Here is a 57,671-nt window from a genome sequence, read left to right as displayed (position 1 = left end):
GTCGAGCGCGCTGTGACCGACGCCGCCGTGCGCAAGGTGGAGGCGACCGGGGCGCACGTCGATGATACGCCCGTGATCGTGGTCGCCGGTGAAGACTGGCATCCCGGCGTGGTCGGCATTGTGGCGGGGCGTCTGAGGGAGCGCTGGCGCAAGCCCGTGATCGTCGTCGGATTGGATCCGGTGACGGGACTGGGCAAGGGGTCGGGCCGGTCCCAGCCCGGCATGAACCTGGGCCGGGCGGTCCAGGCGGCTTGGGAAGCAGGGCTGCTGCTGGCCGGCGGCGGCCACGCCATGGCGGCCGGGTTGACGCTCGAGGGCGGCCGACTGGCCGAACTGACCGCCTTTCTGGCGGAGCGGCTGTCCGGCGAACGGGAAGACGCCGTGGCGATGGATGTGCTGGAGATCGACGCCCTGATTGATCCGGCCGCCGCTCGCCGCGATCTGTTCGATTCGTTCGAACGTCTGGCGCCGTTCGGCCCGGCCAATCCCGAACCCGTCTTCGCTCTGGGCGGGGTCCAGGCCCGCGAGGCGGTGCAGATGAGCGGCGGTCATGTGCGCTGTCGTCTGGTCGGCCCTGACGGGGCGTCCGTCCGCGCGGTGGCTTGGCGTTGCGCCGATCTGCCGATCGGCCGGGCCCTGCTGTCGGGCCAGGGGGGGCTGAATGTCGTCGGTCGTCTGAAGGCGGACGACTGGAACGGCCGGCGCGGCGTTCAGTTCGAGATCGAAGACGTGGCCGATCCCCGTCGCCTATGACGGTCGCCGCTTCGGGACCAGGCTGCTGAAAAACTCGAAATCCGCGCTTGCACCCTTTTGAGGGCGCGGCTATATCGCCGGCTCTCCCGCGCAGCGGTCCCTTCGTCTATCGGTTAGGACGTCAGGTTTTCAACCTGAAAAGAGGGGTTCGATTCCCCTAGGGACTGCCACGCGGTGAAGTTAAGGCTCTGGCCTCCGGCCGCCTCACCTACAGAAATCCTCGCCAATTCAATCGTTGAGCGGTGCGCCGGATCGGTGTCGTTCGTGCGACACAACCGAGGCGTTTCTGCTGACCTGAGGCAATATTCCCACCCCCTGCGGCCAGATTCCGCTTTCCAAAGATTCGCGGAACAGTGTTAAACGGAATCCAAGGGTCCGTAGAGGAGCGGACGGGGGTATTAGGTTGACTGATTACCACGGGATGGAAACGGCGGAGACCGTTCGTGTCGTCGGTCGCGTCAAATGGTTCGATCCGACGAAGGGCTATGGCTTCATCGTTCCGGACGATCCGACTTTGACCGATCTGCGGGACGTGCTGCTGCACATCAGCAGCCTGAGAGACAAGGGGCGCGACCACGCGGAAGAGGGCGCGCCCATCGTGTGCGACTGCGTGCGGCGCGCCAAGGGCTGGCAGGCCGTCCAGGTTCACGACCTGGGCGTCGGCGACGTCGGGGCGGTGGCGAGACGCCCCGGGACCGAGGCCGACAAGCCGGCGCCGCCGCTTGACCCCGGTGCGACGCTGGAGCCCGCCGTGGTCAAATGGTTCAATCGCACCAAGGGCTACGGATTCGTCGTGCGTGATCGCGAACCCGGCGATATCTTCGTCCATATAGAGACGCTGCGCCGTTGTGGACTGGACGATCTGGTTCCCGGCGACGCGGTTCAGGTGCGGTTCGCCAGCGGCCCCAAGGGGCTGGTGGTGGCGGAAATCAGAACGGGCGGCTGAAGGCCGCCCCGGAGGGCGGATGGTCGATCTGGTGCGACGTGTGTTTTCAGCCGGCTTGATGGCGCTGGCGCTGGCTGGGTGCGCCGCCAAGGCGCCGGTGGGCGTCAACGGCGAGCCGATGCAGCGGCTGGCGGTCGTCACCGCCTCGGGCGAACACGCCTTTTGGGTTGAGATCGCGGACGATGAGCCCGAACGGCAGCGCGGACTGATGTTCCGTCCCCCGTTGGCGGACGATCAGGGCATGCTGTTCCAATGGCCCGGAGAGCCGCCGCGCGAACAGAGCTTCTGGATGCGCAATACCCCCAGTTCACTGGACATTCTCTATATAGATCCGAGGGGGCGAATCGTCTCCATCGCCTCGCACGCCACGCCCTTTTCCGAGACGCCGATCCCCTCGAACGGCGCCGCCAACGGGGTTCTGGAACTGCGCGCGGGCCGGGCCTCTGAGATCGGCGCCAAGCCCGGCGACAAGGTTTTGCACCCTTATTTCAAGCCATGATTTGCGGATTGCGCGCTGAAGTGCCAATAGAGCGCTCCGTTCGGTCCGGGGTGTAGCGCAGCCTGGTAGCGCATCTGGTTTGGGACCAGAGGGTCGGAGGTTCGAATCCTCTCGCCCCGACCAAGGAACGGCCGCTGGATTCCGTGTCCGGCGCGCGTTATGGCAGGTCCACAGGACCTGACGATCACTAGGGATTTCGCCATGCTCGCCCGCATCTACCGCCCGGCCAAGACCGCTATGCAGTCCGGCAAGGCCAAGAGCCGCGACTGGCGCCTGGAGTTCGAACCGGCCTCGGCCCGCACGATCGACCCGCTGATGGGCTGGACGGGCAGCTCCGACATGAACGGCCAGGTGCGTCTGACCTTCGATTCGAAGGAAGAGGCCGTCGCCTATGCCGAACGTCACGGCATTCCGTTCCGGCTGCACGAGCCGCACGAGGCGCCGACGATCATCAAGGCCTATGCCGACAACTTCGCAACCAACCGCAAACAGCCCTGGACGCACTGACGTCGGGCCTTTGCCGAGCGCCCTTAGCTCAACCGGATAGAGCACCCGCCTTCTAAGCGGACGGTTGTAGGTTCGAGTCCTACAGGGCGCGCCATTCTCCGGCGGCGGCGATCAGAGCTTTCTCGATGACAGACCCCGCTTTCGCCTCTCCTCAGATTCGAGTCGCCGCCCTGTATCGGTTTGCGCCGATAGGGGAGAACGAGCTTGTCCTGGTGCGGGATCGGCTTCAGGCGGTCTGCGACGCGTGCGGCGTCAAGGGCACGCTTCTGGTCGCGACCGAGGGGCTGAACGGCACAATCGCCGGGCCGGAGGCGGGGATTGAGACGGTGCTGGGTGAGATCCGCGCCTTGCCGGGGTTCGCCGATCTGGACGTCAAATACGCCTGGACGGGGGAGGCGCCCTTCCTCCGGATGAAGGTCCGCATCAAACGCGAGATCGTGACCATGGGTCAGCCCGATCTCGACCCCGCGCGCCAGGCGGGGGTCTATGTGGCGCCTCAGGACTGGAACGCCCTGATCGCTGATCCGACCACCTTGGTCATCGACACCCGCAATGACTATGAGGGCGAGATCGGCGCTTTCGAGGGGGCGGTGCAGCCGAACACCCGCAGCTTCCGCGACTTTCCCGACTGGTTCCGCACGGAAGGCCGGGCGCTGCTGGACGAACGCAAGCCGCAGCGGGTCGCGATGTACTGCACCGGCGGCATTCGTTGCGAAAAGTCGACCGCCTTTCTGAAAGCGGAAGGGGTGGAGAACGTCCACCATCTGGAAGGCGGCGTCCTGCGCTATCTGGAAGAGGTCGATCCCGCCGACAGCCTGTGGCGGGGCGACTGTTTCGTTTTTGACGAGCGGGTGTCAGTCGGACATGGTCTGGTCCGGGGCGAGCACACGCTTTGCCGGGGCTGCCGCATGCCTGTGGACGCGGCGGGGCGGGCCTCGCCCCATTTCATCGAAGGCGTCTGTTGCGACCGTTGCAGGGACACGCGCGACGACGCCCAGAGGCTGCGCTATGCGGAGCGGCAAAGACAGATCGAGCTGGCCCGAAGGCGAGGGCAGGTGCATCTGGGGCGAACGGATCCGGCCTGACGGGGCGCCGGCGGAAGCAGTGTCCGCTTTGTAGGTTAAATAAATAAAAACAATGTCATAAGCCACAATCTTGAATTGTTCCCACGTCTGTACCCACCTTTCGGATTGCCTCTGGATGAGTTCTAATCAGCCGGGGTCAGGCTGGATGACGCGGCGTGACTCAAAGGCGACGTTGGGCGCATACGCTTTTCGCAAGCGCCGAGTTCTGATCGTGAATCCGAGGCGCTACCAAACCACCACTCTTTCGTCTGGTGGTCGATCCAGAGCCGCGTCCGGCCCGACATGGAATGCGGCGTACCAGGCGTCGAGATTGCGGACGACGCCGTTGACGCGGTGGCGGGCCGGGGAGTGGTAGCTGTTCTGAGACTGACGCCTCAGGGCGTCTTCAGTTGGCTGTGTGCGCCAGAACTGCGCCCATCTCAGAAAGAAGCGCTGCTCTGCGGTGAAGCCGTCCAACCGGGCGTTCATTTCCATCCCGGTCTCCGCCGCATGCAGCCGGAGCGCATCAAGCGCCAGGGTCACCCCGACCAAATCTGCGAGGTTCTCGCCGAGAGATCGGCGCCCGTCCAGGTGAACGCCGGGTAGAGGTTCATAGCTATCGTATTGAGAGACCAGCCGTTCGGCCTTGGCGTCGAATGCGGCGCGACTGGTCGGCGACCGCCTTACCGCGAGTGCGAGGCAATCCCCATACGACGATTTGGCTTACGCTCTTCTCTGGCTCAGTAGACCGCACACCCAGTAATGATGGCGACTAAAAGGACGAGTCAGCCATGCGGAGCGCTATCGGTTGGCAGAGTTCTCCAAGCTGCAACATGCGCTCCAGACGCATTTTTCAGGGGACCGTCACGACGCTGAACATCGTCGAGGGGGCATAAGACTGCCGAGTTTTTCGCTTCTTGCGCGCGCGTCGCTGGGGCTTGCCTGACACGACAGGACCCGCCTTCTCGAGCTTGGCGGCCAGCGACGACTTGCTCGACGCGCCTAAGGAAGAAGCGTCAGCCCTGGAAACGTCAAGGTTCCCGAGGCGACGCAACTCACCCCAGACCCCGTGAAGCTGACGGTCGAAGTCGGATTGTCGAAGATTCCGGGCGACATGGAGGACATGCAGGTGGATCCTCCTGACACACTCCAGTTCAGGATCACCTGGCTGTTAATCCCCGACGGCAGGGTGGACGGCGTGGGGGCGACCAGACTTCCAAACCCATTCAGGGTCACCAGGAAGCAGTTCGGTCCCGTCAGGGTTGACGTGCCCAACCACGGCGCACCGCTCTGCATTCGCCAGCTCGATCGCACCGAGCAGGTGACCGGTCCTATGAAGGTTTGGAAGGTGACGGTCCCGGTCGCCGGCCCCGTCACCCCGGGGGGCGGCAGATAGAAGGTGCCCGCCTGAGCCTGTTCCGCCGAAACAAGGCTGATCATGGATGCGGCTGCGGCCGCCATGAGCGTAGTTCTCAGCATCGATACCTCCTCTACACGCGCTGATTGACAATCTACAATCGCGTAAATAGCGCGAGAGTCAATCCGAGGCTGAGGCGCTCGAGCTGGGCGCTCTCAATTGGGTGTCCATTCGGTCCTTGCCAAGGACGCTGAAGTTGCAGACTTCCGACCCTGCCTTGGAGCCCGGCAGACGCCGAATAGTCGAGCCGCGGGGGTGCGACGGGCGACACGCCAGGGGGCAGCTGCGCAAAGTCCCGGCGGCGGGCTCCAGCTAGCAGGCGAAATCTCGGCGCGAGGAGGTGATATGCCCCAAACAGTCGCCATTCCGCTTGCCAGTTCGCGCAGCGCGGGTGAAGGTGGCGTGGGAGAAATGTTTAATGCCTAATCTTCAAAGCTTTGCTGGGGTGGCCCATGAGGCGTTCGATCTGTCTGTGGGCGAGGCCACGATGCCGCTCACACTGGTGGAGGTTGCCCCTTTACCTGCCACTGGTCTGAACCCGCAGCCCTTCTCCCTGGTCTTCCGCGGGACTTCGGCGATCGTTCTGCCGCAGAAGATGTACAGCCTTAGCAATGCGACCTTGGGCAGGTTGTCGATCTTCCTAGTGCCGATCGGGCGCGATCCGGCGGGCGTGCTTTATCAAGCGGTCTTCAACTGATCGGCCAGATCATCCGGTCGTGGCTTGCGGACTCTTCGGCGGTCAAAACGAAGCCGAGGCGGCCGTAGAGGGCTGCGGCCCGTCGATTGGTTTTCAGGACATGGAGATCAAGCGCGTCGGCGCCGTGAGCGCGCGCTTCCGCCTGCACGATCCGCAGCAGGGCCCCGCCTAGGCCTCGGCCTTGTGCTTCGGGCAACAGGGCCAGATCGATCACGCGCCAGGTCGAGCTGGATCGATTCAGATAAAGCCGGCCGACGTCCACGCCTGCCTGCTCGATGATCCAGAAGTCCGTCGCCAACCGTTCGCCCACGAAATGGCGATGCTGGAGATCGAACTGACTGACGAGAAACGCCTCCGCCAGAACCGGCGGCCATCCGGCGGCGGCGACTTCTGATGAGCGGGTCGTTCCATAAAGCGCCCTGAGAAAGGGCAGATCGGCCTCGGCTGCGGGACGCAGTCTCAGTCTCAACCGCGACAGCCCGCGGCGCTCCAGCGGCTTGCCGGCCGCAGGAAACGGCGCGGGCGTCGTTTCAGTCAAAGTAGGGATAGTTTCCCGTAAGGGCGACGGCATAGGTCAGGCCGAGATAGGGCTGAAGGTTCTCGTGCGGCGCGCCCGACCCCGACAGGCCGATGGCGTTGGGGTTCATCATGGTTCCCGACGCGCCGACGGCGGCGAAGGCGTTGAAGCCTGAATTGCCCACAATGCCGATGGCTGACGCAGGCGTCGGCGCCGCCGTCAGCACAGAGGGGTCAGACGGCTCGAACTCGCTGATCGCATGGTTGTGCATGGGGGTTTCAGCCGCCGTCAGGGCGACGGTCGGAGCGCCGAAGGCCTGGCCCATAGGGCGACGGCTGTTGCCCGGCGATTGGCCGGCTCCGCAGGCTTGGCGGCTGGCCAGGTTAGGCAGACCGAAGGTGTTGACGCCGTCACCGCCGAACTGGATGCCGTACAATGAGAACAGCGCCGATTGCTGCCGGATGGGGACGAGCTGTCCGGCGGCGAGGGCCCAGCCGTACGGCGCAAACGGGAAGCCGAAAATCTGCACTTCGCCGATGAAGGGTTCAGACATTGAGAAGTCCTTGCGTTCTGATGGGGTCGAGCGAAGTTACGAGGGAGGGGAGGGGTAGTAGCCGAGGAGGGCGATGCAGTACTGAAGCGCCATGGTGGGGGCGGTGTTGTCGTGCGGTTGAGAGCCGCCGGCGACGCCGAGGGTGGTCTGGGGAAAGGCCACGGGGGCGCCGTCGCCGGGCTGCGGATTGTAGAAGGTCTCGGCTATATCCGCCGGCAGGGCGGCGAGCACGGCGCCGGCCGGCGAATTGCTTGTCGCCACAGCCGTCGACGCCATCGGCGTGTGGACGTGCGGGCCCATCTGGAGCGACGTCAGCTGGACGGACTCCTCACCGGCGGTCATCCCGATCGGACGGTTCGAAAGGCCGGGGCCGGTCCCCTGGTGCACGGGCACCCGGCTTCTGAGATCCGGAATCCCGAACGTCTGCTGTCCATTGCCGCCGTAAGTCGTGCCCAGAAGGGCGAACAGGGCGTCATACTCCGCGATGGGCAACAGCGATCCGTCGCAGACGTGCCAGCCCTCGGGCGCGCCGCGCATGTAGGGCAGGAGGCGGATTTCTCCAACGTAGCATTCGCTCATTTTACATCCTCGATGATGTCCGCCTGGGCGGCTCAGTCCGATCTTGCTGCGCGTCGGCGGCGGACGGTCAGTTGCGCGAGGGGAAGACCCCCTGCAGGGCGATGTTGAAGTTGATGACCTGAAAAGGCTGCATGTTGTCGTGCGGCTGACCGCCGCCGGCGATCGATGTCGGATTGCCGGCGAGGGGGATCAGGTTTTGCGGCTGGCCGTAGAGCATGCCCGGTGCGGAGGCTTGCGCCAGCGTCTGGGCGCCGTCGAGATAGGGACTGACGCCTTCGGCTGTGGTCGCCATCATCGCGTGCGTGTGCGGGCCGTTCTGATCCGCCCTCAAAGACACCGTCTCAACCCCGCCGACCTGACCCATCCCATAGGGCGCGGGCTGCCAGCTGGGGTTCTGTGAGGGGAAGCCGCCGACCGGCGTGCGTCCCCGCAGATCCGGCAGTTTGAAGGTGGTGACGCCGTCGCCGCCGTAGGTGACGCCGAGCAGGGCGTAGAGGGCGTTGTTTTGCGCGATGCTGAGAATCGCGCCGTCGCAGCGCGCGAACCCGCGCTGCGCATAGTTGAAGCCAGTCATCATGATCTGGCCCAAGAAAACAGTCGACATGCGGCGTCCCTCGGTTCGCGGAAAACGAGTGTTGCGGCTCGGGAGCCGCCTCGTCGGCAGACCGCCAGCATGGGGGGCGAGCCTCAAAAACCGCAAGTATTTTTTCTGCGATCCGCCGAAATTGGCGCGAAACACAACCAGTCGTAGCGTCGCAGTATGTACAGAAAATGCTGTTTTAGCGGCATAAAATACGATTTTGAAATTAATGATTCGCCGCAGGCATATCACGGTGATACGTAGGGTGGTGTCCTTAGCGGGGTAATGCCGCAGGGCGTCAAGTTGGGGTCCTGCCAGGGACGCACAGCTTAGGCGAGAGTTTTGGGTAGGGGTGGGCTTTGGGTAAAACGTTTGTCGGGCGTGAGCCCCGCGAGGCTGCGCGCCTGCTCGCCGCATTCGGCGTGGGCCTGCTCGCGCTCCTTCTTTTGACGTTCAGCAGCGGCTCGGCCCGCGCCCAGTCCGTGTGCACGATCACCGCGTCCGCCTCGCGCTCGGATTCGAACGTCAGTGGTTCGGGTCAACTGAATCTTCTTCGCGTGCCCGGCGACGGCGCGGCGTACGCCGTATTCAAGATTGCTGCGGATTCGGATCCTGAATCGCTCGTCTACGCTTGTGCGGCGTCGACCCTGACCTCGAGCCCCCGCTTCGAAGGAAACATCCTGAACGGGGCCGGCACGAATAACCGCGCCCTGCTCACGACCGGCTGGACCTTCACCTTCAACGACGGATCGAGCCTGACGCGGCCGTCAGGCAGCAGCTATGTGTTTTTCACGCCCGTGGCGGGTCAGACGACGGTCACCCTGTCGGGGGCGGGGGTGCTTTTCACGGGGTCTTCGGCGCAAAGCCAGTATATCGCCAACCAATCCTACAGCGGTACGTTCGACATCGCCCAGGGAGCCGCATCCACCGGGCGCGATACGAACAACACCTATAGCGCGGTCGTATCGGTCTCGACGCCGCCTGCGATTACAAACGTCTCGCCCAGCAGCGGCTCGACCGCCGGCGGTACGGGCGTCACCCTCTCGGGAACCGGGTTCAGCAGCAGCGGCAATGCGGTCGTGATCGGCGGCGTTTCCGCCACCCCCTCAGCGGAATCATCGACCTCCATAACCTTCACCACGCCGGCGCATGCGGCGGGATCGGTGGACATCGTCGTCACCACGGCCGACGGTCAGAGTGTGACGTCCACGAACGCCTATACCTATGTCGCGGCGCCCACCACGACCTCCGTCACGCCCAACTCGGGCCCGACGGCGGGCGGAACGAGCGTTGTGATCCAGGGGACGGCCTTTACCGGCGCAACCGCCGTCTCCTTCGGCGGATCGCCCGCCACGGGTGTCGTCGTGAACAGCGCCACGCAGATTACGGCGGTTTCTCCCGCAGGTTCGGCGGGGACCGTGTCGGTTTCGGTGACGACGCCGGGCGGGACGGGGACACTCAGCAACGCCTTTGTTTATGTGGCGGCGCCGACCATCACTTCCGTATCGCCCGCCGCGGGCCCTACCGCCGGTGGGACCAGTGTGACCGTAACCGGAACGAACCTGTCAAGCGCTACGGGCGTCGCTTTCGGCGGCGTCGCCGGCACGATCACGGCCAACACCGCCACCTCCATCACCGTCACCGCCCCGGCGGGGGCGGGCGTCGTCGATGTCGCCGTCACCACGGCCGGCGGCGTGGCGACCGCCGTCAGCGGCTACGCCTATGCGGCCGCTCCGACGATCAGCGGGGTCTCGCCGAACACAGGTCCCGAGACCGGAGGGACCACGGTCACCCTGACCGGAACCAATCTGACCAATGCGAGCGCCGTCACCTTCGGCGGAAACGCGGCGACCATCACCGCCAATACCGCCACCTCGATCACCGCCACCGTGCCGGCGGGCGCGGGATCGGTCGGGGTCGCCGTGACCACGGCCGGCGGGACCGCTACAGCCGTCAACGCCTATAGCTATATTCCAACCCTGTCGGTGACGCCGGGCGCTGCGACGGGCACGAGCGTGGGCGGCGCCTTCAGCCAGTCGAACCCGGCCTCGGGCGGGACGGCGCCCTATGTCTACGCCCTGGCCTCCGGCGCCCTGCCGGCGGGCGTCAGCTTGAACACGGCGACCGGCGCAGTGACGGGCACGCCGACGACGGCGGGCGCCTTCGCCTATGCGATCCAGGCGACCGACAGCCAGGGGACGCCGGCCACGGCGACCGGGGCGACGGTCTCGGGGACCATCACCAAGGGGACCCAGACCATCAGCTTCGCGGCCCTGGCGGACGCCTCCCTGTCGGCCTCGCCGCTGACGGTCTCGGCGACCAGCAGCTCGGGCCTGGCGGTGGCCTTCACCTCGGCTACGACCGGGGTCTGCACTGTGTCGGGAACCAGCGTCACCCTTCTTGGCCCTGGGACCTGCACCCTGAACGCCGACCAGGCGGGCGACGCCAACTGGGATGCGGCGACCCAGGTTCAGCGCAGCTTCACCGTCACGGCGGCGACCCTGTCGGTGACGCCGGGCGCTGCGACGGGCACGAGCGTGGGCGGCGCCTTCAGCCAGTCGAACCCGGCCTCGGGCGGAACAGCGCCCTATGTCTACGCCCTGGCCTCCGGCGCCCTGCCGGCGGGCGTCAACTTGAACACGGCGACCGGCGCAGTGACGGGCACGCCGACGACGGCGGGCGCCTTCGCCTATGCGATCCAGGCGACCGACAGCCAGGGGACGCCGGCCACGGCGACCGGGGCGACGGTCTCGGGGACCATCACCAAGGGGACCCAGACCATCAGCTTCGCGGCCCTGGCGGACGCCTCCCTGTCGGCCTCGCCGCTGACGGTCTCGGCGACCAGCAGCTCGGGCCTGGCGGTGGCCTTCACCTCGGCTACGACCGGGGTCTGCACTGTGTCGGGAACCAGCGTCACCCTTCTTGGCCCTGGGACCTGCACCCTGAACGCCGACCAGGCGGGCGACGCCAACTGGAATGCGGCGACCCAGGTTCAGCGCAGCTTCACCGCCACGGCGGCGACCCTGTCGGTGACGCCGGGCGCTGCGACGGGCACGAGCGTGGGCGGCGCCTTCAGCCAGTCGAACCCGGCCTCGGGCGGAACAGCGCCCTATGTCTACGCCCTGGCCTCCGGCGCCCTGCCGGCGGGCGTCAGCTTGAACACCGCGACCGGCGCAGTGACGGGCACGCCGACGACGGCGGGCGCCTTCGCCTATGCGATCCAGGCGACCGACAGCCAGGGGACGCCGGCCACGGCGATCGGGGCCACGGTCTCAGGGACCATCGCCAAGGGCGCCCAGACCATCAGCTTCACCTCCACCGCGCCGGCCGCCACGGTTCCTGGACCGGTCTATACGGTCGCGGCTGTCGCGACCTCGGGATTGAACGTGTCCTTCAGTCTTGACGCCGCCAGCACAGGGTGCGCCCTGGCCGGCGCCGCCGTGACCTTCACCGGCCCGGGAACCTGCGTGATCAACGCCGATCAGGCGGGAGACGCGAACTGGACAGCGGCGGCGCGCGTGCAGCAGAGCTTTGCAGTCACAGCGGCTGCTCCGATCGCGGCGAATGTGACCGGGGTGGTTGTGCCCTTCAACAGCCCCGGAACCGCCATTGACCTGTCCAGCGCCATCACCGGCGGCGCCCATGGCTCGGTCGTGATCGTCACCGCGCCCGCGCACGGCGCCGTGACCGTCGCCGGCGACGTCCTCACCTATGTGCCGACATCCGGCTATTTCGGCCCGGACAGCCTGACCTATCAGGCGGTCGGCGCAGGCGGAGTGTCGAACACGGCGACGGTTTCCTTGACGGTCGCGGTTCCAGCGGCGCCGGTCGTCTCGGATCGCGTCGGCGTGACGGTCGCGTTCAACAGTGCTGGGACGGCCGTCGATCTGTCCGGCTCGATCAGCGGCGTGCGGACCTCCATCGCGATCGCGACGGCCCCGGCGCACGGCGCCGCGACGGTGTCGGGCGAAGTCGTCACCTATAGGCCGACCGCAGACTACTCTGGCGCCGACAGCTTCACCTATGTCGCCACGGGTCCGGGCGGCGCCTCTGCGCCGGCGACCGTCAGCTTGATCGTCGAAGCCCCTGCGGCTCCTGTCGTGACGCCGCCCGCTGCGCCTGTCGCACCGCCGCCGCCGAGCGGGAGCGGACCTCAGCCGGTCAAGGTGCCGCTGGCGCCGAACAGCAGCGGCGTCGTCACGGGCTACCGGGTCGACGCTCCGCCGCAGAACGGCGTCGCCGCCATCTCCGGCGACGGCTCCGCCGCCGATCCCTGGGTGCTGACCTATACGCCGGCCGCCAACTTCCTCGGGACGGAAACCGTGTCGGTCGTCGCCACTGGACCGGGCGGAGACTCGGCGCCCGCCGCCTTCGTGATCCAGGTCGCGGGCAAGGCGCCCGACTTCGCCCTGACGACCCGGCCCGGCGCGCCCGTGACGATCACCCCGACCACAGGCTTGGTCGGCGGGCCGTTCAACGGCTTGCGCATCACACGCCCCCCGACCTCCGGCTCCGCCGTCGTCGAGGGCCTGACCATCGTCTTCACCCCCGCCGCCGCCAATACGAGCTTGCGGTCGCTGGAGACGGTGTCTGCGGCGGCCGGCGTCGCGTCCCTGGCCTATGTGATAGACCTGCCCTTCGGCGCATCGGCGCCGGGCGAGGTCAGTCTGGCGGCCTTGGCCGTCCCCGGTGAACAGGCCCTGACCGCCGCCACGCTTCAAGGCGTCCCCGTGACCGTTCGGATTGACGATACGACAGGTGGACCCTTCATCGGCGCCGCCGTGGTGTCCGTCGCTCCGACCACAGCCGGATCGGCGACGTTGACCACGGTCGCCGGGGAGCGGAGCCTCACCTTCACGCCGGCGACGGACTTCACCGGAGAGGCCGTGATCACCTTCAGCCTGACCAATGCTGCGGGTTCGACCAACGGCGTCCTGACCGTCACCGTCGAAGGCCGACCTGATCCGGGACTGGATCCGGAGGTGCGCGGCGTCGCCACCGCGCAGGTCACGTCGGCCCGACGGTTCGCCGACGTTCAGCTGAACAACTTCCAGCGACGCCTACAGGCCCTCCGTAGCGGGACGAACGGATCATCCAACGGCTTGAGCCTCAACTTCGGCCTGGGCGGCTTGGCCGACAGGGACAATGATCCGCGGCAGGCGCTTCGGCAGGCTCTGGGCGCGCGCGATCCCATCGACCCGGGCGCCCTGAACGACCGGAGCCGCGATGCGCTCGGTCTCGAGACCGGGGTCGGCGGCGACGCCCTCGAAGCGGCGGCCTCCACGCCTCGCTCCAATACCCTCTCGGCCGCTCCAAAAGGCTCGCAGGGTGTGGGGTCTGTCGGGTTCTGGACGGCCGGCTCCATTGACTGGGGACGGCAGGACGCGGCGGGACAGCGGGACTATCGCTTCACGACCCAAGGCGTGACCGTGGGGCTGGACTACCAGATCGCGGACGGGCTGGTCGTCGGCGGCGGCCTTGGTTACGGCGAGGATCGGACCAAGGTCGGCGACAACGGCACGGTCTCCAACGGCTCGGCGTTCAGTGCCGCCCTCTATGGAAGCTGGCGCCCGACCCGGGGGCTGTATGTCGACGGCGTCGCGGGCGTCTCTGACCTGGACTTCGACGCCCGTCGCTGGGTTTCGGGACTGGCCGGCCAGCCAAACGGCTATGCGGCGTCCGAGCGCTCGGGGGAGGCCCTCTTCGCCTCGGCGGCGTTCGGGCGGCTGCGGCGCTCCGACCGGGTAACGACGGACCTTTACGCCCGCATCGACGCGCGGGAGATCACTCTGGACGGCTTTACCGAAACCGGCGGGGGCTATGGGGCCTTGGTTTGGGACGGCGTCGATCAGAGCAGTCTGTCCACCAACCTGGGCGCGGCCTTGCGATGGGTCGCCGACACCCGCAGCGCCGGCGTCATAACCGCCTCCGCCCGTCTCGAATGGTCGCATGAGCTTGAAGAGGTGGGACGCCAGACGGTCCGCTACGCCGACTGGGCGGCCAGTCCGTCCTATCTGGTGCCGTTGGACGCCTGGTCGCGCAATGCGCTCAAGCTCGACCTTGGGGCGGATTGGCAGGTGTCGGATCGTCTGCTGCTCGGCTTGGGGTATCGTGGCCAGTTGGGCGACGCCAGCGTCAGCCATGGCGCCGAACTGCGGTTTACCTACGGATGGTAGCCGCCATCATGACGCCGGCCCGGATGCGAGGTCGCCGCGGGCCGGCAAACGACCGCAAGCCCCGACCTTAAACGGTCGGGGCCGTCCGTCGGGGGTCACCAGTCCTGAGGAAGCTGCGGCCCCTGGCCGCCGCAGACATAGATGGGCGTCGCGTCATAGTAGGGGGAGGGCACATTGGCGCGCAGCACATAGACGTTGCCGCCCCATCCTCCGCACCCGCGATCGGACACTTCGCCGAGGTATTCGGTCTTGGCCGCGTCGGCATAGTAGACATAGTGGTAGGCCGTCAGATCGACTTGGGCGGAGGCGGCGGTGACGGAGGCTGCAGCGATCAAAGCAGCGCCGACAAGAACGGGTTTCACACGGATATTCATTGGCTTTGTCTCCCTATGCACGCCGATCGCGTGCGCCGCATAGGGCGCGCGCTCTTGCCTGGGAATGCAACTCACAGGCGCGTTATGGGTAGGCGTTATCGCTGAACCGTAAAGCTTTGGGGCTTGACTCTGCAACTGATGGGTGTCCCCATTCTCCAGGCCTTCACGTCCGAAGGCGATGGAGAGTGAGATGAAACCTTCGCTAAGACTTTCGGTCATCGCGGCCGTCACGCTGGGCGTCGCCTCCCTGACCTCGACGGCCTCCTCCGCCCAGATTATCGGCGGCAATCGCGTGGCGCTTTACGACGTCGTCTATTACAGCGACGCCTCCAAGACGACGGAGGTCGGTCGAAACTACGGCGTCTGCTACGGCGGCTGGGGGACGCCGATCTGGGCCGGCAGCAGCGAGTTCACCAGCGGCCAGCAAACCGCCTTTCACAGTCAAGAGCACGTCGGTTGGTGCACGCCTGAAGGCATAGAGTACTTCTGACCCCGGCGCCGCGGCCGAGCCGGCCGCGCTGATGGGGCGCTTGCGGACGCGACGCGGCGCCCCCGGTTGCGCGCCGACCAAGCTTGACTATATGTGATCCGAGCGGCAAAGGGCGCAGACGCTTCGGAAATCCCCATGACGTCCGGTTCAGAGACCACCGACCCATTGAACGTCTACATCGGCGCGCGCATCCGCGAGGAGCGGATGGCCTCCGGCCTTACGCAGTCTCGGCTCGGCGCGGCGATCGGGGTGACCTTTCAGCAGATTCAGAAATACGAACGGGCGGCGAGCCGGGTATCGGTCTCCACGATGGTTCGTATCGCGGACGCGCTCAAACTCCCGATCGTCGCCTTTCTTCCAGCGCAGACGTTCCGCCCCGTCAGTGAGGAGGACGACAGAGATGTCCGAGAGCGGCGGGAACTCTTGAAAGCATTTCAGAAGACGCCGCCGGCTCGTCGAGGGCTGCTGCTGGCGCTGGCGCGGGAGTTCGCATCGGACGGCGCGCGCGCGCCGGACATGTAGCCGCCGCCTTCTCCGTCGCCTTGGGCCTCTGCGGCGGAAAGGCTGTCAGTTCCATACGACCGTAGAGGTCCAGGTCGCAGGGCCGCTCGACCGATGGGGTCGAGCGGATGATCGTCGCGGGTCTTCCGAAATCAGCAGACCTCGTCGCGCGGCAGCGGCTTGAAGACCCGGCGGTAAACGTTGCACTCGGCGGCGAGCACCATGCCGCTGCGCCATTGGACGGAGCCGTCGAGCGTATGGGCGAAGCCGAGCATGACATTGGGCCGTTCGAGGCGGCGAGACCCGCCCAAATCCCGGATCAAGCGGTCGATCTCGGCCGGCGGCAACAGCACGAGCTTGCTGGCGACGACCGTGTTGTAGGCGGCCGGAAGGTTGCGATAGTCGAACGATTCAGACGGATTGTCGTAGCCGGTGTCGCTGATCTGCAGATAGTCGCGATTAAAGCGCGCCAGGGTGATGTGTTCGCCGTTCCCGGTCGTCATCACCTGATCGAAATACCGGTCGGGCCGGGTGAGATAGGCCTGCAACTGGGCCTTAGTCATGCCGGTGGCCGCCTTCAGAAGGGTGTCCAGCAACTCCGCTTTCAGCGCACGGATCGGCGCCAGCAGCCAGTCGGGCGTCACGGCGTCGATGATGTCGCCGATCGCCGCAGCGGTCAGACCGATGAAGCTCGGCGCTCCCGCCATCGAAAGCAGATGTCGGGTCGCATAGTCGCTGAGGATGCGGTCGGCCTTCTCGGTGTCGGTCTTGCGCTCGGCGTTGAAGAACAAAGCCTCCGCCACCTGATGACTGACCTGGGGCCAGAGCCGCAGGCCTTCGTCGATGTCGTCGCGCCAGTATTCCTTGTAGGTGACCGGCGCCGCATTGAGCGCCACATAGCCGGCCAACTCTGCCGACAGCAGGACCGCCGAACAGCTGAAGTCGTTCCAGCGGCAGTTGTCGATGCGGCGCTGAAGGTCGGCCTTGTGGTCGTAATAGGCCCGAATGTCGGCGTCGAGCGATGCGCGCAGGGTCGAGAACAGGCGCGGCACCGAATAGTTGGTGCTGCTGCTGGCGCTGGGCAGCAACCGGTCCAGGGCGGAGCCGGGACGCGCGTCGACCATCGCCTGATAGATGCGTCCGTCGACCCCCGCCACGCTGGCAGTGAAGAAGTCGCCGGTCAAGGCTGAACCCGGCAGGCGCTTGTCGATATAGCCTTCCAGGACGATGTGGCGGATCGCATTGTCCGGCGGGTTCAAGGTGAAGGGGGCGCCGGAAAACTGATTGATGAAGGTGTGGCCATAGGTGTCGCCCGCCGCATGGGTCAGAAAGCCCAGGCGGAAGGCGCGTTGCAGCGGATCGTCGCCGAAGCTGTTCCAGACGTGCTCAAGCCAAGCGTCCGAGCCGTGCGAGACGCCGCTTTCCTCCCCGTCCGGATGGATGACCTGTTGGCCCGTGAGGATGTCCGGATAGGCGTCGGGGCCCAGCACGCCCGCGCGATACTGCGCACGGCCCGCTCTCAAGGCGACCAAGGTGTCGTCATCGACCTTGTATCGTCGAACCTCGCCGGTTCCCAGGACGGGGATTTCGACATAGCCGTCGTCGAGCGCGTCCTTCACCGCGATTTCGGCGAAATAGACGTGGGACGTCGGCTTCCAGGCTGCGGCGACGCTGGGCAGTAGGACAGCCGTGACGCTGAGGGCGGCGGCCAGCAGGCGCGCCTTGCGTGATTTCGCGAACATCGTGTCTCCTCCAAGAGAATGTGATCCCGCCGACCCCGTGCGTTGTATTGATCACGCCTTTTGCGAGAACCGTCAAATCCTTTTGGTTGTAGCCCTAAGCTCTTGGCTCAATCTCTGCGGGCGCGGCGACACGGCCTGGCCCGCATGTCATTCTCGCGCCTCATGACGCGCGGCCGCGAAGGGGCGCCGGCTCCTGCACGATAGGATGAAGCCCCGCCTCGCGGGCGGTCGGCATGAATGAGGGTGGTTGATGTGCAGCCAGTCACCTGTGGTTCCGCGACAACCGTTCTTCGCTTCACCCATCAGCGCTCTGTGGGCGCTTATATACCTCCCACGCGATGGTCGCTCTTTGCGGCGCGCAGCCGATCGCTGCAGCCCGGGCCCTTAAGTCGCCTATCTGTCGCTCGGCTTAAGCCCCGTCGGACCCCTGACGGCCCGTGAAACGGATCTGCTGTCCGAAGGACAGCTCAAGCGTATTTCCGTCTGGGTCGCTGATGTAGGTCCAGTAGCCGACCGGAGGCGGGCTTTGAACGGGCGGAGACCGCAGGACGCCCCTGCGCCTGGCGAGGTCCGCGAGACGGTCCACTTCGCCCTGATCCCGGCACGCCAGTCCAATGTGCCCAAAGGGACCGAGCGGCGTGTCGTCGAGCTGGTTTGATTCGACCAGCACGACCGTGAAGGCGGTGTGGGGATGGGCCAGCCAGGCGACGCGGCTGATACGGCCCTCCGCACGGCGTTCATGCACCAGCCGCAAGCCGGCGAAGGTTTCATAGAACTCACGACTGCGGTCCATCTCACGGACGACCAGGGCGATGTGGCTCAGGCCACGGTCAAAGGTTGGTGTATCGGACATCGGGCGCTCCCTTGGTGATCGCGCCGACCTTCGTTTATTCACATTCCGTGTGGAAATGGGTGTTTGGTATAACGATCATGCGAATGACTAATGAGCTCGCCGGCATTGATCTCAACCTGCTCGTGGTGCTGGACGCTTTGCTTTCTGAGCGCCATGTGACCCGTGCAGCGCTGAGGCTGAACAAGACCCAGCCCGCCGTCAGCCAGACTCTGGCGCGTCTTCGGGCTCTGCTTGATGATCCGATCCTGGTTCGCAGAGCGGGGAGGCTGGAGCCGACCGCGCGCGCACGGGCGTTGGCCGCGCCCCTTGGCGAGGCCCTCGCCGTGCTCGGAGGGCTTTTGCGGGACGAGGTCTTCAGCCCGCAGACCCTTAGGCGGGCGTTCCGGGTCTCGATGTCCGACTACGCCGCCGAGGTTCTATTGCCGGGGCTGGTCAGGCGCCTTGTTCAAACGGCGCCGGGTGCGGCCTTGCGGCTCGTGTCCCTGGGCCGCGAGGCCGCCCTCGGGGCGGTTCGGTCCGGCGAGATCGATCTGGCGATCGGCGTCTATCCGGGCGTGCGGGACGAGGGCTTGCGCAGTTCGGATCTCTTCATTGATCAATTCGCCTGTCTTGCCGACGAGGCGGCGGGCCTGCCGGCGACCTTGGAGGACTATCTGTCCCGACCTCATGTGGCGGTGGCGGCGTCGCCGGACGACAGGGGCGAGGTGGACGCCGCCTTGAAAGCCTTGGGCCACGCTCGTCGGGTGATCTTCACCCTGCCGCACTGGTCCGTCGCCCCTCGGATTGTCAGAGGGACGGACCTTATCGTGACGGCGGCGCGCCGAAGCCTTGAGGCGCGCCGGGAAGACGGTCTGACCCTCGGGGCCCCGCCGATCGACCTGGCCGGTATTTCGCTTGTCCAGGTCTGGCATGACCGGCGGGACCATGATCACGGTCTGCGTTGGCTCAGAAACGAGATCGAGACGGAAGCGCAGGCGACGCCCTGAGTTGGCGACGTTGAGCTGCAGCCGCCTGTTCGATCCGTGATGATCTCTTGGGTTTCAGGATTTCCGTGATGCGTTGAGACCCAGTAGCACGAGGGTTGGCAGTGTCAGCGTGTAGGCGGCCAGAGGCCAAACTGTGCTGCCGTTGAATAGGATCACGGCCAGGGTCCCAACGAGGCTTACGATCAGGCTCTGGCCCGCAAAGTAGAGCGCGACGGCCAGGCCCGCCTGATCGCCGAAGGCTTCGAGGGCGCCATTCGCCGAGACGGACACGGTCAGGACGATCCCCACCGCCATGATCCAAGACGGGAGGATGACGCTCCCTATGGAGGGCTCGCCGAAGGCGGCGCTCGCGCCGAAACACAGGGCGCTCGCGAGCAGCAGGCCCATGCCCCGCTGAACGGCGCCCGCCACCCCCCATCGGTCCAAGCAAGGGCGAGCGGCATGGGATGCGACGATCATGACGAAAGCCGTGCTGGCGAAGGCGAGGCTGAACTCAAGCTCCGACAGTCCCACCCTTTCGACAAGAATGCGTGGCGCCGTCGAGACGTAGACGAAGAAGGACCCCATCGCGGCTCCAAACGCCAAGGTGTAGATTTGGAAGGCCCAACTGCGGAGAATGGGGCCCGGGCGTGGGCGAGAGGCTTCGCCCAAAGGGCGCGTTTCCGTCCACCGCCAAAGCGCGTGCATCAGGGGCGGAAGCGTCAACGCGGCCAAGAACCAGAAGATCGCCCGCCAGCTCAACTGCGCTGAAACGAGCGCCCCGAGCACGGGTCCGAACGCGGGCACAAAGGCCAACATCGCGCTGAACAGGCCATAGATCCGGACACTCTCCGGCTTGTCGCCGTACACGTCACGGACCGTCGCGAAGGTCGCCACCAGCATCGCCGCGGCGCCCATCGCCTGAGCAAGCCGAAGGACGACGAACGCCCAGCCTGACGCCGCCATCGCCAACAGGCCCGAAGTCACCGCGAACGTGAGCGCGCCGGACAGAAGCACAGGCCGCCGACCGAACCGGTCTGAGAGCGGGCCGAAGATGACTTGCCCGAGGCCGAGGCCGAGGAGGTAGACGCTGAGCGTGAGCTGGATGACGGGTGGATCGGCCTGCAAAGCGGCCGGCATGGCCGGCGTCACGGGCAGATAGATGTCCATCGCCAGCGAGGCGAGCAGGTCAAAGGGCGCCATCAGCAGGATGGCGGTCGGAAGGGCGTGGGCCCAAATGGGCCGGTTGTCGGACATGAGGGATCGCTTCGCGTCAAATGCTGGATTTGACGGCGATCAGCCGGGTGGAGGTCAGCAGATCGCCGCAACAACGGGTTCGTCGTTGCGGCCTATTCGTCCGAGGCCTTCGTGCCACCCATCTCAGGCGCCTCCCGCGTCTTCTTGGTCAGGCTTTGTCTGGACCTAGACAAAGCAAAGGTCCAGCGACCGAAGCCGCGCAGGGCTGTGGCGGCCGACGGGCGCTGTCCGACAAAACCGAAAGCCCTCTGGTGGGGCTTGGCGAGAGGGTCTTCGGCGCAGCCGCCTTAAACCGCACATCGATCGAAGCCGCCTTCAGCCGCCGTCGGTGCGAACGGCGCTCCCGATCCGGTGGCGCGCGTCCACCTTCAGAACGGCTTGTCGTTTCGACGACTCATTCTTCCGCACTGGGTTGGAAAGTCAGTCGCCCGACGAGGCCGCTTCGCCCGCCGCTGCGGTTGGATAAACCGAACTGCCCGCCTTGGGCCTCCGCCAAGGTGCGAACGATGGCGAGGCCGAGGCCGGAACCGGACGCCTGGGAGGGCGCGGCGCGGAAGAATCGGTCTGTAAGGCGGGGAAGGGCGGCCTCATCGACGCCGGGGCCGTGATCCCAGACGCAGACCGCGCCCGTTGTTCGCACATGCACGATGACGGGCGGCGCGCCGTGGTGGAAGGCGTTGTCGATAAGATTGAGGATCTGTTCAGCGATTAGGTCCTCGGCGCCCAGAACGACCACGGCCTCTGCCGGAAGACGAAGGCGTAGAGCGCCGTTCGGGGCGGACCGGCGCGCCTTAGCCATTTGAAAGGCGCGCCGCGCCGCCCGGCCCAGGTCGGCAGACGACTTGATCCGGGCGCCGTCAGCCCGGGCCGTGGAAAGCAACTGGCCGACGAGCCGGGTCATGCCGGCGACCGCGTCGCGGGAGTCGTCGATCAGACGCCTCTCCCGCGCGGTCCAGGTCCTGGGCGCGCCCGCCAGCAGATCGAGATTGGCCGCCACGACCGAAAGCGGGGTGCGCAACTGGTGCGAGGCGTCGGCTGCGAAGCGCTGAACCCCCGACGTCGAGGCCTCAAGCCGCGCCAGGAGATGGTTGAAGGCGGTCAGCACCGGCTGGAATTCGCGGGGCGCCAGGTCGATGTCGGCGGGCGCGAAGTCGGCACGGGGACCGGGGCGGCGCGTCAGGTCGTCGATCAGCCGCTTGAGCGAGTTGAGGCCCCACTTCAAGGCCGGCCAGATCAGAAGCGCGGCCAACAGGACGAGCAGGGTGGGTGGCAGCAGCAGGCTGCGATATAGATCCAACAGGCTGGCGCGTCGCGAGTCCAGGCTCTGAGCCACCGACACGGTGACGGGGGCGGGTCTTCCTGGGATCGTCAGGGTTTGCTGGGCCATGCGAACCGGCACGCCGCGGACGGACAGGTCGGCGAAGATCGGAGCATCCGACGAGGCGTCGGGCAGGCGCGGCAACTCCTCATAGCCTGTGATCAGTCGGCCGCCCTCGCGAACACTGTAGAAGACGGCGTCCCGCTCGGGACCGTCGAGCAGGCCCAGAGTCCAGGGCGCGACATCGACAGTCACCTTGCCGTCGGCGACCGAGACCGTTTCCCGGATGGTCTGCAGCGCCCCCGCCAGGAGGCGGTCGGCCGTCTCCGCCACCACGCGGTGGGCCGTCCAAGCCCCGACCGCCAGCACCACGACGGCGAACAGGGCCAGGGGCGCGACCTGGGCGATCAGCAGACGTGTCACCAGACTGTGGGGGCGGCGCGAGCCGGGCGCCTCGCTCATGGATCGAGACGATAGCCGCGACCGCGGATATTGGTCACGGCGGGGCCGTCAGGCTGCAACTGGCGCCTCAGCCGACCGACATGGATCTCCAGGGCGTTGAGCGAGGGAGCCTCATCCTGCGGAAAGACTTCGGCCGCCAACAACTCCCGATCCACCACCTGGCCAGCGCGCGAGGCCAGAACGCGCAGGGCCGCCCATTCGCGCGGACGGAGCGACAGTTCCCGGTCATTGACCTGGGCCCGGCCGGCGTCCCAGTCGCAGACCAGTGAGCCGACGATCGCGGCGCCCGCCGCCCGACCCTGGCGTCGACGCACGATCGCTCTCAATCGGGCGATCAGTTCCGAAGGGGCGAAGGGTTTGACGAGATAGTCATCAGCGCCGAAATCCAGTCCCGCCACCCGGTCGCCCAGGGCGTCGCGCGCGGTCAGCATCAGGACGGGCGTCTGCGATCCCCGCCGTCTGAAGGCCTTCAGGACCTCGAAACCGTCGATGTCGGGAAGGCCGATGTCCAACACGGCGGCGTCGAACCGCTCCGTCGCTTCCAGATGAAGGGCTTGGTCCCCGCTGTCGGTGGAGCGGAGTTCGAAACCGACCGCCAGAAGGCTGGCCTCGAGCGAATGCCGAAGCGCCTTGTCATCCTCGACGACCAGTATTCTCATGGCGATGCGAAGGAGCGGATCATGAACGGTACAATAGCGGGAAACCCGCCCCGGTGAAGACGGATCGCCGACATCTGCTTCTCGGGCTCGCGGGGGCGGGGGTTTCGGCCTGCGCGGGCGAGCCGGACGGGGTCGCGACGGCGCCCCGCGTCCGATGGCTTGCCAGGCGCGAGGGCGGGCTGCACATCCTCACGAACACCAGCCTGATGGGGCCTGTGCTGGCGGCGTTTCAACGGCGCTGGCCCGAGATCGCGGTGCGGCTCGAGGACATCAACTCGACCCTGATCGCGAACCGAGTCCAGTCCCGCGCCGCCTCCGGACTGGAGGGGCCGGATCTGGTCTGGAGCACGGCGATGGACGTGCAGGTCAAGCTGATCAATGACGGCTACGCCCAAGTTTATCGATCGCCGCATCGGGCGGCCATGCCGGACGGCTCGGTCTGGCGAGACCAGGCGTTCGGTGTGACGGCCGAGCCCGTCGTCTTCGCCTATAATCGCAGGCGGTTGCCGTCGGAGATCGTGCCGCGCAGCCACGCCCAACTGCTCGAACGGCTGTCTACCGACGCGGACCGGTTTTTCCGCCGGGTCACCCTGTATGACGCCGAACGCAGCGGGGTGGCGCTTCTGCAACTGTCGGCCGACATCCAGATCTATCCCGACGCTTGGGCCCTGATGACTGCCCTGGGGTCTACTCATCCGCGTGCCGATACGTCCGGCCAAAGGATGATGGGCCAACTGGCTGAGGGCCGCATGGCCTTCGCCTACAATATGAACCAGTCTTACGGGGCGTCGTGGGTCGCCCGGGCGCCCGATATCGGCCTGGTTACGCCAGAGGACTATCATCTGTCCGTCTCGCGCGTGGCCTTCATACCCCGCAACGCGGCCCACCCCAACGCCGCCCGGCTTTTTCTGGATTTTCTTTTATCGCGTGAAGGGCAAAGGATCATCGCCGGCCTGGGGGTCCGCCCAGCTCGCGGCGACATTCTTACCGAGCGTCGCGCCTCTATCCCCGGCGCTCGGCCGGTCCGTGTGGGACCGGCCTTGCTCGCCAATCTCGATCAGGCGCGTCGCGAGGGGCTTCTGCAGCGTTGGCGGGCCGCCATGCAGGCGGCGGAACGGGCGCCGGACGACCCTAGGGCCCCCTAAGGCTTTCCTGTGGATAAGTCTCTTTCTTCTGAAGGCGGTGTTTCTGTCACCTCGCTTTCACCGATCCTGCGGTGACCGATAGTCGCTCGGCGACAAACGACTGACGCGCTTCAAAAGCGGCATGTAACTGCATGAATGTGAAAATAGAAGCATTATCCTTGCGAGGCGTGCCGATTTGACAGGCATTCGTTGGTCGATCTTACTCGCTTCAGCAAGGCGGGAGAGATCGGTTCCCGCCGACGCCGAAGGCGCAACCGCCCCGGAAACGCTCAGGCAAACGGACCGTCTTGCTGAAGGAACGCTGGAGAGAAGGTCGAATCCGGGGGATGCGGCCTCGCCGAAGGAGAAAGGGTCGGCGAACGGCCTGAAGCTCTCAGGCCCAATGACAGCGGGGGCGAACGGGCGCCGCAGAGCGCCGGTCGCATTGGGCAACCCTGGGGAGGGGCGTCATCGCCATGAGGAATCTCGCTTTGTCTCGTCTTAATCGCAACCTGACCTATTATTGCAGCGCCATCGCGCTGATGGCCTGCGCCACCTCTGTCCATGCCCAGGAGGCGGGCGCTCCAGAGGATGCGGCCTCGGTCGATGACATTGTCGTCACCGCCTCGCGGATCGACCGCGCCGGCTTCGAGGCGCCGACGCCGACCATCCATCTTTCCGCCGAGGATCTGTCGGTTGGCGCGCGGCCGAATATCGCCGCCGCCCTCAACGACATGCCTCAATTCCGCGCCACCACATCGGCCCAGACGACCGGCACCAACACCGGTGCGGGCAATGCGCCGGTCGATCTGCGCGGCTTGGGCATCAACCGGACCCTAGTCCTGATCGATGGGCGTCGCGTGTCCAGCGAGAACGATCTGAACGCCGTGCCGTCGGTGCTGGTCAAGAGCGTCGACGTGGTTACGGGCGGCGCATCGGCCGCCTGGGGCTCAGGCGCCGTCGCCGGCGTAGTGAACATCGGCATTGATCGCTATTTCAGCGGCGGCAAGCTGGGCGCCGAATACGGCGTGTCCTCCTACGACGACGCTGAGCAGGAACGGTTCGAAGGCGCCTGGGGCGCGGACTTCGCCGACGGGCGCGGCCACTTCGTCATCGGCGGCGAATACCTGGACAACGAAGGCGTCATCCCCAAAGCGTCGCGCCCGAATATCGGCCGATGGGCCACCGTCAACGGCGCCCTGCAGCCGGACGTCGGCTTCGCCAACGCCGCTTACGGCGGTCTGATCCTGTCGGGCGTGAACCGCGGTAAGGTGTTTAACCCGGACGGCACGCTTCGGCCTTTCGATTACGGCACCGTCAGCGGAACCAACTCGATCGGCGGCGAAGGTCCGTCCAATGACGATCTCAGCCCGTTGGTCACGCCGCAGCGCCGCTACACCGGGCTGGCCAGCGCCGTCTATGAGATCAATGACAAGCTGCGGGTCACGGCTGACGTCCGTCACTCGCGGATGTGGAACGACTATGTCTGGTTCGGCGATCACGATCGCGGCGATCTGACGATCAGCATCGACAACGCCTTCTTGTCGTCCACGATCAAGCAGCAGATGGCGGCCGCTGGCCAGACGTCCTTCACCTTCGGACGTTTCAACTCTGATCTGTCCTATTCCACGATCGATTTCGAGCGCGTCACCACCCAGGCCACTCTGGCCGTGGACGGCGAGTTCGGCGACAGCTGGCGCTGGGGCGCCTACTACAGCCACGGCGAGTTCGAGAATAATATCGATACGCCCGGTTTTCTGCTGAAGACCGAATTCGCCAATGCGGTCGATTCCGTAATCGATCCCGTGAGCGGTCGAGCCGTCTGCCGCGTGACCCTGACCAATCCCAACTCGGGCTGCGTGCCGATCAATCTCTTTGGCCTGGGCGCGCCGTCTCAGGAAGCCATCGATTATGTCACCGGCACGCCTCAGCAGCGGGCCACCACCAAGCTGGACGTCGCCGGCGTCAGCCTGCGTGGCGAGCCCTTCAGCCTGCCGGCCGGCGACGTGTCGATCGCCGTCGGCCTGGAAGCCCGCAAGGAGCAGACCGATCAGCGTATTGGCGAGCTGGACGCGGCCAAGGCCTTCAAGACGTTCAGCTTCTCGGCCATGTCCGGCGAGTTCAGCGTGAAGGAGGCCTTCGCCGAAGTCCTGGTCCCGATCGTCAAGGATCTGCCGATCCTGAACGACCTGCAGTTCAATGCTGCAGCTCGCATCTCGGACTACGACACCACGGGCTCGATCTGGTCTTGGAAGGTTGGCGCCACCAACGAGTTCTTCCCCGGCTTCCGCGGCCGTGTGACTCAGTCGCGCGATATCCGTTCGGCCAATCTTTCGGAGCTGTTCACCACCACCACCACCGGCTGGAACAACATCAATGACCCGGCCAAGAACGGGGCTTTAGTTTATACGCTGAACAACGGCGGCGGTAATCCCAACCTCCGCCCGGAGACCGCCGATACACTGACCCTGGGCGTCACCTATTCGCCGCCTTCGATCCCAGGCCTGAACCTGTCGCTGGATTATTACGACATCAAGATCGACGACGTGATCACGACGATTGCGCCGCAGGATCTGGTCAACCGCTGCTACAACGGCAACCTCGACCTCTGCTCCAAGGTCGAGCGCGACTCGGCGGGCAATCTGGTCCGCACCATGTCCACCTATGTGAACCTGGCCGAGTACCACACGGACGGGATCGACGCCGAGGCCTCCTACGCCTCCGACGCCGACCTCTGGGTTCCGGGCGCGACGGGCCGGGTGATGATGCGCTTGGTCGGCACCTGGGTGAACAGCCTGACCACGGACGACGGCGTGACCAAGATCGAATATGTCGAATCCCAGGGCTATTCTTTCGGCCTGGGCGTACCCAAGCTGCGGGTCAACGCCAGCCTCGGCTGGAAGGGCGAGGTGTTCGGTGCGAACCTGCGCGCGCGCTACATCTCGGCGGGCGACTACAACAGCACCGTCGCCATCTCGAACAACCACATCGACGCCTTCACCTATGTCGATCTAGGGCTGACGGCCGACCTGGCGCACTACGGCGCAAACGGGGTCGAGCTGTACGCCAATGCGACCAACCTGTTCGACAAGGACCCGCCGGTCGGGTCGCTCTATTCGCCGTATTACGACGTCATCGGTCGGTACGTCACGGTTGGCGCGCGGTACCGCTTCTAGTTCTGGTTCTGCGCTCCGGATCGCCGGCCCCGCTCCTCCATTGGGCCGGCGATCTCCCCTTCTGCTCCCCCATTTTTCACACGGTCTGTGCCATGATTTCCCGTCTGCCGATGGCTCTCCTGCTCGCCCTGAGCGTCGCTCCTGCGGCCCTTGCCGAGGCGCCCAAGCCCGCCGCCATCGTCGCCGACGGCCTTCCCGCCGTGCCCGACGATCTGGTCGCGGCGACCCAGCCCTATCTTCAGACGCGCCGTGCGACCTTCCTGGGCTGGAACGCCGCCGATCAGTCAATGCTGATCAAGACGCGGTTCGGCGCCACGGATCAGCTTCACGTCGTGGCTGCTCCTGACGGCGCCCGAACCCAGATCAGTTTCGAGGCCGAGCCGATCCTGGCCGGCGCCCTGTCGCCCAACGGTCAGACCCTTCTTGTCCAGAAGGACAACGGGGGCGACGAATTCTATCAACTCTACACCCTGGCCGCAGGTCGGTTGAGCCTGATTACGGACGGCAAGAGCCGCAATTGGTTCGGCGCCTGGAGTCGGGACGGCAAGCGGGTCGGCTACGCCTCATCGCGTCGCAACGGCGCGGACATGGACCTTTATGTGGTCGATCCCGCCGACCCCTCGACCGACCGTCTGGTGGCCCAGGTGTCCGGCGGCGGCTGGAACATCGCCGACTTCTCCAGGGACGGGACCAAGGCCCTGGTCCTGAACCGGATGTCGATCAACAGGGCCGTTGTCTATGAGCTGGACCTCGCCTCGGGCCGGATGACGCCGCTGACCGACCCCGTCGCGCAGGTCTCCTATGTCGATCCTCAGTACGGGCCCGACGGCGCCGTCTGGGCGACCTCGAACAAGGATTCCGACTTCCTGCGTCTGGGGCGGATCGTGCGGAACGGCTTTGTGCCGGTCAGCACAGAAGCCCGCTGGGATGTCAGCGACTACGCCGTCGCTCCGGACGGCGACTTCATCGCCTATGCGGTCAACGAGGCTGGGATATCGCGGCTGAAGGTTATGGATGTCGCGACCGGCGCCGTCCGGGTCGTCACAGGTCTGCCGGAAGGCGTCATCCCCTACAGCATCGGCCCGGCCATCGACATCGCCCCATGGGGCGCGATCGGTCTCAGCCTGTCGTCCGCGCGCGTCTCCGGCGACGCCTTCTCCGTCGATCCGACCACCCTGGCCGTCACCCAATGGACCCATAGCGAGACGGGCGGTCTGGACCCTGCTGTCAACGTCGAGCCGCAACTGGTCGAGGTGAGGAGCTTCGACGGCGAGACGGTGTCCGGCTTCCTCTACCGGCCCGACCCCGCCGAATTCCCCGGCAAGCGGCCGCTGATTGTCGATATCCACGGCGGTCCTGAAGGCCAGACGCGCCCCGATTTCCTGGGCGCGCAGAACTATCTGTTAAACGAGATGGGCGTGGCCCTTTTCTTCCCGAACGTGCGCGGCTCGTCCGGCTTCGGCACCCGGTTCGTCAATCTGGACAACGGCCCGTTCCAGCGCGAGAATTCGGTCAAGGACATCGGCGCTTTCCTGGACGCGCTCGAGGTCGATCCCACCCTTGACGCCTCGCGCTTCGCCGTCACCGGCGTCTCCTACGGCGGCTACATGTGCTACGCCGCCGCCGTGCATTACAGCGACCGGCTGAAGGGGGCGAACTGCTATGTCGCCATCTCCAACTTTGTCACCTTCCTAGAAAACACCCAGTCGTATCGCCGCGACCTGAGACGGGTGGAATACGGCGACGAACGGGATCCGGCTCAGCGCGCCCAGCTTCACGCCATCTCCCCCCTGACCAGCGTCGACAAGATCACCATTCCGCTTCTGGTCGCCACCGGTGGAAACGATCCCCGCGTCCCGGCCTCCGAAGCCGACCAGATCGTTAGCGCGGTCCGCAGCCGCGGAGGCACGGCCTGGCACCTGCTGGCCCAGAACGAGGGCCACGGCTTCCACAAGAAGGAGAACGAGGACTACTATTTCTGGACCAGCCTTCTGTTCTGGAAACAGACCCTGCTGGGCGAGGCGGCGCGCTAGGCGACACGGTTCCAGTCACGCTCCATGTTCTTCAAACGCCTTGTCGCGGCGGGCGCGGCCCTCGTCGTGCTCGCTGCGGCGCCCGCCACGTCCCAGACCCGTCCTCCGGTTCGTACCGACCATCATGTCCATGTCCACGCCCCGGCCATTCGGGAGATTCTGACGGCCTATTGCGACAGTCCGGGGCGGATCAGCGCCTGTGATCCAGCCTTCGTCAAACCACTGACGGCCAAAGATCTTCTGGCGGATATGGACCAGACGGGCGTCCAGACGGCTTGGATCATGTCCACGGCCTATCTGGCCGAGAGCCCGATGATGGTTCCGCCGCTGGCCGACGCGGCCGACCGCGTCCATGTCGCCAACGCCTTCACCGTGGCCATCGCGGCCGCACATCCCGAGCGGCTGGTCGCCTTCATCTCGGTCAATCCGCTGGCGCCCGAGGCTCTGGCCGAAATCGAAGCGTGGAAAGGCGAGCCTTTTGCAAAGGGATTGAAGCTGCATCTGACCAACTCGGGCGTCGATCTTCGCGATCCCGGTCAGGTTCGCCGTCTTGCCGCCGTCTTCGACGCCGCCTCGGACGCCGGCCTGACCATCATGATCCACATGCGAACCCGCGCCTCCGACTATGGCGCCCAGGATGTGCGCGTCTTCGTCGAACAGGTTCTGCCTCATGCACGCGGCGTCCCGGTTGTCATCGCCCATTCGGGCGGCTGGGGCGGACTGGATGCGAACACTTGGGACGCGCTGGAGGCCTTCCGGCAGTCGCTGGCGACGGATCACAAGCGTTTTCCAAACCTCTATTTCGACCTAGCCCAGGTCTTCGACGCCGACACGCCGCCCGGAGATCGCGAAAGGCTGGTCGATCTGATGCGACGGATCGGCGTCGATCGGTTCGTACCAGGATCCGACTGGCCGTTCTCGGGCCCTCTGGACGCCTATCTGAACGACGCCATGGCCTTGTTGCCGCTGACTTCAGACGAGGCCGAAGCGTTACGGCTGAGGCAGGTCGAGCTAAAAACTGGGGCATAATCTCCGGGCGGCGTGCGAACCAGGTGGGCAGGGGCGCCCGCAGCCGAACTGAAAGTCCGGGGTTCAGCGGGACCAGGTCCAGCGTTCCGCCGATCCGGGCCGCGCGGCGGCTCATGTCGGGCAGGCTCTTGCCGCCATCCCGCAGCCTTGGGGCAGGTCCATGCCGTCGTCCGAGACCGATATGACGACGGCCTCGGACTCGCTCTCAAGGCGGATGTCCACGCGAGACGCCTGGGCGTGTTTGACCGCGTTGGTGATCGCCTCCTGAAGAATACGGTAGATGTTGATCCTGGCCTCCGGACTGAAACCCTCGACGGGCGCGCCCGGCGCGGCGGTCCAGGTCAGTTCGATACCCACCAGACGCAGGCGGGGCGCCATGCGCTCATGGAAAATGGCGATGGCGACCTCCAGCGAGTCATCCACGCCATTCATCGAGTCGATGATCAGCCGCAGATCGTCGATGGCGATCCGCACGCCCTGGCGCAGGGTTTCGACATCGGGCGCGCCGCCTCTCAACTGGGCCAGCGAGACCAGATGGCCGCCGACTCCGTCGTGCATGTCGGCACCCGGCGCTGGCGCTCCTCATTGATGGCGATCATTCGCTCCTGCTCTCTGAGGCGCAGTTAGGTGGAGCGGATCTCGGCCTCCTTGAGCTGCACCTGTTCCGCCAGACGTTCGCGCGCCATGGTGGCGCCTCGGCCGGAGCAACCGGCCCTCACAAGGTGTTCGTGTTGGACGACGGTTGAGGGGCGCGCTGTGGAGCGCAACTCAAAGTTTACGTTCTGAGGCCACACCGCCGCCATGACAGGCAAGAACTCCGACTATTCGATAGACGCCTTGTGCCGCGCCAACCGGACCTCCGCTCCGGAGGGACGGTTTGAGACTGTGTTGAAATGGATGACGGTGATCGGTGTCGGGGCGCTGATCGTCACGATACTGGGTGGGCTTCTCGCCCTGAACGCGGCGACGATCAGAGCGTGGCTCAAGCCGGTCGTTGCCGGAGCCTTCCTGCTGGGGCTCGGTCTCGTGGGCCTAAGCTGGGTCTTCAGCTTCGGCGTCCTTGTCCGGGAACTTCATGCGAGATCACAGGGGCGGTTCCAGCGCAGCCACGATTTGGCGGCTTCCTTTGCCGGGGAGGTAGCGGATCAGTTCTCGAAGGACGAGATCACAAGTCGGCTGAAATCCGTGCGTCTCGAGTTGAAGCTCAACGCGCGCACCCCGGACAAGCTACCGATCGCCGTTGGTCTCATCGCGACGAGCGCGGCCGCCGTACGGTTCATCGTCTCTCCGGAGGGAGAGCTTGCGGTCGGAGCGGCCGCCAATCTCAAGTCCGCCGTGGAGGGGGGCGATCCGGCCGGGGCCCTCGGCGCGCTCGCCACCGGCCTCGCCCCGGAGCTGGCCATTATCGGGTTCGGCGTCCTGCTCGGCAGCTACATCGTGCGGGGGATGATCCACACGGATCACGAACGCCTCCTCAGAACGGAGAGCCTTCTGGAAAGGGCCGAGGCGATCGCCCGTTCGCCCAAGAAGCCCGTCGCCGTCCCATCAGGCCCAGCGACATGACGCGGGAGAGATGACCTGTCGTGGCGCACCAGCGACATCAAGATCGCCGTTCGCGTCGCCTTATGACCAGATGGCTAGCGTCGCTGGATCAGGCGGGGAACGTCATAGCGCTTGCCGTCAAATGAAAGGCGGATCGTGCGAGGCGCGACCGCTTGGTCGGTCGTGCTGCACTCACCGTTCTTGGCCTCCCTAGACGTGCTCTGAGTGATCCGCTCCAGCACCGAAATATCCTGCCCCTTCTGGCCCGGGACCATTCGAAGGATCCGCTCGGTCACAACAGTCTCGCCGGCGCAGGACAGATCCCATTGCCCTTGACTGCGTTCGACGATCAGGTCGTCTAAGACTAACGCGAGGGCCGCGCCCCGTGGCTCGTAGAGGGACAGCGTGGTTTCCTTGAACGGGTTAGGGCGCGAACTGCCGACCCATTCGCGTCTCACGCCAAACGCCAGTCGATCTGGCCCGAGGCTGTATGGCGCAGTGTCGAAAGAAATTCGGGAAAGCCGGACAGCGTCGTCGTCCATGGCGTGGGGAATGCGGAGCCGATGGCGCGGCGTGCCGGTTGGCTCGTCGACGACGAGCACATCAAAGATCACCCAGCGTCGAATCCACGCCAACCTCAGCAATAAGCGGGATGGCGACCAGAAGCAGTCCTGGCCTTCCCCGCCGGCGAAGACAGAAGGGCGTGAGGGTTTATCGACGAGGGCGAGGGCAGGGTGAGCGTGCGATTTCCAGTTTTCATAGTGCGCTCGCCGTCCGCGACCGCATTGGGGTAGGCTTGACGAACGATCGCCCCGATGTCCCCGCATTCCTGATCCTGTGCACGCGCGAGCGTCGGCAAGCACAGCGCCAACATCAGCGTCGCCAGACTCCATCCGCCGACCGTCCGCATGGTCTCTCCCTTCACAGCTTTTGACAGCCGCTGAACTATGGTCTGTTGCCGATAGACATTGAGCATCGTTTTCGTCACGGAAGTTCCCGGTCAATGGGAAGTCGGGGCCTTGGCTTGGGGCAAGTGGATCGATCCGTAGGGGACGCCGTCCATCCTGGCAAAGGCGACCAATTCTCCTACGGATCGACGACGGAGACTCCCAATGGGAAGCCACGACGCGCTTCTTCGTCCAGGCGATAGGCCTAGTAGGCGACCGGCCGATAGATCCAGGTTTTTATGAATCCTTTAGGCGAAGGGCTGGGAGTCACATCGCGCCATTATGCGTCTTGATGGTCCTGTCCCGCTCGAACTTTGAGCGAGGAGGCCGACATGGCCGATGTGATCTTTCTGGCGATCGGGGCAGGGGCGTTCGCCGTCTTCGCCCTGCTGGCCACAGCGTTGAAGCGGGTGTGACGATGATCGCCATGCTCTGGGGGGCGGGGGCGCTTGTCGTCGCCGTTTACATGGTCGCGGCGCTGCTGCGGCCCGAGCGGTTCTGAGGAACCGGGACGGATTTCATGAACATTCAAGGATGGGGCGAGATCGCCGTGACCCTTGGGCTGGCCGTCATGCTCGGCTGGCCCATCGGCATTTATATGTCGCGCGTCTGGAACGGCGAGCGGACCTGGCTGGACCCGATGTTGAAGCCGGTCGAGGCCGTCTTTTACGGCGCGGCGGGCGTCGATCCGAAACGCAGCCAAGGCTGGCTGGCATATGCCGGCGCCCTGCTGGCCTTCAACCTGGCGGGCTTTGTGCTGCTGTACGCCATCCTGCGTCTGCAGGGCTTGCTGCCGCTGAACCCGCAGGGGTTTGCGGGCGTGTCGCCGCACCTGGCCTTCAACACCGCCGTCAGCTTTGTCACCAACACCAACTGGCAGAGCTATGGCGGGGAGGCGACGATGTCGACCTTCAGCCAAATGGTCGGGCTGACGGTACAGAACTTCGTGTCGGCTGCGACCGGGGCGACCATAGCGGCGGCCCTGGCGCGGGCCTTCGTCGCCCATCGCGGCGAGGGCGTCGGCAACTTCTGGGCCGACCTGACGCGGACCACCCTCTATGTGCTGCTGCCCGCCGCCTTCGTGCTGGCGGTCGTTCTGGGCGGACTGGGCGTTGTGCAGAGCCTGGCGGCGAACGTTCAGGCGACAGGCGTCGAGGGCGGGTCCCAGAGCCTGCCGCTGTTTCCGGCGGCCAGCCAGGTGGCGATCAAACAGTTGGGCATCAACGGCGGCGGCGTCTTCAACGTCAACGGCGCCCATCCCTTCGAGAACCCCAACGCCATCACCAATCTTCTCAGCGCCGTGGCGATCAACGTCATGGGTTGGGCGGCCTTCTTCGCCTTCGGCCGCACGGCTCTGGCGGGACGCGACGTCCGCGCTCTTGCGGCGGCGGCGCTGATCCTGCTGAGCGTCGCCAGCGCGGCCATGTATGTGATTGAGACCCAGCCGGCCCCGGCCCTGGTCGCGGCCCAGGTGGACGCCTCGGTCAATATGGAGGGCAAGGAGGTCCGCTTCGGCGCGCCCGCCTCGACCGTCTGGTCCGTGGTCACGACCGGCGCCTCGAACGGCTCGGTCAATTCGATGCACGCCAGCTATATGCCGCTGGGCGGGGCCTTGCAGATGTTCCTGATGCAGCTGGGCGAGATCCTGCCCGGCGGGATCGGGTCGGGCATCGCCATCATGGTGGTCATGGCCCTGCTGTCGGTCTTCGTCGCCGGCCTGATGGTCGGACGGACGCCCGAATATCTGGGCAAGAAGATCGAGGCGCGCGAGATCCAGTTCGCCATGATCGCGGTGCTGGTTCTGCCGCTGGCCATCCTGGGCTTCGCGGCGGTCAGTGCAGTGTTCCCCAACGCCTTGGCGGGGCTGCTGAACGACGGCCCGCATGGCCTTTCGGAGATCCTCTACGCCTACACCTCGGCGGCGGCGAACAACGGCTCTGCCTTTGCGGGTCTGACCGCCAACGCCCCCTGGTGGAACACGACCCTGGGTCTGGGGATGCTGTTCGGTCGGTTTGTTCCGGCCGTCGCCGTTCTGGCCATCGCCGGCAGTTTGGTCGTCAAGCCCAAGCTGGCGCCCAGCGCCGGCGCACTGCCCACCGACAACGGCCTGTTCATCGGCCTGCTGATCGGCGTGATCCTCATCCTCGGCGGCCTGCAGTTCCTACCCGCCCTCGCCCTGGGACCGATCGTCGAGCACTTCCAGGTGCTCGCGGCGGTCGCCGGCGCCTGATCCTTCGGACATCCTGACATGACACAAATCACACTCGATCCCCGCGAGGGCGGCGGTGCGTCGCCCCTCGCGGGCGGTCTCTCCGGGGCGATGATCGGGCGCGCAGTCGGCGACGCCTTCGTCAAGCTGAACCCGGTCAAACTGGTCAAGAACCCGGTTATCTTCACCACCTGGATCGTGGCGCTTCTGTCCACGATCTCGGCGGCGGCGGCCATGGCCGGCGGTCAATCGGCGGGCTTTGCGGTGCAACTGGCGCTGTGGCTGTGGGCCACGGTCCTGTTCGCCAATGTCGCCGAAAGCGTCGCCGAAGGGCGGGGCAAGGCGGCGGCCGATAGTCTGCGCGCCACCCGCGTCACAACCAAGGCCAAGCTGATCGTCGATCCCGAGACCGGCATGGTGATCCCGACCAATGCGTCGGATCTTGAGATCGGATCCGTCATCCTGGTCGAGGCCGGCGATGTCATCGCCTCGGACGGCGAGATCATCGAGGGCGTGGCCTCGGTCAACGAGGCCGCCATCACCGGCGAGAGCGCCCCGGTGATCCGCGAAAGCGGCGGCGACCGTTCGGCGGTGACCGGCGGCACCACCGTGGTGTCCGACTGGATCAAGGTGCGCATCACCGCCAAGCCGGGCTCGACCTTCCTGGACCGCATGATCGCCATGGTCGAGGGCGCGGATCGACGCAAGACGCCGAACGAACTGGCTCTGGCCGTGCTGTTGGTCGGCCTGACCCTGATCTTCCTGATCGCGGTCGTGACCCTGGTGGGCCTGGGCGCCTATTCGGGCGTCGATCTGGACCCGATGGTGCTGGGCGCCCTGTTCATCACCCTGATCCCAACCACGATCGGGGGCCTGCTGTCCGCCGTCGGCATCGCCGGCATGGACCGGTTGCTGAAGGTGAACGTGCTGGCCACCTCGGGCCGTGCGGTGGAGGCGGCAGGCGACGTCGACACCCTGCTGCTCGACAAGACCGGCACCATCACCTTCGGCAACCGCATGGCGACCGACGTCATCCCGGTTCCCGGCGTGCGCCCCGAGGCCGCCCTGGCCGCGGCCGTCATGGCGTCCCTGGCCGACGAGACGCCTGAGGGCCGGTCCATCGTCGAGCTGGGCCGCAACGCAGGCGTCTCGGTCGAACAACCTGTCGGCGCCGTCGCCATCCCCTTCACCGCCGTCACCCGCCAGTCGGGCCTGGACGTCGGCAAGGACAGCTGGAGGAAGGGCGCGGTCGATGCGGTGTTGAAGGATCTGAACCTGTCCGACGGCGCGGCTCCCGCCGAGTTCCGTCAGGCGGTGGACCGGATCGCCCGTTCGGGCGGCACGCCCCTGGCCGTGACCCAGAACGGCGTGCTGGTCGGCGTCATCCACCTGAAGGACGTGGTCAAGCCGGGCGTGAAGGCGCGCTTCGCCGACCTGCGTCGCATGGGCCTGCGCACCGTCATGATCACCGGCGACAATCCGGTGACGGCGGCGGCCATCGCCTCGGAAGCCGGGGTGGACGACTACCTCGCCGAGGCGACGCCCGAGGACAAGATGCGCCTGATCAAGGCCGAACAGGCCAAGGGCCGTCTGGTCGCCATGTGCGGCGACGGCGCCAATGACGCGCCCGCTCTGGCCCAGGCCGATGTCGGGGTGGCCATGCAGACCGGCGCCCAGGCCGCGCGCGAGGCCGGCAATATGGTCGATCTGGACAGCGATCCGACCAAGGTCATCGAGATCGTCGAGGTCGGCAAGCAACTGCTGATCACGCGCGGCGCCCTGACCACCTTCTCGGTCGCCAACGACGTGGCCAAGTATTTCGCCATCATCCCGGCCATGTTCGTGGTCGCCCTGCCGTCGCTCGGCGCGCTGAACGTGATGCGTCTGCACAGTCCCGAAAGCGCCATACTGTCGGCGGTGATCTTCAACGCCCTGATCATCGTCGCCCTGATCCCGCTGGCGCTGAAGGGCGTCAAATACCGGGCCATCGGCGCCGGCGCCCTGCTGGGTCGCAACCTGCTGATCTACGGCGTGGGCGGTCTGATCGCGCCGTTCGTCGGCATCAAGCTGATCGATCTCGTCATTTCCGCGCTGGGCCTGGCCTGATGCGCGCTTCCAAGGATATCTCCATGCGTAATCGTCTCAACAAGGCCTCCGGCCGTAACGACGCCTGGTTCGCCGCCGCCAGTATCGCCGCAATCGCAGGCCTGGGCCTATGCAGCGAGGCCAAGGCGCAGGATGTTTCGGCAAACGTCGCCCTGACGTCCGACTATGTCTTCCGCGGCGTCAGCCAGACGCAGGAAGATCCGGCGATCTCGGCGGGCGTCGATCTGACCCGCAATGGCTTCTACGCCGGCGGCTGGGCCTCCAATGTCGATTTCGGCGACGACACCCACGCCGAGGTCGATCTCTACGCCGGCTATCGGCCCGAGGTGGCGGGCTATGCCCTGGACTTCGGCGTCATCGGCTATCTGTACGCCGGCCAGCCGGACGGCGCGGACTATGACTATGTCGAGCTGAAAGCGGCGGCCTCGCGCGCTGTAGGTCCCGCGACCCTGGGAGCGGCGGTCTATTATTCACCCGACTTCTTCGGCGCATCGGAGGACGAGGCGTCCTATGCGGAGATCAACGGCGCCGTCAGCCCAGCCGAGAAATGGACTGTTTCTGGCGCCGTCGGGCGTCAGTGGGTGTCTTCGGACCTAGACTACACCACCTGGAACCTGGGCGCGGCCTATCAGCTGACCGACACCCTGGCCGTCGACCTGCGCTATCACGACACCGATCAACACGACTTCGGCGATCTCTACGGCGCGCGCGCCATAGCGACGCTGAAGGTGACCTTCTGAGGCGAGGACCATGGTCAACCAACTGCGTCCAGCCATCGTGATGATGGCTCTTTTCACCCTCCTGCTGGGGCTGGCTTATCCGCTGGCGGTGACGGGGATCGCCCAGATCGCCTTCCCCAGCCAGGCCAACGGCAGCCTGGTGCGCGACGCCGGCGGTCGGGTCGTTGGCTCGGCCCTGATCGGACAGCCGTTCGCGGGTTCGACCTATCTGCATCCGCGCCCCTCGGCTGCGGGCGACGGCTATGACGCCGCCGCCTCGTCGGGCTCGAACATGGGGCCGTTGAACCCGGACCTGGCGGCGCGGGTCGCCGAAAGCGCCCAGGCCATCCGCGCCGAGGACGGTCCCGGCGTCATCCCCGCCGATGCGGTGACGACCTCGGGTTCTGGCCTCGACCCGGACGTGTCCCCGGCCTACGCTCGGCTTCAGGCCGCGCGGATCGCCCGCGCCAGAGGCGTTTCCGTGCAGCAGGTCCAGACGATCATCGACGCGCAGACCGAGGGGGCCTTCCTCGGCTTCATCGGCCAGCCGCGCGTCAATGTTCTGCTGACCAACAGGGCGCTGGACGCCCGCTTCGGCGCGGAGGGCTGATTGCCCGAGACGGCGCCCGAAACGCCCGCGACTTCAGCCGTTCCGCGCCGCAAGCGCGGGCGGCTGAAGGTGTTTCTGGGCATGTCGCCCGGCGTGGGCAAGACCTATGAAATGCTGCGCGCCGCTCGTCGCCGAAAGGCTGAGGGGCTGGATGTCGTCGTGGGTCTGGTTGAGACCCACGGCCGCAAGGAGACCATGAGTCTGCTGCGCGGGCTGGAGGTCATGCCGCGCGCGCCGATCGACCATCGTGGGCGGTCGCTGATGGAGTTCGATCTCGACGGCGCCCTGGCGCGCCGCCCGGGTCTGCTGCTGGTTGATGAGTACGCCCATTCCAACGCGCCGGGTTCGCGCCATCCGAAACGCTGGCAGGACGTGGAAGAGCTGCGCGACGCCGGGATCGACATCTGGACGACGCTGAACATCCAGCATCTGGAAAGCCTCTCCGACGTTATCCTGCGCATCACCGGCGTGCGTCAGCGCGAAACGGTGCCCGACAGCCTCCTGACCGAAGCCGACGACATCGAGGTGGTGGACATCACGCCCGAGGACCTCCGCGCTCGCCTGGCCGAGGGCAAGGTCTATGTGCCCGAGACGGCGCAGGTGGCGTCCGAGAACTTCTTCAAGCTGGAGAATCTGACAGCCCTGCGCGAACTGGCCCTGCGCCGCGCGGCCCAGACGGTGGACGATCAGCTGTTGTCCCATCTGCGGGACCGCGGCGTGTCCGGGCCCTGGGCGGCGAGCGAGCGGATCATGGTCCTGGTGGGCGGCGACGCCATGAGCGCGTCTCTGGTGCGGACCGGGCGACGGATGTCGGACATGATGATGAACGCCCCTTGGTCGGTGGCCCATGTGGAACGGCCGTCGGGCTCGCGCTCTGACGCTCGCTCCATGGCGCGCCTGTCCGAGGCCTTCAAACTGGCCGAGCAACTGGGGGCGCGCCCGGTGACGCTGAGCGGCGACGACGTGGTGCGCGCCGTCCTGGATCACGCCCATCGCAACAACGTCACCCAGATCGTCATCGGCAAGACGCGAGGCGGGCGGTTCGCCGAATGGACCGGCCGGGCCCTGGCGACCGAACTGCTGCGCAAGGCCCAGGGCGTCGCGGTTCATGTGGTGACCGAAGGCGATCTGGCGGCGCCCGAACCGGCGACGCGGGCGGGAGCGCGCGGCGGCGCGGATTGGCGCGCCTATAGCGCGAGCGCCGGCTCCATCGGTGCGGCGACGGGCGTCGCCCTGCTGCTGGACACGCGGTTCGAGCGGGTCGATCTGGGCGTCATCTATCTGGCGGCGGTCGTGGCGGCTGCGGTGTTGAACGGCCTGCGCCCGGCCCTGGGGGCGGCGACCCTGGCCTTTCTGACCTACAACTTCCTGTTCCTTCAGCCGCGCTACAGTTTCCTGATCGGCTCGCCGACCGACTTTCTCACTCTGGTGCTGTTCTGGGCCGTCGCACTGGGCGCCGGGGCCCTGGCGGGGCGGGTGCGCGAACAGGCCCGCGCCGCCCAGAGGCGCGCCGCCGCCGTCTCGGCCTTGCTGGCCGCCAGCCAGACCCTGTCTGCCGCCCAGGATCGCGCCGGCACGGCTCTAAGCCTGGCCGAACAGGCGTCGGCCGCTGCGGGTGCGGGAGCCGTGGTCTTGCTGCCGGACGGAGACGACATCGTCCCGGCGGCCGCCAGTCCGGAAGGCGCGACCCTGGGCGCCGACGCCATGGCGGCCGCCCGCTGGGCCTGGATGCATGGCGAGGTCGCCGGACACGGCACCGGCACCCTGCCGCAGAGCCGATGGCGGTTCCAACCCCTGCAGGGGGTTCGGGGACGGGCAGGGGTGGCGGGCATCGACGCCTCGGCCGTGACGGCCGGTTCGGACGAGGAGCGCCTGGCCCTGGCCCTGCTCGATCAGGGCGCCGTTGCGCTGGAGCGCGCCGACCTTGCGGGACAGGCGCTGGAGACTGAGACTCTGCGCCGCGCCGACCGTTTCCGCGCCGCCCTGATGAACTCGGTCAGCCACGATCTGCGCACGCCCCTGTCCACCGTCCTGGGCTCGGCGACGACGCTGATCGACTATGGTGCGACCCTGAAGCCCGAGGTTCGCGACGATCTTTTGCTGAGCATCCGCGAAGAGGCCGAACGCCTGTCCCGCTACGTCGGCGACCTGCTGGACATGACTCGGCTGGAGGGCGGCGGGCTGAACGTCCGCACCGACTGGACCGATGTGCGCGACATCCTGAACGCCGCCGCCGACCGGGTGTCGCGCCGCCTGGGCCAGCGCAAGGTCACACGAGACTTTCCCGCCCAGCTCAGCATGGTCGAGGCCGATCCGGGCCTCTTGGAACAGGCGGTGGTCAACATTCTGGAAAACGCCATCGCCTACAGCCCCGACGGCACGACCATCGAACTGGCGGCTTATGAGGATCGCGGCGCCGTCGTCATCTCCATCGAGGACGAGGGCAGGGGCATCCCGACTGCGGAGCTGGAAAGGGTGTTCGACAAGTTTCGGCGTATGGAGGAATCCACCGACCGTGCAAAAGGGGCCGGCCTGGGGCTCGCCATCGCCAAGGGCTTCGTCGAGGCCATGCGCGGCCGCATCGCCGCCGCCAGCCCGATCCAGGACGGACCGGACGGTGAAAAGCGCGGAACTCGAATTCTGATCAGCCTGCCCAAGTCCATCGCCACCCATCCGGATCTGCTGTGATGACCGCCGTTCGCCCCCAGATTCTGGTCATCGACGACGAACCACAAATCCACCGGTTTCTGTCGCCTGCGCTCGACGCCGCCGGCTATGAACCCAAGCGCGCCGACAGCGGACAGGAAGGCCTGCGCGCCATCGCCCTGTGGAACCCCGACGCCGTGGTCCTGGACCTGGGCCTGCCCGATATGGACGGCAAGGACGTGCTGACCCGCGCGCGCGAGTTCTACAAGGGACCGATCATCATCCTGTCCGCACGCGACCGCGAGGCGGAAAAAATTGCGGCCTTGGACCTGGGGGCCAATGACTATGTGGAAAAGCCATTCGGCGTCGGCGAATTGCTGGCGCGCATCCGCGCAGGCTTGCGCCAAGGCATGCTGACGCCGGTCGCTGGCGGGGTGGTCACGGCGGAGGATGTCATAATCGATCTGGACCGCCGGATCGTCACCCGCGCCGGCGAGCGGGTGAAGCTGCGGCCCAAGGAGTACGACGTCCTGGCCTATCTGGCGCGCAACGCCGGCAAGGTGCTGGGCCATGTCGATCTGCTGAAGACCGTCTGGGGCGCCGGCCACCTGCACGACGTCCAGTATCTGCGTGTCGTGATCGGCCAACTCCGGCACAAGCTGGAGAAAGACCCAGCCCAGCCCGCTTTGCTCGTCACCGAACCAGGCATTGGGTATCGGCTTGCCACTTGATTCAGCCGACCGGTAGCCGAGGCGGGACGGCGGCGCCATGGCGATTATCTGAAGATGCTCTTTGGGTTAAAGACCTGACCGCCGACGGCGCTGAGAGCTGCTGTGGTCATAGAATGGCAACGCACATGGAGGCGACCTCAATGGAGGTTGGCCATGCGCCAGTCTGACCTATTCATCCAACCCAAGCGCCATGGAACACGGGCTGGTCTGATCGGCCCCGAGGCGCCGCTCAAGCCAAAGCACATCTGGGCCTTCCGCCAGCGCTCATTCGTCATCCAGCAGAAGACGGGTAGGCCTGTGCCGTTCGAAATCACAGAGGCCGCGCGTGACGCAATCGCTGCCTGGTTAAAGGTCCGGGGTCAGCGCGATGAGGACTGGCTGTTCCCCAGTCGTAGCCGGCCGGGGCAGCACATCGGCGCCCGACAGGACGCCCGGCTCGTCGATCAATGGATTCGGATGATCGACCTCGAATCGCAGGGTACGGAACTCACAGCCTCCGCCGCACTAAGGTGTCTCTCGTCTACAAGGAGACCGGTAACCTGCGGGCTTGCCAACTCCTATTGGGTCACCGGAAACTGGAGAGCACTGTCCGATACCTCGGCATCGAGGTGGACGACGCCCTGGAGATGTCAGAGCAGATCGATCTGTGACTCTCGACCGGGCCTGAAACGGGCCCGGTCATGTCTGCTAAGGGTGGGTTTGAAAAGCATGCATCGCGCCCGAAAGCGTGCCTCAGATCCACGCGCGAATGTCCTCTATCCGGCATAGTCCACATGACCGCCGTTGGCGCTCAGTTGCCAGCCAGAGTGGCCAAGCCGGACGTTCGTCTGTGGTGAGGTATGCCAGCCGCGCGGCCCTCCTCCTGTGCCTCGTCAGCCCGACTATGGGCATTGGACCGGCACGGGCCCAGGCCGTGGACTGGTCCGCCGCCGGCGGCGGACTGTTCGGCTTCTCGTCTGAGGACAGGGAGGGCGTCGGTGAGTTCGAAGCGCTGAGCGACAGGATCGCGGCGCTCAGCCAGCCTTACCAGGCGGCTGTGGAGGCCGCCGCGCGGCGACACGGCCTCGACGAGAAGCTGCTTCACGCCGTCGTCATTGTTGAAAGCGCCTATCGACCCGAGGCCTGTTTGATCGCCGGCGCCTGTGGCCTGACCCAATTGATGCCCGGGACAGCCGCCGATCTTCAAGTTCCGAATCGTTTGGAGCCGGAGGAGAACGTGCGCGGCGGCGTGGCCTATCTGGCGCAGCAACTCGTCCGGTTCGGCGACGTGCGGCTGGCTCTGGCCGCCTACAACGCCGGACCCCCCGGGTGGCCCGGCTCGGACAGATCCCCGACATCGCCGAAACCCGCCAGTACGTCGCGAGCGTTCTGGGCTGCTACCTCCGCCCTGACGGCGGGCCGGCGGATCCTCACCGTCCAGCAATGCCAGCCTACGGGAGGCTCCCAGTGGTGACGGAGCCCGCGTTTTCGGCGGTGGAGGAGGGCGCGCTCCTGACGCGCGCCGAGACCTCCGCCTTCCTGGCGCAGCGGGGCATCCGGCTCAAGCCGGCCCCGCTGGCGCAGCTTTGGTCCACCCGGTCGGACGGACCTCCGTGTCTCCACGTCCGTTCAAAACCCTTCTATCCCCGCAATCTGCTGGAAGCCTGGGCGGCGGCCCAGATATTGGGGCTCCGCACCGGCGCCCCCGCCGCCGCCCAGAGCCGACGCCGTGTCTGATCGGACGCCCCGATCCGACGGCCCCAACCTCTTCTCCGCCCATCCGAAGGCGGTGAGGGAGCGGATCGTGACGGACGTGATCCTCGACCGCGCGGAATCGACGCCGGTTCCGCCTCCAAGAGGCCGGGCGACCCCGTTCCGGTTAAACGACGACGGCGTCCAGCCCGGCGGTCCGGATGACCGGCTTTTGCTCTGGCCCGAGGTTCAAAACCTCGTCGGCTTCAGCCGAACGACGGCCTGGCGCATGCAGCGGGCAGGACTCTTCCCTTGGCCCATACCCGTGTCCCCAGGTCGGGTCGGATGGCGGGAAAGCGAATTGAACGCCTGGAAAAGGGCGAGGCGAGGCGCCGAACCGGTTCCCGGCCGAGCGCCGGGCGGCGAGCGGCGTTTCAGCCCGCCGAGCCCGCCGAGCCCGCCGCGTCTGCCGGGCATGCCACTGTCGTCGCGGGAGAACGGTCCGTCCCGCGAGCGGGCGCCCGGTTCGGCGACGACGGGGTCGGTTCCGCCGCAATCCCCAACACCACCTCCACCTCCACCGTGTACGCCGCCCGCAGTGGCGGCGCGCAAGCCGCGACGACGTTCACGTGGTCCGGATCCAGCTCAGACGGACTTCGGCTTCTAGCCTTCATCTTCAACTCTGGCCCCGACCTCAACTTAGGCCTCGGTCGATGCGGCGACGGTCTTACGGGGCGGGCCCTCGACTGTATCGTCTGACTGGCGCCACCTCTTCAGGTGATCCCTAATTTCCGTCACTGCGTGGAGGCGCGCCATGACGTGGGAATGATCGACATGGTGCGGACTCGGTCCGTCATTTCGGGATCACTGAGGACGCTCCCCCGCGTCCATGGAGTTCGCGCTACCGACCCGAGGCGGTCAGGATCTGTTGGAAAGGCGAAGTGGCCAATCGACAGCCAAGGCAAGCACGATCTATCGCGGCCGATGGAAACAGCTGACGCCGAACGAATGGTCCCGCATGACCTCGCTCCGCTTGCCCGATCGCGGGCCAGTCGTGAGCGCTCGCTGGGTACGTGGCTGATTAGCAGGCTGGGGACGAGCTGGTTCTACGCCATGGCCGACACGATTCACTTCGGGGCACAAGCGGGCGCCGACGCCTTTCGTCGCTGGATGATGGCGAGGGTCGATTAAGGAGACGGCGCGATCCGGCTGACGACAGTGCTGCGTGCTTGGCGGACTCTCGTTCTCTCTTCGCCTGAGATGGTTCGGGCATATCGCCGAATCGCGCCTCAAACCGCTGTGGAAGTGAGACAGAACTCCCGGACCAGGCGAAACTGGAGATAACCGAACACACCTCGAACGCCCTGAAAAGCCATCTGAAGCGGTGTTGTGATAGGCGGGTGTTTAGGTGGGCGTATAGAAAAAGCTAGAATTTGCGTAATAAAATTAATGCAAATGGCGGAAGCGGTGGGATTCGAACCCACGGACGGCTCGCACCGTCGCTGGTTTTCAAGACCAGTGCCTTAAACCACTCGGCCACACTTCCTTGCCGGATCGCCCGGTCGGGCGGACGCCATAGCAGGCGAACGCCCCATTAACCAAAGCGGAAATGTCTTCGGTCATCCTGTTTTTGGACGAGTGTGACGAGGCGTGCCGATGCGAATTGGACAGTGGATCCGGAGCGGCCTGGTTTTGGGGCTGTTCTCGCTGCTGGCGGCCTGTTCGACATTGGGCGGCGGGCGAGGCGGCGGCGCCGCGCCGGTGGTCAAGGATCCGGCCCCGATCGTGTCGGGGACGATGCGGCCCTATCAGGTGCGCGGGCGGTGGTACACGCCGAAGGAACAGCCCGATTATGACGAGGTCGGTCTGGCCTCCTGGTACGGCGACGCCTTCAACGGTCGGCCGACCTCGACCGGCGAACGGTTCGACATGCGCCAGCTGACCGCCGCGCATAAGACCCTGCCGCTGCCGGGCCTGGTCGAGGTCACCAATCTGGAGAACGGGCGCCGGATCGTGGTGCGGGTCAATGATCGCGGGCCGTTCGTCGATGGGCGAATCATCGACCTGTCGCGGGGCGCGGCGCAGGAGCTGGATCTGCTGCGGCAAGGCGTGGGGCGGGTGCGGGTTCGCTATCTCGGCCGGGCGCCGCGACTGGGCGGAGGCGCTGTGCTGAGGGCCGAGGCGGCGGCGCCCGCTCCCTCGACCTCGGCCGAAGCCCCGGTCGGCGCGGGCGGCGGCTTCTGGGTCCAGGCCGGGGCGTTCAGGGATCAGAACAGCGCGCGGCGGACCGCGCGCAGGCTGGGCGAGCGCGCGACCGTGGACGAGACCGGCGGACTGTACCGCGTTCTGGTCGGTCCCTGGGGCGACGCCAATGCGGCCGAGACGGCCCGTCAGGCGGTCGTGGCGCGCGGATATGCGGACGCTCTGTTGATATCCGGCGGCTAAGGCTTGCCTCCCGCGCTGCGGACGCCATTAGTGCGCCCGTGACCCGTGGGAAATTCATCAGCTTCGAAGGCGGCGAGGGCTCCGGCAAGTCGACTCAGGTCGGACGGCTGGTCGAGCGGCTGCAACCCGTTCTGGGCGACCGCCAGGTGGTCCGCACGCGAGAGCCGGGCGGATCGAAGGGGGCGGAGGTGATCCGCAACCTGGTCGTGGCCACCGACGCCGAGCCCTGGTCGGCCATGACCGAAACTCTGCTGATGTACGCTTCGCGTTCGGACCATCTGGAGCGGACCATCCGGCCGGCGCTGGAGGCCGGCGACTGGGTGGTGTGCGACCGGTTCGCCGACTCAAGCCGGGCCTATCAGGGCGCCGGCGGCGGCGTGGCCCAGAGCTTTATCGAACAGATCGATGCGGGCGTGGTCGGAGACGACCAGCCGGATCTGACCCTGGTGTTCGACCTGCCGGTCGAGGTGGGGCTGGAGCGGGCGTTCGGGCGCGGCCTGTTCGAGACGCGGTTCGAGTCCAAGGGGTTGGAGTTTCATCAGCGGCTGCGCGAGGGCTTTCTGCGCATCGTCGAGGCCAACCCTAATCGGTGCGTGCTCATCGACGCCGTGGGTTCACCGGACGAGGTCGAGGCGCGGGTCTGGCGGGCGGTGCAGGACCGGCTGCTGTGAGCGAGGACCACCCGCGCGACCGGTTCGACCTGGTCCCCGACGCGGCGGCCGAGGCGGCCTTTCTGGACGCCTGGGAGCGGGGGCGGCTGCACCACGCCTGGCTGTTGTGCGGGGTCGAGGGGACGGGCAAGGCGACCTTCGCCTATCGCGCGGCGCGGCGTGACGATCCGGTCAGCCGGCTGATCTCGGCCCAGTCCCATCCCGACCTGCTGGTGCTGGAACGGATGGTCGAGGGGGGCAAGACCAAGAAGTCGATCTCGGTCGATCAGTCGCGCGACCTGCCCGAGTTCTTTTCCAAGAGCCCTTCCCAGGCCCAGCACCGGGTGGCGATCATCGATGCGGCCGACGACCTGAACATCAATGCGGCCAACGCCTTGCTGAAGGTTCTGGAGGAGCCGCCCGAGCGGGGGGTGCTGTTCCTGGTGACCCATGCGCCGGGGCGGCTGCTGGCCACGATCCGGTCGCGCTGCCGGCGGCTGAGCTTCCCCATCTGGACGCCGGAGCGGCTGGAGACCCTGGTGCGGAACCGGACGGGGGCGGAGCCGGAGGAGGCCGAACATGCGGCGGCCATGGCGGGCGGGTCGCCGGGCGCGGCCCTGGCCCTGGCGTCGGGGGCGACCTTCGAGATGGACCAGTTGGCGCGGCGCTGGGTCGAGGGGGATGTGGACCGGGCCGAGGCCCTGGCCATAGCCGACAGGTTCCGGGGCGCGGAAGGGCAGGAGCGGTTCGACATCCTGATGGACCGGCTGATCGCGGCGGTGCGGATGCGGGCCCTGAACAGTGCGCCCGGCTTCGGCAACCGTTGGGCCGAGCTGTGGGAGCGGCTGCAGCCGTTGCCGGAGCGGGCGGCCGGGTTGAACCTGGACCGGGGCGATGTCCTCGCCGGGGCGCTGGCCGACCTGAAACGGGTTCAGGCGCAAGAGGAACGGAGAGGCTGATGCTGATCGACAGCCATGTGAACCTGCACGCCCCCCAGTTCGACGAAGACCGGGACGCGGTGATCGCCCGGGCGCGCGAGGCTGGGGTCGGTCTGATGGTCGAGATCTCCGACAAGCTGACCACCTTTGAAGCGACCCACGGGATCGCCATGGCCAACGACGACATCTGGTGCACGGTCGGGGTCCATCCGCACGAGGCCAAGGACGCGGCGGACCTGACGGCGGCGACCCTGGTGGAGCTGGCGCAGCGGCCCAAGGTGGTGGGGATCGGGGAGTGCGGGCTGGACTTCCACTATGACTTCAGCCCGCGCGAGATCCAGGCGGCGGTGTTCCGCCAGCATGTGGCCGCAGCGCGCGAGACCGGTTTGCCGCTCGTGATCCATACCCGCGAGGCGGATGAGATCATGGGGGCGATCCTGAAGGAGGAGCACGCCGCCGGCCCGTTCAAGATGCTGATGCACTGCTACACCAGCGGTGCGGAACTGGCCGGAATCGCTGCGGAACTGGGGGCCTGGTTCTCGGTCTCGGGGATCGCCACCTTCAAGGCGGCCGAGGATGTGCGGGCGGTGATCCGGGACATGCCGGCCGACCGTATAATCGTCGAGACCGACTGCCCCTATCTGGCGCCCATCCCGCATCGGGGGCGGCGCAACGAGCCGGCCTATATCCGCCATGTGCTGGACAAGCTGGCCGAGATCCGGGGCTGGAGCGCCGAGGAGGCGGACCTGAGAACCACCGAGGCCTTCTTCGGCCTCTTTGACCGGATACCGAGATCGGCATGAGCTTCGAAGTCGTCATCCTGGGCAGCGGATCTTCGGGCGGGGTGCCGCGGGGCGACGGCGACTGGGGCGTGTGCGACCCGGCCGAGCCGAGGAACCGGCGGACGCGCTGCTCGATGCTGGCGCGGAAGACCGGGCCGGAGGGGACGACCAACATCCTGATCGACACCTCGCCCGACCTGCGCGAACAGATGCTGGCCAGCGGGACCCGGCATGTGGACGCCGTCCTCTATACCCACGACCATGCGGACCAGACCCACGGGATCGACGACCTGCGGACCTTCGCCGCGCGGGCGCGCAAGCGGATTCCGGCCTGGATGGACGAGGCGACCCTGACGTCCCTGGCGCACCGGTTCGACTATATTTTCGAGAGCAAGTTCGGTTACACGCCGCTGCTGGAAGCTCGCCCCATCCCGCCGCACGGGACAAGCTGGTCGGTGGAGGGGCCGGGGGGCGCGATCCCGGTCGTGACCTTCGATCAGGGGCACGGGCCGATCCGGTCGGTCGGCTATCGGCTGGGCGACATGGCCTATTCCAGCGACGTCTCGGACCTGGACGAGGCGGCGATCCGCGCGGTGGCGGGGTGCCAGGTCTGGATCGTCGACGCCCTGCGCTACACCCCCCATCCGACCCACGCCCATCTGGACCGGGCGCTGGAGTGGATTGCGGCGGCGGACGTCGAGCGGGCGGTGCTGACGAACCTGCATATCGACATGGATTACAAGGCACTGTCGGCGATCGTTCCGGCCAATGTCGAGGTCGGGTTCGACGGCTGGACCTGCATGATCGGCTGAGTTTTTGGCAAGGTTCCGCTGGAAAGCGGACGTTTGGGACATCTGTTCGGGGTGAAAGGCGGAACTTGCCGATAGAGGCGGTTTGAGCGACGTTCGGTGTATGATCGCGACTCCCGCCCCATTGACGACGCTCGGGTTAGCTGGCGATGGCGATGACCTCGACGTGCTGGTCGCGATTGAACGGTCGTTTGGCCTTTCTTTCAAGGACGAGGAAACTTCTTCCTGGGAGACCGTAGGCGACTTTTACGAAGCCGTTCTGAGCAAGCTCGCCACGACGGTGATACAAGGCAAGTGCTCGACTTCGATGGCGTTCTATGACGTGCGGCGGTTTCTACGGAGCAGGGGAAGCGCCGGTGTTATTCGCCCATCGACAAAGCTCCGGGACCTAACACGAATACGTCAGGCTGCCGTGCTGAAGGCTTTGGCCCAAGAGACGGAAACGGCGCCTGTTCCTCTGACCTTTGGGGGGAAGACTTTTTTGGGGATCGCGCTGCTGATATTCGGCATTGCTGGCCTTCTAGCCTCTCATTCCCCGATCATGGCTGTTCTTTCGGCCATGGGAACTGTTGCGGGCTGGGTTGTCGTGCGCTCTGGTGTCGCATCATTCGGAATGATGTCCGTTGGCGATCTTTCGACGGAAATCGCGCTGTCCAACTTTGCCGTTTTCGCCGCAAAGGGCGCTGACGCTCGGCCGACGACAGTCTGGCGGATATTTCGAGATTTGCTAGCGCGGGAAGCTGGCGTTCGTCCGGAGTTGATTTCCCGCCAGACAAGGTTGTTGGCGTAGCGCCGAGCAGACCATCCGAACGTCGCGTATGGGGCGGGAACCGTCTTAGGCTAGCGGCCAGAAAGCCAATCAGCGCCCTCTGACGAGGTCCGGATTGCCGCACGATCGCGGCGATGCGCCGCCTTTTGCCTACGCCGTCCCCTCCGCCACCATCGACCGGGCGACGGCTTCGGCGACCTTGATGCCGTCGACGGCGGCCGACAGGATGCCGCCGGCGTAGCCGGCGCCTTCGCCGGCAGGGAAGAGACCGCGCACGTTCAAGCTCTGGAAGTCGGCGCCGCGGGTCATTCGGATCGGGGATGAACTGCGGGTTTCGACCCCCGTCAGAACCGCCTGGGCGTCGTCGTAGCGGGCGATCTTGCGGCCGAAGACGGGCAGGGCCTCGCGCATGGCGGCGATCACATAGTCGGGCATCAGGGGCGCCAGGTCGGTCGGGCGGACGCCCGGTTTATAGCTGGGGACGACCTCGCCCAGCGTGGTCGAGGGGCGGCCCGCCAGGAAGTCGCCGACCAGCTGGCCCGGCGCGAAATAGTCGCCGCCGCCGGCCGCATAGGCGCGGGTCTCCAGATCCCGTTGCAGTTCGATGCCCGCCAGCGGATGGTCGCTGGGATAATCCTCAGGCGAGATGCCGACCACGAAGCCGGAGTTGGCGTTGCGCTCGTTGCGCGAATACTGGCTCATGCCGTTGGTCACGACTCGGCCTGGCTCGCTGGTGGCCGCGACCACCGTGCCGCCCGGGCACATGCAGAAGCTGTAGACGGTGCGGCCATTCGAGCAATGGTGCGAAAGCGAATAGGCCGCCGCGCCCAGGTCAGGGTGGCCGGCGCAGGGGCCGAACATGGCCTTGTCGATCCACGACTGCGGATGCTCGATGCGAAAGCCAATCGAGAACGGCTTGGCCTCGATATGGACGCCGCGCTCGTAGAGGGTCTGGAAGGTGTCGCGCGACGAGTGGCCGATGGCGAAGACCACGTGATCGGCCTCCAGCGTCTCGCCAGTGTGCAGGCGCACGCCCCGAAGGACGCCCTTGTCGAGATCGATGTCCGTGACCCGGTGCTCGAAGCGGTATTCGCCGCCCAGCTTTTCGATCTTCTCGCGCATGGCCTCGACCATGGTCACCAGGCGGAAGGTGCCGATGTGCGGGTGGGCCTCGGTCAGGATTTCCTCCGGCGCCCCGGCTGCGACGAATTCGGTCAACACCTTGCGGGCCAGGAAACGCGGATCCTTGATCTGGCTGTAGAGCTTGCCGTCGGAGAAGGTGCCCGCGCCGCCCTCGCCGAACTGCACGTTGGATTCCGGGTCCAACTTGCTGCTCCGCCACAGGCCCCAGGTGTCCTTGGTCCGCTGCCGAACCACCTTGCCGCGGTCGAGGATGATCGGCTTGAACCCCATCTCGGCCAGGATCAGCCCGGCGAACAGGCCGCACGGCCCGGCCCCGATCACGACCGGCCGCAGGCGCTCGGTCCTGGGCGCCACCGCGACGGGGCGGTAGGCGACGTCTGGCGTCGGCGCCACGTGCACGTCGTCTGCGAGGCGGGCCAGCACCGCCGCTTCATCCCTAACCTCGACGTCGAGGATGTAGACTTTCAGAATCGCGGACTTCCGGCGGGCGTCGTGCGCCCGCTTCCATATCGACCAGGAGACAAGATCGTGCGGCGGCACGCCCAGCCGGGCGGCGATCGCGGCGGGCAAGGCCTCCGGCGGGTGATCGAGGGGCAGTTTGAGTTCGGACAGGCGCAACATCCGGGGCGTTCTAGCCGGTCGAGTCTTTGGATCCTAGGCGCAAGGCCCAGGATGACGGACGTGGGCGCGGCGCCCCTTCAATCCGACCCCGACTTATGCCCCTTCCAGTCGAACAACTCCTCCAGCACCTGAACCGCCTGGCCGCGCTCGGACGCCAGGTCGGGGTCGCGGTTCAGGATCAGGCGGGCGTCGTCGGCGGCGGCCAGCATCAGGGCGCGGTGGCGGATCGGGTCGGCGAAGCGGTAGGCGGGGAAGCCGCTCTGTTTCAGGCCCAGGGGGTCGCCGCCGCCGCGCAGGCGGAAGTCTTCCTCGGCGATGACGAAGCCGTCCTCGGTGCGGCGCAGGGTTTCGAGCCGTTCCTTGGCGGTTTCGCCGAGGGCGCCGTCCTGGCCGCCGTACAGCAGGATGCAGGAGCTGGCCTTTGCGCCGCGGCCGACGCGACCGCGCAGCTGGTGCAACTGGGCCAGGCCGAAGCGATCGGCGTGCTCGATGACCATGATGGAGGCGTTGGGCACATCGACCCCGACCTCGACCACGGTGGTGGCGACCAGCAGGGGAATGCGGCCGTCGGCGAAGTCGGCCATGACGCCTTCGCGCTCGGCGCCCGGCATCTGGCCGTGGGCGAGGCCGACCTCGACGCCCAGCAGGCGGCGCAGGTCGTCGGCGCGGTCGACGGCGGCGGCCAGGTCTATGGCCTCGGATTCGGCGACCAGGGGGCAGATCCAATAGGCCTGGGCGCCGGCGTCCAGCGCCGTCTTCAGCCGAGCGGCGACCTCGCCGATGCGGGCCAGAGGGACCACGGCGGTGGTGACGGGGGTGCGGCCGGGCGGCTTCTCCATCAGGCGGCTGACCTCCAGCTCGCCGTACTGGGTCAGTTCCAGGGTGCGGGGGATGGGGGTGGCCGACATGGTCAGCAGGTGGACGGCGCCGAGGCGCGGATCGCCCTTTGCCTGAAGCCGCTGGCGCTCGCTGACGCCGAACCGGTGCTGTTCGTCGATGACGGCCAGGGCCAGGCGGTCGAAGCGGACGGCGTCCTGGAACAGGGCGTGGGTGCCGATGGCGACCTGGGCGTGACCGGAGGCCAGGGCGGCCAGCTTCTCGCGCCTCTGGCCGTTGGTGTCGCGACCGGTCAGCAGGACGGAGGCGACGCCGGCCGCCTCCAGCAGGGGGCCGAGTTTTTCGTAATGCTGGCGGGCCAGGATTTCGGTCGGGGCCATCAGGGCGGACTGGAAGCCGCTGGAGGCCGCGTCGGCCAGAGCCAGGGCGGCGACGGCGGTCTTGCCCGAACCCACATCGCCCTGAAGCAGGCGGCCCATCTGTTTGCCGGAGGCCAGGTCGCGGCGGATCTCGGCGACGGCCTGGGCCTGGGCGTTGGTCAGGGTGAAGGGCAGGGCCTGGAGCAGGTGATCCGAAGCTGCTCCAGGCGCGATGACGGGCGAGGGCTTGATCTCGCGGGCGCGGCGACGGCGGGCCAGGGCCAGCTGGTGGGCCAGGAACTCGTCATAGGCCAGGCGCTGGCGGGCCGGGGCGTCGGGCGACAGGTCGGGCTCGCCCGTCGGGGCGTGCAGGGCGTCCAGCGCGGCGCGCCAGCCTAGCCAGTTCTGCTTCTTCAGCCAGGCGGGGTCCTGCCATTCCGGCAGGTCGGGGGCGGCGGGCAGAGCGGCCTGGACCAGTTTGCGCAGCTGGCGCGAGGTCAGGCCTTGCGTCGCCGGATAGACGGGTTCGGAGGCCGGGATGTCGGCGGCCTTGTCGGGCGTGACGATGTCCGGGTGGACGATCTGGACCTCGCCGTTGAAGCGCTCGACCTTGCCCGAGACCAGCCGGGTCTCGCCGCGCGGCAGGAGCCGGTCGATATGCTGGGGCGAGCCGCCGAACCAGACCAGGTGGACGAAGCCGGTCGCGTCGCTGGCGCGGACCTTCAGCGGGGCGCCGGGGCGGCTGGGGACGAACAGGCGGTCGATGACGATCTCGAAGATCCCGACCTCGCCGTCCACGGCGGTCGCGGCCTCCATGGGCCGACGGACGATGACGCCCGAGGGGCTGAGGAAGACCAGGTCGCGCACCAGCGGCCCCGCCACCTTCTGCACCAGGGGCAGGACGCGGGGGCCCACGCCCTTCAGGCTGGAGACCTCGGCGAACAGGGGGAAAAGAATCTGCGGACGCATCGCCGTGAACATAGCGTGACCATGACGGGTGGCGAAGTCCGTTCAGGAACGCTATCTGCGCTTCTTCCATTTGAGGACGCTAACGCTCGCCACGCGGTGGCTCGCTGCTTGAGCGTCCTTCAACTTTGCCGGGCAAGGATTCTTGTGGCCGAAATCGACGCGCGTTTTGAAGACGAGATGACTCCCGAGCGAAAGCAGAGGCTGGGCCGGATCCAGTTCCGGTGCTGGCGGCGGGGCTTCCGCGAGGCCGACATGGTGCTGGGGCCGTTCTCGGACCAGGTGGCGCCGACCCTGACCGAGGCCGAGCTGGACGTGTTCGAGCGGCTGATCGACGAGGAAGACCAGTGGCTCTACGGTTGGATCATCGAGCGTGATCCGACGCCGCCGGAGTTCGAGACGCCGGTGATGGCCAAGGTGCGGGCCTTCATGCGCGAGCATGTGGCCGCCGAGGTCGGCAAGGGCATCGGCTGATGGATCAGCAGGTGACTGTGCACCGGACCGACGCCGACCTGGGCGGCGCGCCGGAAGGTCTGGACGCCCTGATCGTGGCGGAGCGCGTCAAGGCCGACGGCGGCGTGGGGGTCTTTATCGCGCGCGATTATCAGCGGGCCGGCGGCTTTGTTCAGGCGTTCCGCTTCTTCTCGCAAGATGTCGAAATTCTGGAATATCCGGCCTGGGACTGCCTGCCCTATGACCGGCTGAGCCCGACGGCGGGGATCGCCGCCCAGCGGATGGCGACCCTGACGCGCCTGGCCCAGCGCAAACCGGGCGAGGCGCCGGTTCTGGTGGTCACGACGGTTGGCGCGGCCATGCAGAGGACGCCGCCCCGGTCGGTGACGACCCAGGCGGGGTTCGAGACCAGGGTCGGCCGCGATCTCGATATCCAGGCGCTGGAGCGGTACTTCGCCGCCAACGGCTATGTCCGGGCTTCGACTGTGTCGGAGCGGGGCGAGTTTGCTGTGCGGGGCGGGGTGGTGGACGTCTATCCGCCGGGCTTCGAGGAGCCGGTGCGGCTGGACATGTTCGGGTCCGAGCTGGAATCGATCCGCACCTTTGACCCCGAGACCCAGCGCTCTACCGGCCAGATGACGGCGGTGGCCCTGGCGCCGGTGTCAGAGGCCCTGCTGGATGCGGACGCCATATCGCGCTTCCGCACCGGCTATCTGAAGCTGTTCGGCGCGCCGGGCGACGATCCCCTGTATGCGACCATCAGCGAGGGCGCGCGGCGGCAGGGGATGGAGCAGTGGCTGCCGCTGTTCTACGAAAGGCTGGACAGCCTGTTCGACTATCTGCCGGATCAGGCGCAGGTCTTTCTGGACAATCAGGCCGAAAGCGCGCGGGCCGAGCGGTGGGATCTGATCGTCGACGCCTATGAGGCGCGGGCCGAGGCGGCCAAGGCGCAGAAGGGCAAGGGGGGAGGGCATGCGGCCGCCAATCGCGCCCTGCCGCCGCAATCCCTCTATATGGACGCCGGCGACTGGAACCAGGCCCTGGCCGGGCGGTCGGTGCGGCGGCTCACGCCCTTTACGGGCGGGGGCGAGGACGCGGGCGGTCGGCTGGGCCGGACCTTCGCGGCCGAGCGAGCACAGGACAGCGTCAACCTGTTCGAGGCGGTCGCGGCTCATGCCCAGGCGCTGAAGGCCGAGGGGCGTCGGGTGCTGTTCGCCTCGTGGACCGAAGGCTCGTCGGAGCGCTTGGCGACCTTGCTGGGCGACCACGGCCTGGATCATATCGTCGCCGTGCGCGACTGGGCCGATGTGCTGGCGGCGCCCAAGGACGTGTATCTGCGCGGCGTCCTGCCGGTGGAGCATGGGTTCGTTACAGATGCGGTCGCCGTCATCTCCGAAACCGACATCCTGGGCGACCGGCTGGCGCGGCCGAGAAAGAAGCGGCGGGCGTCCAACTTCCTGGCCGAGGCCTCGGCCCTGACGACCGGCGATCTGGTGGTCCACCTGGATCACGGCATCGGGCGGTATGAGGGGCTGAAGACCCTGGATATCCAGGAAGCGCCGCACGACTGCCTGGAGCTGTTGTACGCCGGTGACAGCAAACTCTATCTGCCCGTTGAAAACATTGACCTTCTGACCCGGTACGGCACAGACGCGGACGGGGTGCAGCTGGACAGGCTGGGCGGGGCGGGCTGGCAGGCGAGGAAGGCCAAGGCCAAGGAACGGCTGCGCGCCATGGCCGAGGGGCTGATCGCCCTGGCCGCCAAGCGGGCGCTGCGCGAGACGGAGGCGGTGACGCCGGCGCCGGGCCTGTTCGCCGAATTCTGCGCCCGCTTCCCCTATGAGGAGACGGACGACCAGCTGAACGCCATCGGCGACGTGCTGGAGGACCTAGGCAAGGGCACGCCGATGGATCGCCTGATCTGCGGCGACGTGGGCTTCGGCAAGACCGAGGTGGCGCTGCGCGCCGCCTTCGTCGTGGCCATGACCGGCAAACAGGTGGCGGTGGTGGCGCCGACCACCCTGCTGGCGCGCCAGCACTACAAGACCTTCACCGAACGCTTCGCCGGCTGGCCGGTCAAGGTACGCCAGCTGTCGCGGATGGTGACGGGCAAGGAGGCGACCGAGACGCGGGCGGGGCTGAAGGACGGCTCTGTCGAGATCGTCGTCGGCACCCATGCGGTCCTGGCCGAACAGGTCGGTTTCCGCGACCTGGGCCTGGTGATCGTGGACGAGGAGCAGCACTTCGGCGTCAAGCACAAGGAGAAGTTGAAAACCCTGCGCGCCGACGTTCATTTGCTGACCCTGACCGCCACCCCGATCCCGCGCACCCTGCAGATGGCCCTGTCGGGCATTCGCGAGATGTCGATCATCGCCACCCCGCCGGTCGATCGCCTGGCGGTGCGGACCTATGTGACGCCGTGGGATCCGGTGCTGGTGCGCGAGGCCCTGCTGCGCGAGAAATATCGCGGCGGTCAGGCCTATTATGTCGCGCCGCGCCTGAAGGATCTGCCCGACATCGAGAAATTCCTGCGCGAACAGGTTCCCGAGGTGAAGTTCGTGGTCGGCCACGGCCAGATGTCGGCGACCCAGCTGGAGGAGGTGATGAGCGCCTTCTACGAGGGGGAGTACGACGTCCTGGTCTCAACCACCATCGTCGAGAGCGGACTGGATATTCCGACGGCCAACACCCTGATCGTGCACCGGGCCGACATGTTCGGCCTGGCGCAGCTGTACCAGATCCGGGGCCGGGTGGGTCGGTCCAAGGCCCGGGCCTTCGCCTATCTGACCACCGATCCGGTCAAGCCGATGACCCTGTCGGCCGAGCGGCGTCTGCAGGTGCTGCAGTCGCTGGACAATCTGGGCGCCGGCTTCCAGCTGGCCAGCCACGACCTGGACCAGCGCGGCGGGGGCAATCTGCTGGGCGACGAACAGTCGGGCCATATCCGCGAGGTCGGGGTCGAACTGTACCAGCAGATGCTGGAGGACGCGGTCGCCGAGCTGCGCGAAAAGGGCGAGGGGCTGAATGTGGATCGCGGCTGGTCGCCGTCGATCAACGTGGGCGCTTCAGTCCTGATTCCAGAGGACTACGTGCCGGATCTGAACGTCCGTCTGAGCCTGTATCGTCGCTTGTCCGACGCCGAACAGGCCGAGGATCGCGAAGCCCTGGCCGCCGAACTGATCGACCGGTTCGGACCCCTGCCGGACGAGGCGCAGCAGCTGCTGAAGATCGTTGGCATCAAGGCCAACTGCCGCCGAGCCTGTATCGAGAAGATCGACATCGGGCCGCGCGGCGCGGTGCTGACCCTGCGCGACAACAGCTTCCCCAATCCGGTCGGACTGGTCGGCCTGATCCAGAAGAACCACGCCTTCTGGAAGATCCGGCCCGATCAGAAGATCGTTGTGACGGGCGACTGGCCGACGGCCGAGGACCGGCTGAAGGTGGCGG

49 protein-coding genes, 4 tRNA genes, 1 pseudogene and 1 riboswitch (2 of these 55 cut by a window edge) are annotated in these 57,671 nt (G+C 66.7%); of the genes and pseudogenes, 36 read left to right on the top strand and 18 right to left on the bottom strand.

Features of this window, described 5'->3' with window-relative positions; translation table 11 throughout:
• The 8 genes from recJ to trhO all read left to right on the top strand — a co-directional run.
• On the top strand, positions 1-753 hold the 3' portion of the coding sequence (gene recJ / locus AC07XS_RS00560; RefSeq protein ID WP_182713214.1) for a single-stranded-DNA-specific exonuclease RecJ. The gene continues 1,059 nt to the left of window position 1, outside the view; the window shows 753 of its 1,812 coding nt (coding positions 1,060-1,812); the start codon falls outside the window, past its left edge; the stop codon is at positions 751-753.
• Between the two features lie 95 nt (positions 754-848).
• Positions 849-923: transfer RNA gene (locus AC07XS_RS00555), tRNA-Glu, on the top strand.
• 251 nt (positions 924-1,174) lie between these two features.
• The gene (locus AC07XS_RS00550; RefSeq protein WP_182713213.1) at positions 1,175-1,699 is read left to right on the top strand and encodes a cold-shock protein; all 525 of its coding nucleotides are present in this window, start codon (positions 1,175-1,177) and stop codon (positions 1,697-1,699) included.
• A gap of 19 nt (positions 1,700-1,718) precedes the next feature.
• Positions 1,719-2,198, top strand: a complete 480-nt coding sequence (locus tag AC07XS_RS00545; protein WP_182713124.1) for a DUF192 domain-containing protein — start codon at positions 1,719-1,721, stop codon at positions 2,196-2,198.
• Positions 2,199-2,244: 46 nt separating this feature from the next.
• A tRNA-Pro gene (locus tag AC07XS_RS00540) sits at positions 2,245-2,321 on the top strand.
• A gap of 78 nt (positions 2,322-2,399) precedes the next feature.
• A complete protein-coding gene (locus AC07XS_RS00535; RefSeq protein WP_054765943.1) occupies positions 2,400-2,705 on the top strand; it encodes an ETC complex I subunit in 306 nt (101 codons plus the stop codon).
• Between the two features lie 17 nt (positions 2,706-2,722).
• Positions 2,723-2,799, top strand: a tRNA-Arg gene (locus tag AC07XS_RS00530).
• Positions 2,800-2,830: 31 nt separating this feature from the next.
• Positions 2,831-3,790: an oxygen-dependent tRNA uridine(34) hydroxylase TrhO gene (gene trhO / locus AC07XS_RS00525; RefSeq protein ID WP_182713123.1), complete on the top strand. Its 960-nt coding sequence runs from the start codon at positions 2,831-2,833 to the stop codon at positions 3,788-3,790.
• Between the two features lie 225 nt (positions 3,791-4,015).
• Here the strand turns inward: trhO and AC07XS_RS00520 are convergent.
• Together AC07XS_RS00520 and AC07XS_RS00515 are read right to left on the bottom strand one after the other, a co-directional pair.
• A pseudogene (locus AC07XS_RS00520) lies at positions 4,016-4,453 on the bottom strand (M13-type metalloendopeptidase); the annotation flags it as partial.
• Positions 4,454-4,771: 318 nt separating this feature from the next.
• The gene (locus AC07XS_RS00515) at positions 4,772-5,230 is read right to left on the bottom strand and encodes a hypothetical protein (RefSeq protein ID WP_182713122.1); all 459 of its coding nucleotides are present in this window, start codon (positions 5,228-5,230) and stop codon (positions 4,772-4,774) included.
• Positions 5,231-5,604: 374 nt separating this feature from the next.
• Here AC07XS_RS00515 and AC07XS_RS00510 point away from each other — a divergent pair, with 374 nt between their 5' ends.
• Positions 5,605-5,883: a DUF6916 family protein gene (locus AC07XS_RS00510; RefSeq protein ID WP_182713121.1), complete on the top strand. Its 279-nt coding sequence runs from the start codon at positions 5,605-5,607 to the stop codon at positions 5,881-5,883.
• On the opposite strand, the gene AC07XS_RS00505 is transcribed toward AC07XS_RS00510, so the two are convergent.
• The 4 genes from AC07XS_RS00505 to AC07XS_RS00490 form a co-directional block, all read right to left on the bottom strand.
• Positions 5,876-6,421, bottom strand: a complete 546-nt coding sequence (locus tag AC07XS_RS00505) for a GNAT family N-acetyltransferase (protein ID WP_182713120.1) — start codon at positions 6,419-6,421, stop codon at positions 5,876-5,878. The two genes, AC07XS_RS00510 and AC07XS_RS00505, sit on opposite strands and share 8 nt — an antisense overlap.
• The gene (locus AC07XS_RS00500; RefSeq protein WP_182713119.1) at positions 6,414-6,953 is read right to left on the bottom strand and encodes a phage tail protein; all 540 of its coding nucleotides are present in this window, start codon (positions 6,951-6,953) and stop codon (positions 6,414-6,416) included. Before AC07XS_RS00500 ends, AC07XS_RS00505 begins: the two co-directional genes overlap by 8 nt.
• A gap of 36 nt (positions 6,954-6,989) precedes the next feature.
• Positions 6,990-7,532: a tail fiber protein gene (locus tag AC07XS_RS00495; RefSeq protein ID WP_182713118.1), complete on the bottom strand. Its 543-nt coding sequence runs from the start codon at positions 7,530-7,532 to the stop codon at positions 6,990-6,992.
• A 67-nt stretch (positions 7,533-7,599) separates the two neighbouring features.
• A complete protein-coding gene (locus AC07XS_RS00490) occupies positions 7,600-8,136 on the bottom strand; it encodes a phage tail protein (protein WP_182713117.1) in 537 nt (178 codons plus the stop codon).
• A gap of 335 nt (positions 8,137-8,471) precedes the next feature.
• Between AC07XS_RS00490 and AC07XS_RS00485 the strand changes: the two genes are divergently transcribed.
• On the top strand, positions 8,472-14,288 hold the full coding sequence (locus AC07XS_RS00485) for an IPT/TIG domain-containing protein (RefSeq protein WP_494732641.1): 5,817 nt from the start codon (positions 8,472-8,474) through the stop codon (positions 14,286-14,288).
• Between the two features lie 95 nt (positions 14,289-14,383).
• Here AC07XS_RS00485 and AC07XS_RS00480 read toward each other — a convergent pair whose 3' ends face one another.
• Entirely contained in the window at positions 14,384-14,650 is a 267-nt protein-coding gene (locus AC07XS_RS00480) for a hypothetical protein (protein WP_321207900.1), read from the bottom strand.
• Between the two features lie 202 nt (positions 14,651-14,852).
• Between AC07XS_RS00480 and AC07XS_RS00475 the strand changes: the two genes are divergently transcribed.
• On the top strand, positions 14,853-15,152 hold the full coding sequence (locus AC07XS_RS00475; RefSeq protein ID WP_182713114.1) for a hypothetical protein: 300 nt from the start codon (positions 14,853-14,855) through the stop codon (positions 15,150-15,152).
• Positions 15,153-15,287: 135 nt separating this feature from the next.
• Positions 15,288-15,674, top strand: a complete 387-nt coding sequence (locus tag AC07XS_RS00470; protein WP_182713113.1) for a helix-turn-helix domain-containing protein — start codon at positions 15,288-15,290, stop codon at positions 15,672-15,674.
• 131 nt (positions 15,675-15,805) lie between these two features.
• Here the strand turns inward: AC07XS_RS00470 and AC07XS_RS00465 are convergent, their stop codons facing one another.
• On the bottom strand, positions 15,806-17,395 hold the full coding sequence (locus tag AC07XS_RS00465) for a hypothetical protein (protein ID WP_182713112.1): 1,590 nt from the start codon (positions 17,393-17,395) through the stop codon (positions 15,806-15,808).
• A 409-nt stretch (positions 17,396-17,804) separates the two neighbouring features.
• Positions 17,805-18,248 carry a VOC family protein gene (locus AC07XS_RS00460; protein WP_182713111.1) on the bottom strand — a complete coding sequence of 148 codons (444 nt, stop codon included), beginning with the start codon at positions 18,246-18,248 and terminating at the stop codon, positions 17,805-17,807.
• 83 nt (positions 18,249-18,331) lie between these two features.
• Here AC07XS_RS00460 and AC07XS_RS00455 point away from each other — a divergent pair, with 83 nt between their 5' ends.
• Positions 18,332-19,234, top strand: a complete 903-nt coding sequence (locus AC07XS_RS00455) for a LysR family transcriptional regulator (RefSeq protein WP_182713110.1) — start codon at positions 18,332-18,334, stop codon at positions 19,232-19,234.
• A 54-nt stretch (positions 19,235-19,288) separates the two neighbouring features.
• Here the strand turns inward: AC07XS_RS00455 and cml are convergent, their stop codons facing one another.
• From cml to AC07XS_RS00440, 3 genes are all read right to left on the bottom strand, one after another.
• Positions 19,289-20,470, bottom strand: coding sequence for a CmlA/FloR family chloramphenicol efflux MFS transporter (gene cml / locus AC07XS_RS00450; RefSeq protein ID WP_182713109.1), 1,182 nt, complete (start codon positions 20,468-20,470; stop codon positions 19,289-19,291).
• A gap of 394 nt (positions 20,471-20,864) precedes the next feature.
• A complete protein-coding gene (locus tag AC07XS_RS00445; protein ID WP_182713108.1) occupies positions 20,865-22,250 on the bottom strand; it encodes a sensor histidine kinase N-terminal domain-containing protein in 1,386 nt (461 codons plus the stop codon).
• A complete protein-coding gene (locus AC07XS_RS00440) occupies positions 22,247-22,909 on the bottom strand; it encodes a response regulator transcription factor (RefSeq protein ID WP_182713107.1) in 663 nt (220 codons plus the stop codon). The genes AC07XS_RS00445 and AC07XS_RS00440 overlap by 4 nt, the downstream gene beginning before the upstream one ends.
• Positions 22,910-22,962: 53 nt before the next feature.
• Between AC07XS_RS00440 and AC07XS_RS00435 the strand changes: the two genes are divergently transcribed.
• From AC07XS_RS00435 to AC07XS_RS00420, 4 genes are all read left to right on the top strand, one after another.
• A complete protein-coding gene (locus AC07XS_RS00435; protein WP_182713106.1) occupies positions 22,963-24,054 on the top strand; it encodes an ABC transporter substrate-binding protein in 1,092 nt (363 codons plus the stop codon).
• Between the two features lie 207 nt (positions 24,055-24,261).
• Positions 24,262-24,349, top strand: a riboswitch (glycine riboswitch).
• Between the two features lie 175 nt (positions 24,350-24,524).
• Positions 24,525-27,209: a TonB-dependent receptor domain-containing protein gene (locus AC07XS_RS00430; RefSeq protein ID WP_321207899.1), complete on the top strand. Its 2,685-nt coding sequence runs from the start codon at positions 24,525-24,527 to the stop codon at positions 27,207-27,209.
• Between the two features lie 110 nt (positions 27,210-27,319).
• Positions 27,320-29,242, top strand: a complete 1,923-nt coding sequence (locus tag AC07XS_RS00425) for a prolyl oligopeptidase family serine peptidase (RefSeq protein WP_321207898.1) — start codon at positions 27,320-27,322, stop codon at positions 29,240-29,242.
• A gap of 24 nt (positions 29,243-29,266) precedes the next feature.
• Positions 29,267-30,271 (top strand): amidohydrolase family protein, encoded by a 1,005-nt coding sequence (locus tag AC07XS_RS00420; protein WP_182713103.1) that lies wholly within the window; start codon positions 29,267-29,269, stop codon positions 30,269-30,271.
• Between the two features lie 111 nt (positions 30,272-30,382).
• Here AC07XS_RS00420 and AC07XS_RS00415 read toward each other — a convergent pair whose 3' ends face one another.
• On the bottom strand, positions 30,383-30,829 hold the full coding sequence (locus AC07XS_RS00415; RefSeq protein ID WP_182713102.1) for an ATP-binding protein: 447 nt from the start codon (positions 30,827-30,829) through the stop codon (positions 30,383-30,385).
• 243 nt (positions 30,830-31,072) lie between these two features.
• Here AC07XS_RS00415 and AC07XS_RS00410 point away from each other — a divergent pair, with 243 nt between their 5' ends.
• Positions 31,073-31,834, top strand: coding sequence for a hypothetical protein (locus tag AC07XS_RS00410; RefSeq protein ID WP_182713101.1), 762 nt, complete (start codon positions 31,073-31,075; stop codon positions 31,832-31,834).
• Between the two features lie 74 nt (positions 31,835-31,908).
• On the opposite strand, the gene AC07XS_RS00405 is transcribed toward AC07XS_RS00410, so the two are convergent.
• Both AC07XS_RS00405 and AC07XS_RS00400 read right to left on the bottom strand, forming a co-directional pair.
• Positions 31,909-32,427, bottom strand: coding sequence for a PA3715 family protein (locus tag AC07XS_RS00405; RefSeq protein ID WP_182713100.1), 519 nt, complete (start codon positions 32,425-32,427; stop codon positions 31,909-31,911).
• Between the two features lie 23 nt (positions 32,428-32,450).
• Complete coding sequence (locus AC07XS_RS00400) at positions 32,451-32,801, bottom strand: hypothetical protein (RefSeq protein ID WP_182713099.1); 351 nt, start codon at positions 32,799-32,801, stop codon at positions 32,451-32,453.
• Between the two features lie 377 nt (positions 32,802-33,178).
• Here AC07XS_RS00400 and AC07XS_RS00395 point away from each other — a divergent pair, with 377 nt between their 5' ends.
• From AC07XS_RS00395 to AC07XS_RS00350, 10 genes are all read left to right on the top strand, one after another.
• Positions 33,179-33,262 (top strand): potassium-transporting ATPase subunit F, encoded by an 84-nt coding sequence (locus AC07XS_RS00395; protein ID WP_082503478.1) that lies wholly within the window; start codon positions 33,179-33,181, stop codon positions 33,260-33,262.
• An 18-nt stretch (positions 33,263-33,280) separates the two neighbouring features.
• Positions 33,281-34,990: a potassium-transporting ATPase subunit KdpA gene (gene kdpA, locus AC07XS_RS00390; protein ID WP_054765929.1), complete on the top strand. Its 1,710-nt coding sequence runs from the start codon at positions 33,281-33,283 to the stop codon at positions 34,988-34,990.
• Positions 34,991-35,008: 18 nt separating this feature from the next.
• Positions 35,009-37,075: a potassium-transporting ATPase subunit KdpB gene (kdpB, locus tag AC07XS_RS00385; RefSeq protein ID WP_182713098.1), complete on the top strand. Its 2,067-nt coding sequence runs from the start codon at positions 35,009-35,011 to the stop codon at positions 37,073-37,075.
• Positions 37,076-37,098: 23 nt separating this feature from the next.
• Complete coding sequence (locus AC07XS_RS00380) at positions 37,099-37,815, top strand: TorF family putative porin (protein ID WP_054765927.1); 717 nt, start codon at positions 37,099-37,101, stop codon at positions 37,813-37,815.
• A gap of 10 nt (positions 37,816-37,825) precedes the next feature.
• Positions 37,826-38,404, top strand: coding sequence for a K(+)-transporting ATPase subunit C (gene kdpC / locus AC07XS_RS00375; RefSeq protein WP_182713097.1), 579 nt, complete (start codon positions 37,826-37,828; stop codon positions 38,402-38,404).
• Positions 38,405-41,092 carry a sensor histidine kinase gene (locus AC07XS_RS00370; RefSeq protein ID WP_182713096.1) on the top strand — a complete coding sequence of 896 codons (2,688 nt, stop codon included), beginning with the start codon at positions 38,405-38,407 and terminating at the stop codon, positions 41,090-41,092.
• Complete coding sequence (locus AC07XS_RS00365) at positions 41,092-41,781, top strand: response regulator (protein ID WP_054765924.1); 690 nt, start codon at positions 41,092-41,094, stop codon at positions 41,779-41,781. The genes AC07XS_RS00370 and AC07XS_RS00365 overlap by 1 nt, the downstream gene beginning before the upstream one ends.
• A 913-nt stretch (positions 41,782-42,694) precedes the next feature.
• On the top strand, positions 42,695-43,234 hold the full coding sequence (locus AC07XS_RS00360) for a lytic transglycosylase domain-containing protein (protein WP_227975930.1): 540 nt from the start codon (positions 42,695-42,697) through the stop codon (positions 43,232-43,234).
• A complete protein-coding gene (locus tag AC07XS_RS00355) occupies positions 43,231-43,497 on the top strand; it encodes a hypothetical protein (RefSeq protein WP_287394638.1) in 267 nt (88 codons plus the stop codon). Before AC07XS_RS00360 ends, AC07XS_RS00355 begins: the two co-directional genes overlap by 4 nt.
• A complete protein-coding gene (locus tag AC07XS_RS00350) occupies positions 43,490-44,119 on the top strand; it encodes a helix-turn-helix transcriptional regulator (RefSeq protein WP_494732640.1) in 630 nt (209 codons plus the stop codon). Before AC07XS_RS00355 ends, AC07XS_RS00350 begins: the two co-directional genes overlap by 8 nt.
• A gap of 789 nt (positions 44,120-44,908) precedes the next feature.
• On the opposite strand, the gene AC07XS_RS00345 is transcribed toward AC07XS_RS00350, so the two are convergent.
• A tRNA-Ser gene (locus tag AC07XS_RS00345) sits at positions 44,909-44,998 on the bottom strand.
• A 110-nt stretch (positions 44,999-45,108) separates the two neighbouring features.
• Between AC07XS_RS00345 and AC07XS_RS00340 the strand changes: the two genes are divergently transcribed.
• The 6 genes from AC07XS_RS00340 (at position 45,109) to AC07XS_RS00315 (ending at position 49,866) form a co-directional block, all read left to right on the top strand.
• Positions 45,109-45,897, top strand: a complete 789-nt coding sequence (locus AC07XS_RS00340; protein WP_182713210.1) for a septal ring lytic transglycosylase RlpA family protein — start codon at positions 45,109-45,111, stop codon at positions 45,895-45,897.
• A 38-nt stretch (positions 45,898-45,935) separates the two neighbouring features.
• Positions 45,936-46,568 carry a dTMP kinase gene (gene tmk / locus AC07XS_RS00335; RefSeq protein WP_182713095.1) on the top strand — a complete coding sequence of 211 codons (633 nt, stop codon included), beginning with the start codon at positions 45,936-45,938 and terminating at the stop codon, positions 46,566-46,568.
• Positions 46,565-47,506 carry a DNA polymerase III delta subunit-related protein gene (locus tag AC07XS_RS00330; RefSeq protein WP_182713094.1) on the top strand — a complete coding sequence of 314 codons (942 nt, stop codon included), beginning with the start codon at positions 46,565-46,567 and terminating at the stop codon, positions 47,504-47,506. The genes tmk and AC07XS_RS00330 overlap by 4 nt, the downstream gene beginning before the upstream one ends.
• Positions 47,506-48,288 (top strand): TatD family hydrolase, encoded by a 783-nt coding sequence (locus AC07XS_RS00325; RefSeq protein ID WP_182713093.1) that lies wholly within the window; start codon positions 47,506-47,508, stop codon positions 48,286-48,288. Before AC07XS_RS00330 ends, AC07XS_RS00325 begins: the two co-directional genes overlap by 1 nt.
• The gene (locus tag AC07XS_RS00320) at positions 48,285-49,079 is read left to right on the top strand and encodes an MBL fold metallo-hydrolase (protein ID WP_182713092.1); all 795 of its coding nucleotides are present in this window, start codon (positions 48,285-48,287) and stop codon (positions 49,077-49,079) included. Before AC07XS_RS00325 ends, AC07XS_RS00320 begins: the two co-directional genes overlap by 4 nt.
• 100 nt (positions 49,080-49,179) lie before the next feature.
• Positions 49,180-49,866: an acyl carrier protein gene (locus AC07XS_RS00315; RefSeq protein ID WP_182713091.1), complete on the top strand. Its 687-nt coding sequence runs from the start codon at positions 49,180-49,182 to the stop codon at positions 49,864-49,866.
• A 129-nt stretch (positions 49,867-49,995) separates the two neighbouring features.
• Here the strand turns inward: AC07XS_RS00315 and AC07XS_RS00310 are convergent, their stop codons facing one another.
• Positions 49,996-51,609, bottom strand: a complete 1,614-nt coding sequence (locus tag AC07XS_RS00310; protein WP_182713090.1) for an NAD(P)/FAD-dependent oxidoreductase — start codon at positions 51,607-51,609, stop codon at positions 49,996-49,998.
• 77 nt (positions 51,610-51,686) lie between these two features.
• A complete protein-coding gene (gene recG / locus AC07XS_RS00305) occupies positions 51,687-53,774 on the bottom strand; it encodes an ATP-dependent DNA helicase RecG (RefSeq protein WP_182713209.1) in 2,088 nt (695 codons plus the stop codon).
• 144 nt (positions 53,775-53,918) lie between these two features.
• On the opposite strand from recG, the gene AC07XS_RS00300 reads away from it, so the two are divergent.
• Together AC07XS_RS00300 and mfd are read left to right on the top strand one after the other, a co-directional pair.
• Positions 53,919-54,245, top strand: a complete 327-nt coding sequence (locus AC07XS_RS00300; protein WP_182713089.1) for a succinate dehydrogenase assembly factor 2 — start codon at positions 53,919-53,921, stop codon at positions 54,243-54,245.
• Positions 54,245-57,671, top strand: partial view of a transcription-repair coupling factor gene (mfd, locus tag AC07XS_RS00295; RefSeq protein ID WP_182713088.1) — the 5' portion only. 41 nt of this gene lie beyond the right edge of the window; only the first 3,427 of its 3,468 coding nucleotides appear in the window; it begins with the start codon at positions 54,245-54,247; the stop codon falls past the right edge of the window. The genes AC07XS_RS00300 and mfd overlap by 1 nt, the downstream gene beginning before the upstream one ends.

It is taken from the genome of Brevundimonas sp. GW456-12-10-14-LB3 (assembly GCF_059424365.1).
The sequence above is the reverse complement of the archived record's forward strand: the minus strand, read 5'-3'. Positions and strand labels throughout refer to the sequence as shown.

Bases quoted from the DNA above. Each gene is read 5' to 3' on its own strand.
- AC07XS_RS00445 (WP_182713108.1), bottom strand. From the start codon at position 22,250: ATGAGCGAGGCGCCCGGCTCGCGCCGCCCCCACAGTCTGGTGACACGT.
- AC07XS_RS00475 (WP_182713114.1), top strand. From the start codon at position 14,853: ATGAAACCTTCGCTAAGACTTTCGGTCATCGCGGCCGTCACGCTGGGC.
- AC07XS_RS00415 (WP_182713102.1), bottom strand. From the start codon at position 30,829: ATGCACGACGGAGTCGGCGGCCATCTGGTCTCGCTGGCCCAGTTGAGA.
- AC07XS_RS00325 (WP_182713093.1), top strand. From the start codon at position 47,506: ATGCTGATCGACAGCCATGTGAACCTGCACGCCCCCCAGTTCGACGAA.
- AC07XS_RS00410 (WP_182713101.1), top strand. From the start codon at position 31,073: ATGACAGGCAAGAACTCCGACTATTCGATAGACGCCTTGTGCCGCGCC.
- AC07XS_RS00515 (WP_182713122.1), bottom strand. From the start codon at position 5,230: ATGGCGGCCGCAGCCGCATCCATGATCAGCCTTGTTTCGGCGGAACAG.
- AC07XS_RS00490 (WP_182713117.1), bottom strand. From the start codon at position 8,136: ATGTCGACTGTTTTCTTGGGCCAGATCATGATGACTGGCTTCAACTAT.
- AC07XS_RS00470 (WP_182713113.1), top strand. From the start codon at position 15,288: ATGACGTCCGGTTCAGAGACCACCGACCCATTGAACGTCTACATCGGC.
- AC07XS_RS00460 (WP_182713111.1), bottom strand. From the start codon at position 18,248: ATGTCCGATACACCAACCTTTGACCGTGGCCTGAGCCACATCGCCCTG.
- kdpC (WP_182713097.1), top strand. From the start codon at position 37,826: ATGGTCAACCAACTGCGTCCAGCCATCGTGATGATGGCTCTTTTCACC.
- AC07XS_RS00495 (WP_182713118.1), bottom strand. From the start codon at position 7,532: ATGAGCGAATGCTACGTTGGAGAAATCCGCCTCCTGCCCTACATGCGC.
- kdpB (WP_182713098.1), top strand. From the start codon at position 35,009: ATGACACAAATCACACTCGATCCCCGCGAGGGCGGCGGTGCGTCGCCC.
- AC07XS_RS00440 (WP_182713107.1), bottom strand. From the start codon at position 22,909: ATGAGAATACTGGTCGTCGAGGATGACAAGGCGCTTCGGCATTCGCTC.
- AC07XS_RS00425 (WP_321207898.1), top strand. From the start codon at position 27,320: ATGGCTCTCCTGCTCGCCCTGAGCGTCGCTCCTGCGGCCCTTGCCGAG.
- AC07XS_RS00465 (WP_182713112.1), bottom strand. From the start codon at position 17,395: ATGTTCGCGAAATCACGCAAGGCGCGCCTGCTGGCCGCCGCCCTCAGC.
- AC07XS_RS00310 (WP_182713090.1), bottom strand. From the start codon at position 51,609: ATGTTGCGCCTGTCCGAACTCAAACTGCCCCTCGATCACCCGCCGGAG.
- AC07XS_RS00320 (WP_182713092.1), top strand. From the start codon at position 48,285: ATGAGCTTCGAAGTCGTCATCCTGGGCAGCGGATCTTCGGGCGGGGTG.
- recG (WP_182713209.1), bottom strand. From the start codon at position 53,774: ATGCGTCCGCAGATTCTTTTCCCCCTGTTCGCCGAGGTCTCCAGCCTG.
- AC07XS_RS00365 (WP_054765924.1), top strand. From the start codon at position 41,092: ATGACCGCCGTTCGCCCCCAGATTCTGGTCATCGACGACGAACCACAA.
- AC07XS_RS00550 (WP_182713213.1), top strand. From the start codon at position 1,175: ATGGAAACGGCGGAGACCGTTCGTGTCGTCGGTCGCGTCAAATGGTTC.
- AC07XS_RS00315 (WP_182713091.1), top strand. From the start codon at position 49,180: ATGATCGCGACTCCCGCCCCATTGACGACGCTCGGGTTAGCTGGCGAT.
- AC07XS_RS00395 (WP_082503478.1), top strand. From the start codon at position 33,179: ATGATCGCCATGCTCTGGGGGGCGGGGGCGCTTGTCGTCGCCGTTTAC.
- AC07XS_RS00340 (WP_182713210.1), top strand. From the start codon at position 45,109: ATGCGAATTGGACAGTGGATCCGGAGCGGCCTGGTTTTGGGGCTGTTC.
- cml (WP_182713109.1), bottom strand. From the start codon at position 20,470: ATGTCCGACAACCGGCCCATTTGGGCCCACGCCCTTCCGACCGCCATC.
- trhO (WP_182713123.1), top strand. From the start codon at position 2,831: ATGACAGACCCCGCTTTCGCCTCTCCTCAGATTCGAGTCGCCGCCCTG.
- kdpA (WP_054765929.1), top strand. From the start codon at position 33,281: ATGAACATTCAAGGATGGGGCGAGATCGCCGTGACCCTTGGGCTGGCC.
- AC07XS_RS00380 (WP_054765927.1), top strand. From the start codon at position 37,099: ATGCGTAATCGTCTCAACAAGGCCTCCGGCCGTAACGACGCCTGGTTC.
- AC07XS_RS00455 (WP_182713110.1), top strand. From the start codon at position 18,332: ATGACTAATGAGCTCGCCGGCATTGATCTCAACCTGCTCGTGGTGCTG.
- AC07XS_RS00420 (WP_182713103.1), top strand. From the start codon at position 29,267: ATGTTCTTCAAACGCCTTGTCGCGGCGGGCGCGGCCCTCGTCGTGCTC.
- AC07XS_RS00500 (WP_182713119.1), bottom strand. From the start codon at position 6,953: ATGTCTGAACCCTTCATCGGCGAAGTGCAGATTTTCGGCTTCCCGTTT.
- AC07XS_RS00510 (WP_182713121.1), top strand. From the start codon at position 5,605: ATGCCTAATCTTCAAAGCTTTGCTGGGGTGGCCCATGAGGCGTTCGAT.
- AC07XS_RS00545 (WP_182713124.1), top strand. From the start codon at position 1,719: ATGGTCGATCTGGTGCGACGTGTGTTTTCAGCCGGCTTGATGGCGCTG.
- AC07XS_RS00535 (WP_054765943.1), top strand. From the start codon at position 2,400: ATGCTCGCCCGCATCTACCGCCCGGCCAAGACCGCTATGCAGTCCGGC.